The sequence below is a fragment of the Treponema sp. OMZ 788 genome (genome assembly GCF_024181245.1).
Taxonomy (GTDB): Bacteria; Spirochaetota; Spirochaetia; order Treponematales; family Treponemataceae; genus Treponema_B.
In genome coordinates this window covers 2,537,542-2,595,212 of sequence record NZ_CP051199.1, presented here as the reverse complement: position 1 = coordinate 2,595,212, position 57,671 = coordinate 2,537,542, and the positions used below count along the sequence as shown (strand labels likewise).

The following is a 57,671-nucleotide window of genomic DNA, read 5'->3' as shown; positions in this document are numbered from 1 at the left end:
TAAAAATGATAGCAGGCCTTATCGAGCAAACGGAAGGAACTATTTGCTTTGATGATAAAGATATCGGTAAAATTCCCGTTGATAAGCGCAATATCGGCATGGTCTTTCAAAACTATGCACTTTATCCTCACATGACAGCCTTTGACAATATAGCCTTTCCTTTAAAGATAAAAAAAAGACCGAAGGCTGAAATTAAGGAAAGGGTAAACAAGATTGCAAATTTTTTGGAGGTTCAAAATTTATTGACAAAAAAACCGGGAGCCCTTTCAGGCGGGGAGCAGCAGAGGGTTGCAATAGGCCGGGCCTTGATAAAAAATCCTGATGTGCTTTTGATGGATGAACCCTTATCAAATCTCGATAAAAAATTAAGAGTTCAGACCAGAGAAGAAATTAAGCGAATTCAAAAAGAGCTCGGAATAACTACAATCTTTGTCACTCATGACCAAGAAGAAGCTTCCGCTATTTCGGATAAAATTCTTTTGCTAAAAAAAAGGAGAGGTTCAGCAATTCGGAAGCCCTAACGAGATATACAGAGAGCCCGTTAATTTATTTGCAGCTAAATTTATCGGAATGATAGAGATAAATATTTTTGAAGCCTGCATAGAAAATAAAATTTTAAAAATAAAAGATCTTGATTGTAATATTCCTATAGGCAGTGAAGTTGAGGATCTAAAGAATATTTTTATTGCAATAAGACCGGAAGATATCCGAATAAATAATGAAAAGCCCGATTTTTATGCCTCCATATCTTTAAAGGAAAATATGGGAAAGGACGAGATTCTAACTTGTTTATGCACCGACAAAGAATTTAAGTTATATGTTTCACCTGAATTAAATTTACATACAGGAAACAAAATCGGTTTGGAATTTTTAAAAAACAAAATTCTTATCTTTAATGAAAACGGGAATAGAATGGCATTGAACTATAGGACTGAATCATGAAAAAAGCTAACTCCGTTTCGACTTATTTGTATTTGCTTCCGGCCTTACTCATTCTTTCAACCTTCAGCCTATATCCTGCCGTAAAAGTTTTTTTAATGAGCTTTTATACCCGCTATAATTATTTTAAACACATAGCCTATGAATACGGATTTGAAAATTACGCCTCTCTTTTTAATGACCCGCAGTTTATCCTTGCAAGTTTAAATACTTTAAAATTTGTTTCTATTATAGTTCCGTTTTCTTTGGGGCTTTCTATTTTAGTTTCGGTGTTTTTGGTTAAAAATACAAAAATAAATTCCCTGATCCGCAATATTTATTTTCTGCCCTTTATTACAAGTACGGTTGCGGTGGCTGTTGTCTTTAGATGGATCTTTCATTCGCGCTTCGGGCTTTTAAACTATCTTTTAAGTTTGATACGTATTGATGCAGTAAGTTGGCTGACCGATCCCGATTATTCTATGACGGCTCTTATAATTTTATGTATTTGGAAAACCTTAGGATACAATATTTTAATTATTTTAACGGGCTTGCGTAATATCCCTGAAGAGTATTATGCAGCCGCAAAATTGGATGGAGCTTCAAGTATAAAAATATTTTTTACAATTACCCTTCCTCTGCTTTTTCCGATGATATTCTTTGTTTTTATTACTTCTTTAATAGGTTCCTTTAAAACTTTTTCTGAAGTTTATGCCTTGTTTCATCGCTCTGCAGGCCCTGTCGATTCGTGTTTGACCATTGTATATTATATTTACGATAAACTTGTAAATCAATTTTCTTACGGAGTATCCGCTGCGGCTTCTTTTATTTTATTTCTTTTAATTTTAAGTTTAACGGTTTTAGGTTTTTTTGTAAGCAGGCTTATTAACAAGCGTCTCGGATTGGGAGGAAGCAGGGCATGAAAAAAATTTTATATGCTGCAGCCTTTTCAATTATCATCTTAGGAGCTCTTCTTTCATTAATTCCGTTTATTTGGATGCTTGTTACCTCCTTAAATGATTCCGCTGCCATTTATAAATTGCCTCCTCAATTTATTTTGTCAAAATATCATTGGGAAAATTATAAATTCGTTTTTGAAAAGGTTCCGTTCAGGGCTTATTTTTTTAACAGCCTCTTTGTTTCTTTTATGGTAACTGCGGGAACCTTGATTACCACAATCTTAGCCGCCTTTGCTTTTACCCACGTTAAATTTAAGGGCCGTGACATTCTGTTTGTTCTTATAGTATCTACTATGATGATTCCAAGCGAGGTTTTATTAACATCCAATTTTGTTACTCTTACAAAATTAAAATTGATAAATACCCTTCATGCCTTATATGTCCCTTGGATTGCATCGGCTTTTTCTATTTTTATGCTTAGGCAATATTTTTTAGATATACCTAAAGAGCTTTACTATTCTGCAAAGATAGACGGGTGCAGCGATTTTAAATATTTATGGAAGATTGCCGTGCCTTATTCTAAGCCGGCCCTAATCAGCATAGCTCTTTTAAGAATAATACACAGCTGGAACGAATTTTTGTGGCCGCTTCTAATGATAAATCAGCCGGAAAAAAGAACTCTTCCGGTAGGCCTTACTACATTTATGACAGAAGCAGGGCCTAATTATAATTATTTGATGGCATATTCATCGATGGTGATTGTGCCTGTTATTATTGTATACTTGGTTTTGCAAAAACACTTGATAGAGAGTTTTAGCAAAAATGGTATAAAAGGATAAGGAGATACAGATGAAAAGGTATTTTAATTTTATGGCTGCCGGCTTATTGATTTTATCGATAATGTCTTCAGTGCTTTCTTGTTCAGGCAATGACTCAAAAGCCGAAAGCAAATCGGAATCTATTTCTGCAAGTGCTAATGTCCATGTTCCAAAAGAAAAGCAAACTCTTGAATTTTGGCATGCAATGAACGGTGCAAACGGTGAGATTCTTGAAGCTTTGGTAAAAAAGTTCAATGAAACTCATCAAAACATTGAAGTCAAGCCCGTATTCCAAGGCCACTACAGAGAGCTTTTTGAAAAATTAAACGGAGCGGCTCAGGCCAATTCTCTTCCGGCTCTTTCGATGATCTATTGTAACAGGCTTACCGCCTATGTTCTAAACGATCTTGTCGAAAATTTAAATCCGAGGATTGATGATCCGAAATACGGATTTGACAAAAAAATCTGGAACGATATTCCCGAAGGTTTAAGGGATAACGGAATCTGGAACGGCATACACCACTCTCTTCCCTTTAACAAGGGAGCATACTTAATGTATTACAACGAAGATGTTCTAAAAGAAAAGGGAATAGCAGTTCCTAAAACTTGGGACGAGCTAAAAACTGCCGCAAAAAAATTGACCGGAGACGGAAAGGTCGGGCTTGTGTTCAATAAGAGTGTCGGTATCGATTTTAGCTTTTGGGTAGAGCAGGCCGGAGGTCATATTTATGATGAAGAAAAGGATGCCGTTTTAATTGACACGCCGGAAGTAAAAGAAGCTTACGAATTTATCCTTTCGATGATAAACGATAAAACCGCTAAGATCGAATTTGAAGAAGGCTATATCACAGGCCCGATGTCGAGGGGGGAGGCCTTTATCGGTTTTGCCTCGTCTTCCAATCTTCCTAAAATGAAAGAAGCTTGCGCTGCTACCGGAGTAAAATGGAAGGTTGCCGAACTTCCGAAAGGAAAGAAAGCTGCCGCCCTCTACTCAGGAACAGACATAACAATGTTTAATACGGTTTCTGAAGAAACAAAACGAGCAGCCTTTGAGTTTATGAAATTTTGGTTTGAAACTGATACTCAGGTTGCATGGGGAAAGAAGAGCGGTTATCTTCCATTAACAAATGCAGCGTTGAATTCAAAAGAATTCCAAGCCTTTTTAGACAATGAAGATCCCAGCAAGAGAATTGCATCAAATATGTTCCCCTATGCTTATCAGGATCCCAAGGGCTTAAACGGCTATGCAATTCATGCAAATATGCAAAAAGCCCTGGAAGAAGTTGTTGCAGGTAAAAAGACTCTTGATCAAGCCTTAAAGGATGCTCAAGAAAATGCAACAAGGGAAAGAGAAGAAGCAAAAAAGAATTTCCAAAAGAAGTAAAAACATGAAAAATATAATATTATTGAGCCATTGCCTTTTAAATCCTTACAGTCAGGTCCGTGCAGAAAAAGAAAGAGAAAGTATGGAGCCCTTATTAACTTGGCTTACAAAGAATAAGATAGGTATAATTCAAATGGCCTGTCCAGAAACCGAAGTATGTGGGTTAAGACGATGGGGTCACGTGCGTGAACAGTTCGATAATATTAATTACAGAAAAGCATGCCGCTCCATGGTCAGCCAAAAAGCAGATGAGGTAAGCGAGTACATCAATAACGGCTGCAGACTTTTGGCTGTAGTCGGTATTGATGGAAGCCCCAGCTGCGGCATTAACTTTTCATGCAGCTCGGAAGATTGGGGCGGAGAGATATCATTAATAAAAGATTTTACAAAAATTAAAAATATAAATTACCTCCGGATTCCCGGCATTTATATGGAAGAACTAAAAAAAATCTTTTTTGAAAATTCCATAACAACAAACTTTATTGCCTACAGCAGCAGGGATACCGTAGATGCTCTTATAAAAAATTTAGAGAGCATTTTGGAGAAAGAATAAGTATCTATTAGGTATGGGAGAAGAGTATGCACTACATAGGTATAGATATCGGCTCGACGGCAACCAAGACCGTTATAATGGATGAAGATAAAAAAAACATTCTTTACAAAAACCGTATACCTAGCGGATGGAACAGCAAAGAAACGGGAGAGGCTGTCTTAGATTGGGTTAAGGAAACTCTACAAAATGAGGACTTTAAAATAACCGCTACAGGTTACGGAAGGGTAAGCGTTCCCTTTGCAGATAAAACCCTAACCGAAATTTCCTGCCACGGAAAGGGAGCCCACTTTTTGGCAAAAAAGGATGTAACCGTAATCGACATCGGCGGGCAGGATACAAAGGTCATCGTTGTAAAAGACGGCCTTGTAATTGACTTTATTATGAACGATAAGTGTTCGGCCGGTACCGGCAAATTTTTGGAACTCATGGCAAACAGGCTTGGCTTAAGTTTACAGGAAATAAGCGAGTACGCAGCACAGGGAAACGACTTAGCCCTTTCTTCCGTATGTACCGTCTTTGCCGAGTCCGAAGTAACATCCCTCATGGGAAAGGGAAGCCCCCGCGAAGATATTGCAAGGGGCGTTATAAATCAAATAGTTTCAAAGGTCGTTTCGCTTGCAAACAGAAAACCCCGCTCCGATCTATATTTTTTAACAGGCGGCTTTAGTTCAAACGATTACATAATAGAAGAAATCTCAAAAAAACTTGAAGCCCCCGTTTTATCCGATGATTTGGGGGCCTTTGCCGGAGCAATAGGAGCCTGTATATTATCATAGTTAGGCCGGTACTATATTTTTACCTTCGTACCGAACCTCAAGAAGATCCTCATAGCTTATACCATTTTTACTTATCCAGTTTTCGACCTCGCTTTTTTTTAAGTTTTGAAAGAAACATGCAAAACCGCAGCCGGCTTTTAAAAATCCCGGGATAGGAATAAGCTTTGCATTTATAGGATCGGCTTTTATCATGGAGTCGCATTGAATTGCGGCCGTTGTCGTTCCAAAGGTAATTATATAATTCATTTTAATTTTTTCCTTTCTGAGACAACTTCCAAAAAGGCCTCAAGCCTTGTTGCAAATTGCCCTGCATCTTCTTGAGAATAATCGGACTCTACATGAATATAGGGAAGGCCTTTTTGCATAACGTGTTTTCCGACTGTATGCGCTTCAAGGTTGAAAGTGTGGCAGGCAACCAAGGTACATTCGATTACTGCATCGGCCTTATAGTGGTCTATAAGATAATCCAAGTCCTTTAGCCTTCCGGGGTTGGGACTCATAACCGAGCAGTTTGTTTTAAGGTACTTTTCGGCAATAGCTTCGATAGGATCTCTTAATGGGTCTTCATCCACAAATTCCATGTGAGTGCGTAGGCCCGAACAGCTGTCATAACCGACTATTACGGCACCTAGTTTTTCAATCTGTGCCAGTATTTTTTCTTTTACGCCTCCCAAGGGACAACCTGTAACCAAAACTCTCGGACGCTCATCCTTTGTGCCTTTTAAATTCTTTTCCCAATAGTCTTTTAATTCCTCTGTCCGCTTAACTATCTCTTCATTCTTTTTCTGTATGTCGTATTGAAAACCGAAGGCTTCTTTTACATTAAACTGTTCCAAGCCTGAAACAGGAGAAGGGTCTAGTGCCGAAAGCTCAAAGAAATTTACAAGGTTTCTCCGCTCCTGATTGCAGTCCTTGATAGCCTTCCTTAAATCATCCTCGGTTATAGTTATGTTATAAAATTCTTCGATTCTTTCTTTTAGCTTTTTTACCTCGTCTGCCCAAAATGGGTAGGCCTTGGGATCGAGGTTATTTTGAGGAAGGTGCATTACATGGGTGGGCTTTATATCGTTTAAAAGTTCAAACATCTTTTTTTTGCCGTCGCAGGTGGTTTCCCCAACAATAAAATCAGAAAAATAGAAGAAGGGGCAGGTGTCGGTGATGGCGTGTCCGTAAGAAGCTTTTATAAGCGGGCAGAGGTTTTTAGGCAAATCTCTCTCGGCCGCACTTATCGGTTTTTCGCTTGTTGCACATAAGGAAACCGGAACGGCTCCCGCTGCATACACAAGTTCGGTAGGAACATAGGAGCAATAAAGTCCTATAATCTTGCCTCCGGCATCTTTTAAATTTTTTAAAGCTATAAATTTTTTTTGTTGGGCTTCAGCCAAGCTGTCAAAACCCTTAGGCAAATCGTTCATAATTATACTCCAAAAATATTTTAAGTGTAAAAGTTATATTTATTATAATATAGTAATATTTATTAAAAAAAATTACAAGTAGATTAATATAAAAATGTCAACGGAAAATACAGAAAGAAATGAAAAGTAACGAATTAAAGAAACAAATATACCTTAAAATAAAAAACAGATTACCGAGTATTCCCGATAATCTGTTTTTTAAAATGCTTATGTCAAATCTATTCGAGTAACCTAGCCTCGATTATCTGGCTGAATTCGAAGTTTTCGATTTGTAGATAATAAGAAGCAACATCCATTAAGGCTGCCATCGGGGTAAGGCCGACAATTTCGGTACCGACAATGTTTACGCCGTAGCGTTTTGCTTCCATTTTTACCATTTCATAGGACTGATAAAGAGAGGTCTTTGTATAATCCGTCATGTTCATTGAAACCTGAACGATTCCGCGTTCTGTAAGATCTACGCCCATTGCTTTAACGAAGCGCAAGCCTCCTCCCAAGAAGCGTACTTTTTTTGCAATCTTATCTGCAATTGAAAGATCGTTTGTAGCCAAGTTTACGTTAAAGGCAACAAGGGGCATTCGGCAGCCGACAGCCGTAACGCCTGCTGAAGGGTGAATTTCGGTTCCGCCGAAGTCGGGCTTCCATTCGGGCTGCTTTACCTTTTCGGCCATACCTTCAAACTGCCCCTTTCGGATATTTGAAAGGTTTTCTCTTGAAGGAGCCGATGCCGATTTTTCGTATAAGAAAACAGGAATCTTGTGCTGTTCCCAAATGAGTTTTCCTACCTCTTTGGATAATTCGATACATTCTTCCATTGTGGAATTTTTAATCGGAATAAAGGGGACAACATCGGTAGCACCCATTCTGGGGTGAGCTCCCTCATGCTTGCGTAAGTCAATTAGATTGGCTGCTATACCAATGGCTTCAACAACGGCTTTTTTAAGCTCTTCGGGCTCGCCGATTACGGTTACAACAGAGCGGTTATGATCCTTGTCGGATTCGTAATCAAGTAATTTTACCTTTTCTTTTCCGCGGAAGGGTGCAATAATCTTTTCCAAAACTTCAGGATCGCGGCCGTTACTAAAGTTAGGAACACATTCAATTATTTTGTTCATCATAAAAAACTCCTAAGACCTTCAACGTCTTCTGCAAGTGTAGCACAAAAAAGGGTCTTAGACAAGATAAGTAATAATATTTTATAATAAATATCATAATTTAGGCAAAAATCGGAAAAACACTCTAAAATTTTGAAGAAATGATGTATTTTGGGTATAATAATATTGAAGAAATGACTATTTTTAGGTATAATAATATTGAAGAAATGACGTTTTTATGTATAAATAATTTTGAAGAAACAACGATATTCGGCTTTTAAAACTTTGAAGAAAGTGAGGTAATTCATGTTTTTTAAAAGAAAGACTTATGATAAATTACTAAGGTGGAAAAAGGAGTATTCAAGCTCTTATAGTATCCTTTTAGAGGGAGCAAGACGAGTCGGAAAGTCAACCATAGCAGAAGAATTCGCCAAAAATGAGTATGCATCCTATATTTTAATCGATTTTGCAAATATATCCGAAGCCGTAAAATCTTGCTTTGATGATATTCACAATTTGGATATGTTCTTTTTAAGATTGCAGGCGGCAACAGGAAAAAACTTGATAGAAAACAAAAGTGTAATTATCTTTGACGAAATTCAGCTTTTTCCCAAAGTCAGACAGGCAATAAAATACTTGGTCAAGGACGGCAGATACCATTACATCGAAACCGGCTCCTTAATTTCAATAAAGAAAAATGTAAAAGATATTTTAATTCCTTCGGAAGAAATGAAAATTCCCGTTTATCCTATGGATTTTGAAGAATTCCAATGGGCAGCTCAGGGAAACACTTATCACCTAAGTAAGGAGGTATATGAGAACGGTAAGAAAGCCGGAGAGCAAATACATCGAAAATGGATGAGGGATTTTAGGCTTTACATGGCTGTCGGAGGAATGCCTCAGGCGGTTGAAGCATATTTAGATGGGAAAAATTTTACCGAAATCGACAAAATAAAAAGAGGCATTATAAGTCTTTATGAAGACGACTTTAAAAAAATAGATCCTTCAGGCCGGATTTCAGCTCTCTATCATTCAATACCGGCACAGCTTTCAAAAAACGGAAAAAGATATATCCCGTCGCAAGCCACCGGCAAGCGAAAGAGCGTAAAGGATGAGGAAATGCTCTATGATTTGATAGATTCAAAAACCGTTCTTATTTCTTATAATACGACAGATCCTAGAATCAGTCTTTCTTTGACTAAATCGCCTGAAAGTTATAAACTCTATTTAGCGGATACAGGCCTTTTTATAACTCTTATGTTTATGGATAGGCCGGAGGCTATTAATGACATTTACACAAAACTATTATCCGATAAATTACCGGCTAATCTTGGTTATCTATATGAAAATGCGGCAGCTCAAATGATAGCCTCCGCAGGGCATGAGCTTTATTATCATACATGGGAGAAAGAAAAAAGTACCCACTATTATGAAATCGATTTTTTAATTTCTCAAGGAGCAAAAGTAAAGGCTATCGAGGTAAAATCTTCGGGTATGGGCCGGCATGAATCTTTAAAGATATTCGGTAAAAAATATTCCAAGATCTTAGCCTCCTCAATCTTAGTTTCTTCTAAGGATAGAAAAACAGAGGACGGCATAGAGTTTTTGCCGGTATATATGCTTAACTTTGCAGTTAGACAGGAGGTTTAAAATGAAGCTGCCTTTGGGGGTAACACAAGATACATTAAATATATGTAAGGATATTGTTTCAAAATATACGGAACAACAAGATATTGACGAATAATGTGTAAAATATGTATACTCTAATTGTAAAGTACAAATAACTTTAATGAAATTTCGGAGGAATTATGAAATTTAATATTGCAAAGCAAGGTGGTGTAGTTGCCCAATTAGTTTATGAAGACAAAATTGAGGGCGGCTATCTTAACCATTTAAAAGAAAAGGAATTATTTTCCGGAAAGGCGGAAGAGGTTTATTACAGCCTTGACCCTAATCTTAATGCTCATCTTTTTATCGGTCTAGGTAAGGAAGAAAAGATTGACTTGGAAGTTTTAAGAAAAACTTTTTTTAAGGCAGCAAGCGAACTTTTAAAGAACAAGGTAGAAGAAGTCGAGCTTCACATCCCTAAACTTAATAATTTATGCAATTATAAGATGGCCGAAGCTATCGCAGAGGGCATGCTTCATGCCACCTATCAATACGATAAGTTTAAAAGCGACCGTAAAGAACAAACCGAAATTACGGTCAATTATAATCCTGAAAAAGGCAAAGAAGAAAGAGCCGAAAAAGGTATCAACGAAGCCGTCAAGCTCATGGAGGCGGTTTTCTTAACCCGCGACTTGGTAAACCAGCCGCCGAATGTAATATATCCTGAAACATTGGCTAAGATTGCCAAAGAAAAGCTTGAAGCAAAGGGCGTAAAAGTTACAGTTCACGGCAAAAAAGAAATTGAAGACCTTAAAATGGAAGCCTTCCTCAGTGTTGCAAGAGCAAGTGCCAAAGAGCCTAAACTCATTGTCATGGAATACTACAATAATCCCGATTCAAAAGAAAAAATTGCTCTTGTCGGTAAGGGCTTAACCTATGACAGCGGCGGATATGCAATTAAACCTGCAACAAGCATGGTTACCATGTTTACCGATATGGGCGGCTCAGGTACCGTTATCGGGGCAATGCATGCATTGGCAGATTTAAAGGCAAAGGTAAACGTTGTTGCTGTTGTTGCTTCTTGCGAAAACATGATTTCCGGAGACGGTTACCGAAACGGAGACATCATCGGCTCAATGAGCGGTAAGACTATCGAAATTATTAACACCGATGCAGAAGGCAGATTAACCCTGGCCGATGCCGTTTATTATGCCACCAATAATTTGGGAGCAACTAAGCTTATTGACCTTGCTACCTTGACAGGTGCTTGCGTAGCAGCATTCGGCGAGCAGGTAAGCGGAGCCGTTACAAACAATGATGAGTTCTTTGAAGAACTTGTCAAGGCAAATGAAAGAGCCGGTGAAATTGTTTGGAAAATGCCGACTATAGATTACTACAAAAAAATGAACGAGTCAAAAGTCGCCGATCTAAAAAATTCAGGCGGAAAATTAGGCGGAATGATGACGGCCGGACTCTTTGTAGGTTCATTCCTTGCAAAAGAAGATATTCCGTGGATTCACATTGATATTGCCGGAACAGCTTATATTACCGAAAAAATTCGGCTACTTAAAAGAATACGCTACAGGCACCCTCGTCAAGAGTCTTTATTATATGCTAAGCAAAGAAGCCTAATAAGCTTTTAATCATGCCGCAAAGAGGTTTATTTTTTGCGGCTTTTTTATTATCTTGAAAATATTAATATAATTGTGATATAATCATCCCTTCACGGAAACATTACTTTCCGGCGAGGCAACAATATGAAAAAGTATAATTATGAAATCACAGAAAATACGGCTAAAAACCGCTTATATGGAATTTTTAATGACAATGAAACCATTGCACGAGATGAAATAAATTCTTTACAAACATACTTTAGAAGTATCCACATCCAAACTCAGTTTGTAATTATTATTATAGCATTTTGTTTTGAGTTTTTTTACTATTTTATTTTTCAAAATCAAATGGCTCTGCCTTTTAGTGAATATTCTTTAAAATATATCATACTGCCATTTGCCATTAATTTTCCATTATATATTATAACAAAAATACTTAATCAAAAATTTTATGATTCAAACAAGAAAAATTATATTGTAATGTTAAGCTCACTATTACAATCTTTCCTATATGTTATAATCCATCAAATTTTTGTTACGATTTATGCCGGATTATTGGTAATGATTTTTTTGTCGGCTATTTATCACGATAAAAAATTAACAAGAATTACATCTTTCATAGCTGTTATAGAAACTATATTGGCTGCCTTTGTTATAAAATATGACGGATATCATATTATAACAATCAAATATCTTGCAAATTTTATAGTTCTGCTTTTCATTTTGATAATAGCCCATGTTACTGCAGAATTCATTATTAACAGCAACAAGTCAGAGCAATCTAAAATTTTATATGCAATAGAAGAAAAAGAAAAATATTGGTACGGAATGATGATAGATGATCTTTCAGGTTTATATTCACGGGCTGCATTACGGACTTATATTAATAAATTGCAAAATTATCAGGGTGAACTATTGATCGTAATGATAGACCTAGATAACTTCAAAACAATCAATGATACTTATGGCCATCAATATGGAGATGAGGTAATCAGAATTTTAGGACAAACTTTTAATCCTTACTTAGGCGATTCATTTTCTGCATTCCGCTACGGCGGCGACGAATTTTTAGCAATAATAAAATCGGATAAAGCTTATGCCGAAAAATTGATGACAGAAACTAAAGAAGCTTTTAGGAAATCCTGTTTAACTAAATTTAAAAATTTCGAGCCAAGTTTTAGTGCAGGTATAAGCCGATTCTCAAGCAATATGCCTATAACCGATACTATCGAAAAAGCCGACTCGGCACTATACAAAGCAAAAAAAGCCGGAAAGAATACATACATTTTCTATGAGGAGTGAGGTAAATGTCTGATTACTCAAAAGCAGATAATGGAATGACGCAAAGAGCGGAACTCCATAGAAAAATTTGGTCTATTGCAGATAATGTAAGAGGTGCAGTAGACGGTTGGGATTTTAAACAATATATATTGGGTATTCTTTTTTACCGGTTCATATCGGAAAACATGACCGAATTTTTTAATTCCGCAGAACATGAAGCCGGCGACCCGGACTTTGACTACGCAAAGATTTCCGATAAAGAAGCTGAAGCAGATTTTAGGCCAAATACCGTAGAGGACAAGGGCTTTTTCATTCTACCGAGTCAGCTATTTAAAAATGTTGCAGAAAAAGCGAAAGATAACGAAAATTTAAATACCGATTTAGCTAATATCTTTAAAGCGATTGAAGGAAGTGCAGTCGGCTTTGCCTCAGAAGATGATATTAAAGGCCTATTTGAAGATGTGGACACTACAAGCAACCGTTTAGGCGGAACAGTGCCTGAGAAGAATAAGCGGTTAACAGACATATTAACAGGAATTGCAGAAATAAATTTTGGGGATTTTAAAAAGAACGATATTGATGCGTTCGGCGATGCTTATGAATATTTGATTTCCAATTATGCAAGCAACGCAGGAGAATCCGGAGGTGCGATTATTTGTGCTCCGGAACTTACATATATAAAAAAAATGGATGAGGTACCGGATAATTTTTCTCAAAAAGATTATTCGGGTTTGAATCTAATAGATTTCTATGTACTGCCTCATTATCTATGTGCTCCTTTTAAAAAATGCTCTCAAGAGATTCTCGCATCAAATCCCGATTTGAATATTTGTGCTATCAATAACTCACAAGCCATACTAATTAACAATGGAGATAAAATAGAGTTAAATGTATAATAGTTTTATACTATCCTCCAATTGCGGAACCTAGATTTTATCAAACAGTTGATTTTTTCTATAAAAGCAATATTTCATGTGTTTTAATGTAATTTTTTATAAATTTATCCTTGATAAATACATGAATATTTGATATAATTTTACTATAAACTATAGGAAAATAGACTATGTACAGAAAAATCAGTAAAGATTTGGAAAAATGGAAGAACGGCAAGTATAGAAAACCTCTAATATTGCAAGGAGCAAGACAGGTAGGCAAAACCTATTCCATCTTAGAATTCGGCAGAGAAAATTATGAAAATGTAGCCTATTTCAATTTTGAGATGAATCCCAAATTAAATGAAACCTTTAAAGAAAATTTAAAACCCGATTACTTACTCCCGATACTTTCTCACATTTCCGGAAAGTCCATTGTAAAAGAAAAAACCTTAATTGTATTTGATGAAATTCAGCTTTGTGAAGAGGCTCTGACAGCATTAAAATACTTTTATGAAGAAGCACCTGAGTATCATATTCTGGTTGCCGGAAGTCTTCTCGGCGTTGCCGTAAGCAGAAAAAAATTTTCTTTTCCGGTTGGAAAGGTTGATATGAAAACACTCCATCCTATGGATATGGAAGAATTCCTACTTGCTATGGGAGAAGAAGTTCTTGTACAAGAAATAAAAAAAAGCTTTGATACAAACACCCCCCTCCCTTCGGCCTTGCACGATAAGGCAATGGAGCTCTATAGAAAATACCTCATTGTGGGAGGAATGCCCGAATGTGTAAAACTCTTTATTGAAACGGAGGATTATATCCTTGTTCGGCATACTCAGGACTCTATACTGGCAAGCTATCTAAATGATATGAGTAAGTATAATAATTTAAACGAAATAAAAAAAACCAGATTAACCTACGACAATATAACCGTTCAATTATCAAAAAAGAATATACGCTTTCAATATAAGATGATAAAAAAAGGCGGGCGGGCGGCCGAATTTGAAAATGCAATCGAATGGCTGTCTCTGTCAGGAATTGTATCCCTTGTTTATAAGGTAAGCCAAATAAAAAAGCCGCTTGAAAACTATCGTGATATAGACTCTTTTAAAGTTTATGTATCCGACTTAGGGCTGCTTTTTGCAAAAAAAGACTTATCGGCAAACGATGTACTTTATATGAACGATGAACTAAATGATTTTAAGGGCGGCATGACGGAAAATTATGTGCAGGTTCAGCTTTCTATAAACGGCCATCGGACTTATTATTGGGAATCCGAAAGAGAAGCGGAAATAGATTTTATAATAAAACGGAAAGATAAGATTATTCCTATCGAGGTAAAATCGGCAGACAATACCAGAGCCAAGAGTCTAAAGGTATATATGGACACATACAACCCCGAATATGCCATAAAACTTTCTTCAAAAAATTTCGGTTTTGAAAATAAAAAAAAGATTGTTCCTCTGTATGCCGCCTTTTGTATTTGATTTTTTCTATAAAAATGATATAATGCGGAAAATGTTTAGCTTAAAAAACTTTACTTTATTTTAAGGAGAAAAATATGTCAAAATTATTTACCGAATACAATATTAAAAATTTAAAACTTAAGAACAGGCTTGTCATGGCACCGATGTGTATGTTCTGTGCCCCGGAAAACGGAATGGTTACCGAATTCCATATTATGCACTATGCAACAAGAGCCTTAGGCGGTATTGGTCTTATAACACTCGAAGCCACAGCAATCAGCCCTGAAGGCAGAATTTCCGCAAACGACCTTGGAATCTGGAGCGATGAGCATATTCCCGGATTAAAGAGAATTGTTGATGCAGTACACGGATACGGAGGTAAAATAGCAATTCAGATCGGTCATGCCGGAAGAAAGAGCAAGGTTCCGGGAGCGGAAATTGAAGCTCCTTCCGCAATAGCCTTTGATGCAGAATCGGCAACTCCCAAAGAGATGACAAAGGAAGATATAAAGGAAACTGTAGAAGAATTTAAACAAGCTGTAATCAGAGCAGATAAGGCCGGCTTCGATATGATTCAGCTCCATGGAGCACACGGATATTTATTAAACGAATTCTTTTCCCCTCTTACAAATAAAAGAACAGATGAATACGGCGGAAGCCATGAAAACAGGGTAAGAATTTTAGGTAAAATTCTTGATGCAATTAAACCTATTTGGAAGGATAAGCCTATTGAGGTGAGAGTAACTGCGGATGACTATGCAGAGGGAGGCAATAAGGCAGAAGACCTTGCCATTATGTTAAACCTTGTAAAGAATAAGGGAATTGATTCGGTAAACGTCAGCACAGGAGGCTTGGTAAATGTTGCCCCCAAGGCCTTTCCCGGCTACCAAATTCCTCATGCAAAAACAATAAAGGAGATGACGGGACTCCCTGTTGCTGCAGGAGGCTTAATAATAACTGCAAAGGATGCAAACGATATAATCGAGAATGAAAACATTGAGCTGGTATATTTAGGCAGAGAACTTTTAAGAAATCCGTATTTTGCCTTAAATGCCGCCAAAGAACTTCAAGCCGAAATTCAAACGCCTAAACAATACATGAGAGCCTATTAATTATCTGGTAAATGCTTTTGAAGTTTAAGCATAATACATATATAATTCTTCCCACCCTATCTCTTTGAAAATTTAACCTAAATAGTATATAATGGAATTATGAATCAGGATAGGGTTAAAGAAATATTGCTTGAGACGGCGGATACCGAGCTTGAGTTTTCTGTTGTTTTTACGGGCAAGAGCAGTAAAAAGGTAAACGGGCTTTATAAGCCGGACACGCACGAAATTATTCTTCACAATAAGAATTTTGCAAACGATAACGAACTTATTTACACGGCCATACATGAATATACTCATCACAAGCAGTGTGAAAAAGACGGAGGCTTCTACACAAAAAGAGTTCACAGCCCTAAGTTTTGGACTCTTTTTCACAACCTTCTTGCAGAGGCCGAAAAAAAAGGGCTTTATAGGATTACCCTTGAAGAATCGCCCGAGCTTTTGGAATTAACCGATGAGATTCGGCAGGTTATAATGGTAGAAGACGGTAAGCTTATGAAAGAGCTCGGCCGCTTACTCGGAAAAGCCCGTCCGCTTTGTAAAAAAAGCGGGGGTAAGATACGAAGACTATGTTGACAGAGTACTCTGTCTTCCGCGGGCATCTGCAACCGCCATCGAAAAAATAAGCGCCTACGATGTAAACCCGTCTATCGGTTATGAAGCAATGAAGCTTGTAGCCAATATAGGAAATACAGAAAAAAGAGCCGAGGCAGAAGAAATGTTTTTAAAGAGAACAAGCCCGGCTGCAGTAAGAGGACAAATTTCTACAAAAAAAGAAGAAGATCCGCGCCGCACCTTAGAAAAAGAAAAACGCCGTTTGGAAAAAACGATTTTAAGTCTTCAAGCAAAACTTGAAACGGTTGAAAGCCGTCTTGCAAATATGCCGATAGCTCCCTTTATAATCGCAGTGATTTTTTCTATATTTACATCACTTCCTATGATTGCACAAAACTCAAATCCGATTCCCATTCCGTCCGTTCCGCCGATTCCGGGAATACCGGCCATCCCTAAGCCGAACACTGTAGGCCCTGCAATTCCCAAAGCTCCGGCAGCTCCTGAATTTTTCAAACTAGATCATCAGCCCAAAAATGAAAAAAACTTGACACGAAAAAGATTAAGTCCTGCCGAAATGATAGAACGGTTAAACTCAAGCCAAGACGGGGCTTTTGCAAAAAGGCTTATGAGCACTTTAATCGAAAGTGAAGATCAGGGCTTTGATGTTCTAAATAAAATTATAGAAGAACTTTCAAAAAATGATGTGCAAAAATTTCAAATGCAAATAAAAGAAAACAAAAAAAATGAGGTAATAAAAAATTTTAATTTTAACGGAAAAAATATGCTGGAAGAATTCGGATCCTTTGCCGCATCCGATATAACGCCTGATAAAAGTTTTTTTCTTGCAGCAGAATCAAAGGCGGCAGCAAAAGGAGAAAAGAACGGAGAGCGGCTGTATATCTTTGCAAAACGAAACATAGCCGGAACATACAAGCTCTTTGTAGAAATAGACCAAGACACAAAAAATCACAATTCCTTATTTTTTAAGCTTTTTAAAAATTCTCCCTTTGAAGCAAAGTTTGACCAAAATATTTTATTCAGTCAAATAAAAAACGATAGAATTGACTTGGATGCTGTTTTTGACTTGAATTCAAATTAAATAAAATTATATAAACTTAAAAACATTAAAGAGATTATAAAATAAATATGGTGAAGCCATAAAAAGGAAGACCCATTCAAAAGGAGGATAATGAATGGGTCTAGTGAAAAACAGTGTGTATCGTTTGTGTGTGGCCTGAGTATACTTAAAATGTATAAAAATGTCAAGCATTTTTGTAAAAATTTATCGTTTTTATAAAAGCTAAATTAAAAATATACAGACCAAAAATCAAACATTAAACATTAAACTTAAAGAACATAACATCGCCGTCATTGACCACATAGGCCTTTCCTTCTTGACGGTAACGCCCTGCTTCTTTTATCTTTTGCTCACTGCCGTATTTTACAAAGTCATCAAAGCTGTATACTTCCGCCTTTATAAAGCCCTTTTCAAAATCGGTATGAATAACTCCGGCAGCCTTTGGAGCCGTATCACCTGCATGAATTGTCCATGCACGGCACTCATCTTCTCCGGCTGTAAAAAAGGTTCTAAGCCCTATCAAGTGATAGGCTGCCCTTGCAAGCTGTGAAAGGCCCGATTCTTCTAAGCCTACTTCTTCTAAAAAGCTTAGCCGCTCTTCTTCACTTTCGAGGTCAGCAAGCTCCGCTTCAAACTTTCCGCAGATAATTACCGTGTCGGCACCCTCGGATTCCGCAATCTTTTTAACCGCGGCCACATAGGGGTTACTATCCTGTGCCCCTGTTTCATCCACATTGCAAACATACATTTGAGGCTTCATCGTAATCAAATGAGTATCATAGATTGCATCCCTTTCATCATCTGTTAAATCGGCAAGACGGGCTCCCCTTCCTTCTTGTAAGAGGGGGCGGATTTTTTCGATGGCACGCATTACGACAGCAGCTTCTTTTTGAGCTTCCTTTCCCATACGGCTCGCTTTTTCGGCTCGCTCCGCTCTTTTATCCAAACTTGCAAGATCTGCAAGTGCAAGTTCTATATTTATAGTTTCGATATCCGAAGCCGGATCTATTTTTCCTGCAACATGAACAATATCGTCATTGTCAAAACAGCGCACAACGTGGGCAATAACTCCGACTTCACGAATGTGGGATAAAAACTGATTTCCTAAGCCCTCCCCTTTTGAAGCTCCTTTTACAAGGCCTGCAATATCCACAAATTCTACTGTTGCAGGAATTACCTTTTTAGGGTGAAAATGTTCTGCCAATTTTTTTAAACGGGTATCGGGTAAACTTACAATTCCCACATTGGGATTTATTGTACAAAAGGGATAGTTAGCTGCCTCAGCCGGCGCACTTGTGAGGGCCGAAAATATAGTCGATTTTCCTACATTGGGTAAACCCACAATTCCGCAATTTATAGCCATATAATTCCTCCAAATAAAAAATTCATCATCACAGGCTTAGTTTTCCCAAATAAGGTATTCAGGACTGTAAACATAAATACCTTTTTTTGACTTCAAATTTAAAAAGTCCGTAAAAGCCTTGAGGTCTGCAAAGTTCATCTGCGAAAGAGCCGAAGCATTAAGGTCTTCCAAAATACTTTTTACTAAGGCCTCTGTTAAAGGCATGGGCTTTTTTATTTCCTTTATGGAATATTGCTCCTTTATATTTGCAAGCTCTGCAGCATATTTTGCCGCCTCATCCAAAGAGCCGAGGGCATCGACTAACTTTAAATTTAGTGCCTGCTCACCGGAATAGACTCGGCCGCCTGCCAACTCTGCAACGGTTTTTTCGGGAAGGCTTCTTCCTCTTGCTACGGTTTCGATAAAGGTTTTATATATGTGCATAACTTCGAGCTGCCGCACTTCTTTTTCTTCCTGCGAGGGATCTTCTAAGACGGAATATGAAGGTTTTTGACCGGAGTAAACCAAGTCGCTTGTAATTCCGAGGTGTTTTTTTACTGCTTCCTTAAAAGATGGGGCTGTAGCCAATACACCGATTGATCCCGTAATTGTGTAGGGACTCGCAAAAATATAATCGGCTGAAGAAGAAATCCAATAAGCCCCTGAAGCGGCAACAGAGCCCATCGAAACTACAACCGGTTTTCCTGAGGCCTTAACCCTATCGACCGCACGCCTAATTTCTTCCGAAGCAAAAACCTCTCCTCCGCCTGAATTGACTCGCAAGACAATGGCTTTTACTGTAGGATCTTCTAAGGCCATATCAAAAAGCTCGGCTATCTTATAGCTTACGGCCGACTCATCTATAGGGCCCGTACCAATAGAAGTAATCGCTCCGTTTATGTGAATAATTCCTATCGAATTTTGGGACGGCATTTCTGCAAAATTTGCATTATAAGAAACATAGTCTATTGTATTTACACTGACCGAAAATGTCTTACTGTCGGCAAAACCTATGTTTGCGGCAAATTCATCAACTGAGGCTATGTCCGTAACAAAGCCCTCTTCTAAAGCTGCTTTTGCAGCGTTGCCCGCATATTTTTTTATAAGAGCATTGTTATTTTGTGCGAATGTCCTAATTTTTTCGGGAGATATATTTCGATTAGCGGCGATGTCCGATGTGTATTTTTCCCATAAATTATCGAACATGGCTTTTAAATTGGCTCTTACATTTTCGGAAAGAGTATCTCTGGAATAGGTTTCGGCCATACCCTTGTAGGCTCCGGCCTGTATTACATTCCACTTAATACCGAATTTTTCTTCCAAACCCTTAAAGAAAACCGGACGGGAAGCAAAACCTGCAAAGGAAATTTCTCCTAAAGGATCAATTCCGATGCGGTCTGCATAGGAGGCTAAAAAGTAAGACGGAATTGAATAGCCCACAGAATAGGCATATATCTTTTTACCGGAATTTTTAAATGTGCTTAAAGCTTTTCCCAACTCGCTTAAATGTCCCGATGAAAGGCCTGACAATTCCGAAAAATCCAAATAAAGACCGGTTATCCGTCTATCGAAGGCCGCATTTTTTATCGCCTTTACAAGATCAGAAACAAGAACAGCAGATTTTTTTCCAATCCCGGGAATACCGGCCGCAAAAATATCGGCTTCCTTTTCAGTAATAAAACCTGAAGGATTTATCTTTAGCACCCCTTCATTAGGCACACGCATTAAAACGGTTGTATTCGAGGGAATAGTTCCCAAAACCCCTAAAAATGTAAAAAAGAAAAAGAAGAAAACTATGTTTATTATTATCAAACGTAAAGTATTTATTCCTCTGAAAAGAGTCCTAAAAAAGCCCGGACGCTTTCTTTGTTCTTGATTTTCCTGCATATTTTGCTCCTAGAATAAAATTCGAAACGCTATGATAGCAAAAAAACGCTTTTTTTTCAACTAAGAGCAATTTAGCTGAAAACGAAACAACTTATTGACACTTAAACAAATTTTAGGTATAGTGTATTTATCATATCTGCTAAAGGAGGTTGTTTATGAAAAGCTATCCATTTCATTTCTCTACATGACCTCAAACTGATTTTACGGCAAGTGTTGCCTAAAGTTAGTAGTCTAATTTAAAACACTTAAAAATTTATATCAAAAGATTCTCCTGTTTATAACTATGATAGTTGAGTCTTAGGAATTTTTGTATAGGAGTTATTTTATGTATACAGAATTTAAAGATGAAATGACACCAAAAGAAAGGATGGCAGCTTTTGCTTCCAATAAACCGATTGACAGGCTGCCGATTGTTCCGGATATGGGTGTTACCATGGCAGGCTTTACCGGCCATACAACGAATGATTATTATACCAGCTCCGATGTAATGGCAGAAACGGAAATAGCTTTGTTTAACCGATTCAGACACGAAGCAGTCGGTATTTCAACAACGCTTCGCGGAATGGCGGAAGCTATGGGTTCAGAATTAAATTATCCTTATGATAATATAACCAATTTAAAGAACCCGATAGTCAAAACCGAAGAAGATATAGACAAGCTGAAACCTGTTAATCCGCATAAAGACGGAAAACTTCCTATTCTTTTGGAGGCACTCTGTAAAATACGGGATAAGATAGGAGACGTTGCCGACATAGGAGCATCGATGACTGCGCCTTTTACTGTTGCGGCTTCAGTTCTTGGCACCGAAGTCCTCTTACGATGGATAATCAAAAAACCTGAAGCTCTGCACCGCCTTATGAAAATTATTACGGCCAATAACCGTGAGTATATAAAGGCCTTAGGTAAATTGGGATTCGGCACGGGTTTTTGCGATCCGGTTTCTTCTTCCAGTATTTTAAAATTAGAACAGTACAGAGAATTTTCCCTGCCGTATTTTAAAGAAAATGTTCAGGACGTAATAAAATATTGCGGCTCCCATCCCACCGTTCATATTTGCGGTAAATCCCGCGAATTGTGGGAAGACGTAATGGAAACAGGTATCGGAAATTTTTCGATTGATAATTGTGAAGACCTTGAAGAAGCAAAAGCCGTTATGGGACACAAAGTCATGATTACCGGAAACGTTCCGCCTGTTGATGTTATATATCTGGGGAACGAAGAAGACATACGCCAATCGGTTAGAGATTGCGTAAAAAAAGGATGGGACAATAAATGCGGATATATTCTTTCAACCGGCTGCCAAATTCCGAAAGGAACCAAAATTGAAAATATAGATGCCTTTATGAAATGGGGACGGTATTACGCTCATATGCCGATAGACAAAAAGAGATTTGATGAAGATTAGAAATTATATTTGCAATTATAAGGATGAAAAAACAAACGGTACTCTTCAAGATGTAATGGATGCGAAGAAAATTTTTTTGGATGTAGATTCTTATAAAAATGCAGCCGAATATTTATCAAAAAATAGTCCGTTTGTTTTTTTTCCGGTTACAAATACACTCGAAGCTGAGCTGCAGGGAGCTTTGATAAATGAAAACAGCCTTATACGGGTAAAAAATCCTATCATAACAGATGTAGAAGAATTATTTTCTTTAAAAGCATTTGATTATACCGTGACTCATTATAAAATAATGAGCGAGTGTCTTAATTATAAATACGATAAACCTCTTGCCTATGAGATGACGGGATTTTACACTTTCTTATCGTTTATCATTCCAGCCGAAAAAATATTTCGAGCCTTTAGAAAAAATCCGGAAACGGAAAAAAGCCTTGCAGACATTTTCTTAAAAAATTATTTTTCTTTTATAAATACATTAAATTCTTTTAATATAAAACTTATTTCTCTTGCAGATCCGGCTGCCTCCGTTGATATTATAGGTCCGGCTGCTTTGGAGAACACTATCAATAGTTTTTATGTACCCTTACTTGATTATATTTTGAACAACACAGATTTTTCAATTTACCTGTGCCCGAAACTAAGTTTGGCAATGGAAGATTTAGGTCTTTTAAAGAATGAAACAATAGAGACCGGCAAAGCAAGTATTCAAAATATAATTAAAGATTTAATGACTGAAAAAAGAATATTTGGAAATATATGTATCAATGTAAAAACCGACATAAACAGAATAAAGGTTTTTGAATTTACAAAGGGAGGAGAAGATGAATAAAAAAGAGCGTCTTCTTGCTATTTTAAAAGGAAACAAACCGGACCGGCCGCCTGTAATTTGCCCGGGCGGTATGATGAATCCTTGCGTTACGGAGTTAATTAAAAAATATAATATCGATTTTACGACAGCTAACTCTGATGGAAAAGCCATGGCAGCTCTTTCAAAACTGGTTGTCGAAGAAAATCTTTTTGAGAATTATGCAGTTCCATTTTGTATGAGCATAGAGGCAGAAGCAATGGGAGCTAAATGCGACATCGGTTCGGATACTTGCGAGCCTCATATAAAGGAATATGCGGCAGACACTATGGACTTAAAAAATTTCCATAAGATAGATTTTACTAAAGGAAGACCTAAAGCTGTCTTGGAAGCTATTTCTATTTTAAAAAATGACGATATTCCCGTCATAGGAAATGTTCCCGGCCCATTTTCAGGCGGAACAAGCATTGTAGATCCTTTAAAAGTGTACCCTGCATTAAAAAAAAGATAAAGAAACAGCACATTCTTTTTTTGATTTTATAAGCAATGAAGTAGGTCTTTTTGCACTTGAGCAGACAAGAAAAGGAGCTGATTTAATTACTATTTCGGATCCGAGCGGCACGGGAGAAATATTGGGGCCTAAATATTTTGAAGAGTATATGGTAACCTATATGAATAAAATGATTTCGATTATAAGAACCGATAAAAATGTTCCGATTATTGTGCACATATGCGGTCAAATGAAAAAAGTATTCAGCCTTTTGACTAAAATAAATGCAGATGCGTTTTCCTTTGATGCAATCGTTTCGTTAAAAGAAGCAAAAGAAAAAATACAAAAATCGGTAATGGGGAATATAAGTACATATGCACTTGAACATTCCCGTCCCGAAGTTATAAAACAGATGGCTGTAAACAGGGTAAAGAAAAACATAGATATAATCGCTCCAGCTTGCGGGCTAGGCATGAATTCAAAACTTGAAAACATAAAAAATATTTTAATAGGTGTGGAAAATGCCGAAAGCAGTGATTCAAATAAATGATTTAAAAAAAGAAACCGATTATACTTTTGGTGAAACTCTTTTAGAAATAATAAAGCACGAAAATATTTTTATCGATGCTCCTTGCGGAGGTAAGGGTAAGTGCGGTAAGTGCAAAGTAAAATTTACCGGTGAAGACATTCCTCTGTCTCCGGAAGAAAAAGAATTAAATTTATATCCGTACCGGCTTGCCTGTATCATAAAACCCTCAAAAGACATTGTAATTGAAGTTCCACAAGAAGAGAAAGCAGAAGGCTTTTTAATAAGCGAAACACAGTTCGATAAAAAAACGGAAGCAGCAATAAAAACTGTAATAAAAACAATAAACGCACCTGAAACACATGAAAATAAAAGCTGGCTTCATAAATACGAAGAAGCTTTCGGTGAAATTGATTTTGAGATTTTAAAATCATTAAAGCCGGTAAGCGGAAATTATACTGGTGTATATTTGAATAAAAAATTAATTGCGGTATTGGATGGCGAGAAAAATAAAAAATATGCGATTGCAGTCGATATAGGAACGACAACAGTTGCAGCGGTTTTAATCGATGTGGAAAATATGATAGTGTCTGCAAAACGCTCCTTTATAAATCCGCAAATAGAATTCGGCTCCGATGTTTTAACCCGGATAAGTGCAGTACTTGAATCTAAAGATAATCTTTTTAAAATGCAAGACCTAATTACAAAAACAGTAAAAAAAGCGGCCTTTGAAATGATTGACGAATTGCAGATAAATCCCGATTTCGTTTATGAAATAGTTTTTTCGGCAAATTCGGTTATGAATCATATTCTTTTAGGAATAAACCCTGGTGTTTTGGGAAATGCACCTTATAAAAATGTTTTTGATAAAGTACTGCATTTTAAATCTTCCGAAATAGGATTACATATAGGGGCTTATACTCATGCCCTTATTTTACCTTCAGTCTCTTCATATATCGGAGCAGATATTATTTCGGGAATAAATTTTATCGATATAGAAAAACTTAAAACAAATACGCTTTTTATAGACATTGGGACAAATACCGAACTTGTATTAAAACACGGTTCTGCTTTTTTTGCAACGTCCTGTGCGGCAGGCCCAGCCCTTGAAGGAATGAATATTACCTTCGGCTCCCGTGCTCAAAACGGAGCAATCGAAGATGTTCACTTTGATTTAATGTCGGGTAAAATAAATTTAAAAGTAATAGGAAATGTAGAACCTAAAAGTATTTGCGGATCAGGTATCCTCGCTTTAATACGGGAAAGTTTAAAGGCAAAACTTATAGATAAAAGAGGAAGACTGATTTCGTTTTCTTCTCTTGAACCTTCAGATGTACGGAAAAATTTTTTATCGGATATAAATGGAGAAACTGTTATAAAACTTTTTGATAAACTGTATGTTTCAAAAAAAGATATACGTAACATTCAGCTTTCCAAAACAGCAATTCTTTCAGGCATCAATGTTTTACTGGATAAATTTAATTTAACAGCTTCTCAACTTGATGAAATAATTATTGCAGGCCAATTCGGCAATCATCTTACTGAAGATATGCTGATAAACACAGGCTTTCTTCCATCCGTAGAAAAAGAAAAATTTTCATATATGAAAAACACATCTCTCGACGGAGCAATAAGCACGGTTTTAAATATAAACAAAAGAAATAACCTAATGAAGCTAAAAAATAAAATAGGTTTTAGTGATTTAAGTTTGGATTCTAAGTATCAAAAATTTTTTATGGAAAGTTCTAACTTTCCTGATTTATAAGGAGGCTATATGAAAAAAATCGAGTATTTACAAAAACTTTCGGATTATGTATTCGAATATGAAGATGAAAAAATTGCACAAGTTGCAAAGGATTATCTTAACGAAGGGTATCCCGCTCTGGATGCAATTATGGACGGACTTGTAGACGGAATGAAACGTGCAGGTGATATGTTTCAAAAAGACGAATATTTTGTTACAGATATTCTGCTTTGTTCCGATGCAATGGAAAATGCACTTGAAGTTCTGCGTCCCTGCTTGGAAAAGAAGGATGTTCATTCCGGTTATAAAATCATTATAGGTGTAATTGAAGGAGACACTCATGATATCGGAAAAAACCTTGTAAAAACAATGCTGCAAACCGAAGGCTTTGAGGTTATCGATTTAGGCAGAGACGTTCCTGTTAATGATTTTGTAAACACGGCTATCAAAGAAAATGCCGAGATAATTGCGATGTCTACTTTAATGACAACTACAATGCCCAATATGCGCCGGGTAATCGAAAAGTTGGAAAACGATAATATACGCAGCAAGTTTAAAATAATGATAGGCGGAGGACCGATTTCTCAAAACTTTGCAGATAAAATAAAAGCTGACGGGTATTCAAAGGATGCTGTCGAAGCCGTAAAACTGGCAAAACGCTTGGTCAATATGTAAAAAGCATATATACCACAGCTCCTGCAAAAAAGTTTTATACAGTGTAATAATGCGTCACATATTATATGTTTTAATAAAATCAACGGTTTATTTATGACAAATGTCATAAAAAAGTGATTATCTGCACTTCACTTTTTGTTAAAAAAAATATAATCTATAAAAAATTGGAGGTTTATATGAGAAAAAGACTCTTAGTTATTTTGCTTGTTATTTTAAGTTTTAGCTTACATTCTCAAGAAATTTACGATAATTTTTATAAATTTAAGGCTGAATTATACAATACGGCTTTAGAAAAAATGGAGGCTTCTATCGCTGAATATCGCGAAAAGACCCAAAAAATGCAAATTTCTGAAGAAGAAAAACTGACACTTCAAAATTTTTTGATTTTGGAAGAAGTGAACCTCTTAAATAAGGATAACAGTAATAAGAAAAAAATATTTTCAAAGTTAAAAACTCAAAATGATAAGAGTGCTGTTTTTATGCAGGGAAAAAAAGAATTCGCAAGCCGACAAATGGTTTTTACTCAGCTGGGGCGATATTAAATCTCAGTACATAAGCTTTTTAGCCGGACAGGATATGTATAAAGAAGCCTATGACACAAAATTGCTTTATCTTGATGCTCTAAAGCAAGATAAAAAATTTGCTCCGGCAAGTATATCGTATGGTCTGTGGATGTTCTTTGCTCCTCCAATAGCAGGCGGCGGATATGAAAATTCTTTAAAGGAATTTTCAAGAGCCGTATCAAATTCAAAAAACAATTATGAAAAATACTTGGCCCTTATTTTCAGATCGCAGGTTTATTTTGCACTTGAAAATATGGATTTGTCCAAAAAAGATTTAAAGGCCGCAGCCGGATTGATAGCCGATGAGAATTTCAGCCTAGTAATTGAGGAGTTAAATAAGAATGATCAAATATTCTTTTCAAAATAGAACCTATAAATTGATAGCGTTTTTTTTCCTCTTTACTTGTTTTTCTTTTTTTTGTTTTGCACAAGAAAATTCTGTACAATCCTTAGATTTGGGTAAAGCAAAAATCTTTAATCTGGATGAATGCGGTTCTCTTTTTGCCGAATATTATAGAAGCAATACTATCAGCGATGAAGATTTGAAAACCTTAATAGACGGAATAAATCACCTTACAGGTTCTTTGGATAAGATTCTTGTAGAGGATAAAAAGATGAGAGATATAAAAAAACAAAATGAACTTTTAATCTTATATCTTGAATATGCTGAAATTCTTTCGACGATTTATAATTACGGCGGAATGAATCATCAAGGTAAGGTAATAAAAAAAATAGATAAAAATTTAAAAAGATTTTTAAAATTATCTAATTTGGAAGGTGAGGTATATTTAAAATATGCAGATTATCTTTATACAAAACTTCCGCTTCCCGAAACAAAACGTTTTAACACAATCTTAACACTTCCGGTTTTATACAGAAGGGCTCTTTTAAAAGATAAAAACAATAAGACAGCTTTTGTAAAATTATCTTGCTGGCAAATTGCCGCTGCCGATGAAACCACTTCAAATTTTAATTCACAAATTAAATCAACAGAAGAATACATTGAAGAATTAAATGATGTTGATAAATTTAACGCTTATATATGGTATTCTATATTTTATATGAAAATATATGATACAAAAAAAGGCTGGGAGCATTTTTATAAGGCAAAAAATATTTTTCCCAATCATCCTATCGTTTCATTACTTCATGAAAATTATAAAAAAGGAATTTTAGGCGGCTTATGATAAACGCAGAGCTTAAAGTTAAAAACTTATATAAAACTTACAGTATTGACACAAAAAAAATTGAAGTTACAAAAAATATTTCGTTTACTGCCGAGCGGGGAAGTATGATTTGGATTTACGGTAATTCTGGGGCAGGAAAATCCACGTTTTTAAATCTAATTACAGGAATAGATTATCCCGATTCGGGAGAAATCGAATGGGGCGATAAAAATATAAATAAAATGAATAACGGCGAAAGAGCTAAATTCAGGCTTGAAAATTGCGGTCTTATTTTTCAATTTTTTGAATTGATAAAATCTCAAACTGTTTTTGATAATGCTTCCATACCTTTAAAAATTCAAAAAAACTCTAAAAAAGAAATAAAAGAAAAACTCATGCCTTTATTTGAATATTTTGATTTAAAAGATTTGATTTATAAAAAGCCTAATGAACTTTCAGGCGGAGAAAAACAAAGGGTTTCGATAGTAAGAGCTCTTTCCTGCAATCCAAAATACATTCTTGCTGATGAAATAACTTCTTCACTTGATTCGGATCGGTCAAATCAAGTTTATGAATATTTGCGTAAATACTTAAAAGAAAAAAACGGAGTGGGAATTTTTGTTTCGCATGATCCTATTATAAAAAATTATGCGGATAAGATTTATAGAATGGTCAGCGGTTCATTGAATGAAACCGCAGGAGAATAAAAACTTTTGGAGAAAAAATGTTTTTAATAAAAAGTGCTTGGGATAATATTAAGTTTCACAAAAAGAGAAGCATTCTTTCCATATTATTAATTGCAATTGCCTCTGCTGCAATCTTATTATACAGAGGATTCGTAGAATATTCAGAACAAGGAATGGCAATAGGCTTTATACAAGAATCGGGGCATATTCAGGCTGCGGTTAAAGATTTTTGGGATAAAAAAAATACGGCAGATTTAATACTTACATCTAACGATTTGAATAAACTTAAAAATGTTTTTGAAAAAATACCCGAAATAGAAAATTTCGATTCGGTTCTAAATTTTCAAGGAATAATAGGCACGGAAAATTCTTCTTCAATATTTTGGGGCTCAGGATATGATGAACCTCACTCTTTAGGAGCAGCTGAAGGAGTCCCTGTTTTTGAAGGAGACAACACCCTTGTTCTCGGAAAAGGTTTATTTAAATCTCTCGGTTTGAATTTGGAAAATGATAATTATGTAAATATAATGTCGTCGATGGGAGAAGAAGGAATTGCAGCAGGTTCTTTCGAAGTTTCGGGAAATATAGATACAGGAGTTCCTCAAAACGATGCAGGCTTTTTAATTGCTTCCCGAAAAGATATTCTCGAATTTTTTCGGTATGCCCGATACGGCTTCATATATAAGATTGTACTTAAAAAATGATAAGGATGTTGAAAAAGTTGAAAGCAAATTAAATTCTATTTTTAAAGAAAATAATTTAAACTTTGAAGTTAGAAACTGGAAAACGCTTAATCCTTCATGGCAGCAAATAAGCAATTTATTTAATGTCCAGTTTACCGTAATAAGCGGAATCTTATGTGTGTTAATTTTTGTGGCTCTGACACAAAGTCTTTCGGCAAGTTTTATGGAAAGGATAGGCGAATTCGGCACAATGGAAGCCATCGGCTTAAAAAAATCCTTGCTTATTTTGGTTTTAATTCTAGAAGTATGTATTTTATCTCTTGCAGGGATTATTGGAGGCATTTTATTATCGCAAGCAGGAAACATTATTACTCAAACATTTGATATAAAAATGAATCCTCCGGGCTCAACTTCTTATTACTTATTAAATTTTTTTATTACAGCTAAGGCGGTAATCAAAACTCAAATCTTTATATTTTTTACGGCTCTAATTTCGGTTATATATCCGATTTATACTATTAAAAAACATAGCAGTATAAAACTTATAAATTATAATATAAGTTAATCAAGGAGTTATGATATGAATACAAAGAAATGCTTTTTACGATTATTTTTTTTAATTTTTTCATTAATTTTATATTCAGAAGAAAAATTTGATGATGAAGATTATCAATATTTTTTAAAAATCAATGCTGGATATATTGAAGCATCCGAAACTTTTTTAACCGAGCAAGCAATAATAAAATATAATAAGGATTTAAAAGAAGAAAGCAGGCTGTCCTCTTATTGTCTTTTTAATAAGAGCGGACAGTTTGTAAGAATAAAATCAAAAAATAAAATACAATATTTTTTCAGCTCCAACGAAGGGTACTGGCTTTACAACAAAAATTTAAAAACACCATTAAAAATATCCGGTGCATATAAAATAGAAGAATTTGAAGTGCAAGATATTTTAAAAACGGATTTTAAGAATGATTATAAAATTCTTGAATACAAGAATAATGATTTTATTCTCGAAAAACAAAATTCAAAAGCTTCATACAAATATATTATATTTACAAAAAAAGCTAAAAATATTTTTGAACTCAAATTTACCGATGCAAAACAAACTCCGATAAAAAAATTAGTTTATCATATAGAAAATATAGACGGTTATCCTTGTTTTGCTAAAATAGATGTGTACGATATGCTATTTGAAAAAAATACTTACAGCTCATGGGTAACTATGAGTATTAAAAAGGCCGATATACCCGCATCGCTTTTTTCATACTCTCAATTAAAGCATTTGACTCAAAAGATGGAGAATTTGATAAAAAAATAGGGAGAACTATGAAGAAATTTATTTTTTCTATATTTTGTTTTAGTTTTATAAATCTCCATGCAATCAGTCCCGGTTTTGAATTAAATAACTTAAATGTTTTCTTTAATACCGATGTAAATACTTATGCACCTCAAATTATTTCTAACTTAGATACTTCAGCTTTTTTAAATTTTAATTTTGAATTTAAAAATCAGAATTTATTTTTACAGCCGGGTGTTTTTTTTAAAAATGAATTTTCGAAAGATAAATTAGAAAATAAAAAAATTATAAGACCTTTTTTTAGGAGATTGAATTATTCCGCTTTTACCGATTATTTTTCGTTTCAAGCCGGAAAAGATTTAATTTATTTTGGGGAAGGTATTATTAAAAATTATTTTTATTTAAATATTCCTGAGATGATAAAATCGGATACAGCTTTGTGGCATTTAAAATTCGATATACCTATAAAAAATTTTATAATAGACTTAGGTTCTGCATTCGACACCCGTTCTATAGACATTTTTAAAAAGCCTGCCTGGTATTCCGTTTGGACAAAATTTGCATATTCATCATCTTCTTTTTTTATCGGATTGGAATCGGATATGCTCTTTGAATCGGCTAAAAATAATAAGAAAGAATATACACTAAAAACAGCCTTAGAAGTTTTATTTAATCTGCCTTTAGATTTTAAAATTTATTCCAATGCAGGGCTTCCAATAAAATTTATAAATAAAAAAATTTATGATTGGGGCGTGCTTGCCGGGATTTCTAAAACATTCCTTGTAAAAGATAATGATTATACTTTTACTTTAATAGCCGAAGGTGCTTATAATTCTAATGGTATGAATTACGGATTTTTTTATAGCACAGGCTTAAAAGATTATGCTCAAATTACTGCCGGTTTACAAGGCTTGCAGGATAAAGAGCTTATGGGAATTATTCAGACCGAGTTATTTATTTCGGATTTTAAATTTAAAATAGTATATCTTTCAAAAAATCTTTTAGATAAAAAAGATATATTGAACGGAATATTAAGTTTATCGGTTGTTTTAAACGATTGATATTTTATGCAAAAAGTTTTTATAGGAGAAAAGATGAAAAAGATTTTATGTTTAGTTTTTTGTTTTATGATGATGGCGGGATTTTCTCAAGATAAAGAGGAAGTCAAAAAAAACAATGCAGATGATTTTATAAAAATTTCTAAATTCAATATTCTTCCGAATTATTTCGGTTTTCCTCTTTCGGTAAAATTCGGATGGCTTTACAGGAAGGATAATTTTAGTATTTTTCCAAATACCGGAATCTTTTTTTCGGCAGATAACGGTCCGGCAATCAGTTCTTCTGCCGGATTTTTTATTCAAAAGGATTTTTTTAAATGGGATATAAATGCTTTTTATGATTATATTCCTTTTACGATGAATAAAAAAACTGAGGATCAAATTTTTTATGCAAAAAATAATTTTATATTTGTTATAAATAAGCTAAAAATTTCTTTCCCAGCCCGTATAGGAAGAAGAAGAGTTAACGAAATAAAATCGGCCGGAACACAAAATGAATTAAAACCTAAAACCGTTACCGAATTATCGCAGGGAATTAGATTTGATCTTTTTATTAACGATTTAGGCTATTTGAAAACCACCGCAAATTTTTCTTTTTTTACCGACTGGATTCCCGAAAGCCGTTTTGTTAATTACAGACTTAAATTCGAGCTGCCGGTAACTTTTAAACTGTACTATGTTGATGTAGGATTCGTCTACAGTTTTTATAATACAGATAGAATAAACTCAAAACATATGAGTTCTACTGCTGATTATGAAATAGAAAAATCTCAAGAAGGCATGACGAGACGCTTTTCATTTAAAGATGTTAAAAAATATACTTCGATGCATATTTGGGGAACTGAACTTAGATGGTATGCCGCCCGAACAGGAGTTAACTCTAACGGATTTTTCATTTCAGCCTTCGCTGATGCAGGCTTCGGCTCTAATAAAGAAAAAAAATTAAATCTTATCGCGGAATTCGGCTTAGGAGCAGGTTACACATTATTCGATAATGTTCCTTTTACTTTCCAAGCCGGAGTTAATCAAGACTTTAAGCCGATCTTTTTCTTAGGCGTAGTCTCCAGAATTATTCAGGGCGTGTGATTATATAATTTATTTAACATATAGAAAATTATTATGATTTATGCTATCATTTTGGTATGGCACATTGTATAGCTCCGGAAGCGGAAAAAATTTTGGATAAAGAGTTTAAGGTTCTCGATAAAGGTTTTATCAGATTGGTAGATTATATGGGTACTGATGCCCGTATAGTGCAGGCAGCCCGTGTTTCTTATGGAGAAGGCACTAAAACCGTACGGGAAGATGCCGCTTTAATAGACTATCTTTTGAGGAATAAGCATACCTCGCCCTTTGAACAGGTGGTTTTTACCTTTCATATAAAGCTGCCCATTTTTGTAGCCCGCCAGTGGATTAGGCACAGAACAGCCCGTCTGAACGAAATTTCTGGACGGTATTCCATCTTAAAAGCAGAGTTTTATGTACCCGACGGAAAGGATATCTCCTTGCAAAGCAGCGACAATAAACAAGGCCGAATGAGTGAGGCCGTTTCTCAAGACCTTCAAAATGAAGTTATAAGCTCTTTGCAAAAACAACAAGAAGAAGTTTATGACGGCTACTGTAAATTACTCGATAAAAATATAGCAAGGGAACTTGCCAGAATCAATCTCCCTCTTTCTACTTATACCGAATGGTATTGGCAAATAGACCTGCACAATCTTTTCCATTTTTTGCGGCTGCGCATGGATGCTCATGCACAAAAAGAAATCAGAGACTATGCCGAAGTTATGTTTGAAATTTGTAAAACCGTAGCCCCTCTTGCCTGCGCTTCTTTTGAACGCCATGAAAAAAACGGAGTAAATTTTTCTGCAGAAGAACTTGAAGCTATACATAATTTGATAGCCGGAAAAGAAAGCGGGTTAAAAGGTAAAGAGCTTGAGCGTTTTAACGAAAAACTTAAGAGCGGAAGACAAGTATAAAACAAAAGGAACAGACAAATGAGGAAGCGGGATTACTTTGTCGTTGCGGCTTTCGCTTTAAGCCTTGTTCTTTTATTTTTACAGCAATTTTATTCAAAAACTACTTCTGAAATTATTCTCCACATAATAGACATTATTATCCTTATCTCTGTACTTGCCGAAACCTTTTTTGCGATCAGACAAGAAAAGTATATACGCAAATATTTTCAAAATAATCTTGTAGACTTTTTAGCAATATTAATATTCACTACCGTATTTATTGTTTTTAAGATACAAATAAGTCTTAACAATAATGCAGAAGAATTAAATATTGTTTTTGATATTTTTAAAAACATATTTTTATTCGGAAAAATAATTAGATTAATAAGCAAGAGAGCCGACTTAACTGCAAAAATTATTTCAAATCCTGCACAAACTTTGATTATTTCTTTTTTTATGGTTATAATCATCGGCAGTTTTTTACTTATGCTTCCTGCTGCTTCTGCAAACGGTAAACCTTTAAACTTTTTAACAACACTTTTTACCTCCGCATCTGCCGTATGCGTTACAGGCCTAAGCGTAATAGATGTTTCTTCCGAACTTACCATAGTAGGAAAATTTATTTTGATTGTTTTAATTCAGGTCGGCGGTTTAGGAATAATGGTTTTTTCATTTTTCGGAATGCTTGCCTTCCGGAAAAAAATGACTGTCAGTGAAAAACTTACAATCTCTTACATGGTGAGCGAAGATGACATGTCTAACCTTTTTAAAACATTACGGGTAATTGTTTTTTCTACTTTTTTTATAGAAGCATTAAGTGCAGCATTTTTATTTATAGGATTTTCCCGTATTTTAGGATTCAATCTTAAAGCCTTAGGCTTTGCATTTTTTCATGCAATATCCGCATTTTGTAATGCGGGGTTTGCTCTTTTTTCAAACAACTTGGAATCTTTTACCTCCGATATTATTATAAACCTCACAATAGGTTTTACAATAATTTTAGGCGGAATAAGTTTTGCCGTTATTTATGATGTTTTGGCTAAGGTTAAAACAAATATAACAAATAAGTTTTTGAAGAAAAAAAAGAGCGATTATTTAATGTCGGTAAATACAAAAATGATTTTAAGCCTTACAGTTTTTATTCTTTTTATTTCTTTTGCTCTTTTTTATTTACTTGAGCACCGCAATACTATGAAAGAATTATCAGTGGGAAGTCAATACCTTGCAAGTTTTTTTCAAGCTATAACATTGCGAACTGCAGGCTTTTCTACGGTTTCATTTATGAATTTAACAAATGCAACCTTACTTTTTATGATATTTATAATGTTCATGGGAGGAGCTGCAGGAAGTACAGCCGGAGGAATTAAGCTTAACACTATTGCGGTGGTGTTTGCTTTTTTTAGATCATTTTTAAAAAATCAAAAAACAGTTGTAATCAAAAATATTTCGGTACCTGAGGATCAGGTAAAAAAAGCTTTTTTAATTTTCGGCTTCGGACTCGCAGCAATTTCAGTTGGAATTTTTTTATTGACAATTACTGAAAGTCTTCCTTTTTTAGCATTATTGTTTGAAACCGTATCAGCCTTTGCAACAGTAGGTCTTTCTACGGGAGTAACCGCCGCTCTTTCACCAGCCGGAAAAATCGTAATAATAATTTTAATGTTCATCGGAAGGGTCGGTCCTTTAACTTTTTTTAACTGCGGCCGGCACAAAACAAAAGAATGACGATATAGAATATCCTTATGGAAATATAGCTATAGGATAAGGGAGGAAAATATTATGGAAACAAATAAAAACTTTGCTGTCATAGGTTTGGGAGAATTCGGATCAAGGATTTGTGAAGTTCTTGTAGACGGAGGAGCTTCAGTAGTGGCCTTTGATCATGATATTCAAGCAGTGGAAAGAATAAAAAAAATTGTTCCGGCAGCAATGCTTGTAGAAACTACAAATGAAGAAGCTCTTTTAAAAGCTCCTTTAGATGATGTAGAAGTTGCAATCGTCGCTATCGGCAATAATATAGAAGCAAGCGTTTTAACTACTACTCTTTTAAAACAAAGAGATATTCCCTATGTTTTAGCCCGTGCTGTTTCACCTCTCCATGCAACAGTTTTAAGAAGAGTAGGTGCAAACGAAGTTTTAAATATTGAAATATCGGCTGCGACAAGAATTGCAAGGCGTCTTATTTCCCCTGATGTAATGGATTCAATTGCAGTCACAAAGGATTTTTCAATAAGGGAAATTATTGTTCCGAAATTTTTTATCGGAAAAACCGTTGGTGCTCTTGCTCTAAAAGAAAAAATTTAACATTAACCTTATTGCCCTTGTAAGAATGGATTTGGATATAGATTCTGTCGGTAACCCTGTCAAACAGGAAGCTATGCATTATCCTGAAGATGATTTTGAGTTGAGAGAAGGTGATAAACTTTTTTTGATAGGCTCAAATATAAAACTTGAAGAATTTAGAAATATGTAAGGGTGCAAATATGATTTTTATTGGAAAAAAATTATTATTTATAAGTTTTGCGGTCTCATTTATTTTTATACTTGCAACTGCCTTTTGGGCATTCTTTGTCGGTATGAGAGTTCCGCTTAAAGGAGACTCCGAACTTGTTTTGTTTTTAGGATTTATACTTTCGCTCTTGCAATTAATTATAATTATAAACATTATTATAGGCGCGGTAAAAAAGAAAAAAGATTTTTTAAGCCTAATGGAAACTATAAAAACCGGAGGAATTTTATCTGAAAAGAAAGTTGCAAAACTGGGTTCTGCAGGATTTTTTTTACAAGAAGCTCTTAGCGTGTCCAATACAATTACTTCGCAAAAAAGTGTAAAAATTGCAGGGCTTAACGGATTGATGAGAAGTTTGATTAGTATGATAGATATACCTCTTGTTGTAATCAACCTTAACGGAGAAATTATAGATGCATCTCAAAAAATAAAAGCCGAAAAAAATTATAATAAGGATTTAAATATTTCGGATCTTATACCTCAAGTAAATATCAGGCAAGCCTTTAAAGAAGCATCAGTCAGTCATCTTCCTGTAGAACAAGGAGACAATATTTTAGTACCTGTTTTTTCAACACTGGGAGATATAACATATTTTTTAGTTGACACATCTAAGAGCGGAGCTTTAAGTAAATTTATCAATACCTTTATACCTCCAAAAAAAGAAGAATCTGCCAAACAAACAAAAAAAGGATTTTTTAAAATTTTAAATAGTAAAAAATAAACACCTATTTGCAAGCCCGATTTTCAACCTCTTGCACAATTTTAATATAAGGCGTAAAATAATACTATGATTGATACAAGCTATAAAACGATAATAGAAAATTTTAAAGCAAAGATGGCTCAGCGCATTGTGGGTCAGCAAGAACTAATCGAAGGAATTTTAACTGCATATATTGCAGGCGGTCATGTGCTCCTTGAAGGCGTACCCGGTCTTGCAAAAACTCTCATAGTGAAAACCTTTGCAGAGCTGTCCAATGTAAGTTTTAAGCGTATTCAATTCACTCCGGACCTTCTTCCTGCCGATTTGATAGGAACTCTGATTTATCAGCAAAGCATCGGGAAGTTTTCCGTAAGGCGGGGACCGGTTTTTGCAAATATTATTTTGGCTGATGAAATAAATAGGGCTCCTGCAAAGGTACAGTCCGCCCTTTTGGAAGCTATGGCCGAAGGACAGGTTACAATCGGAGAAAATTCCTATTCCCTGCCTTCTCCTTTTTTTGTACTTGCTACACAAAACCCAATCGAACAGGAGGGAACCTATCCTCTTCCCGAAGCAGAGCTTGACCGCTTTTTATTAAAATTATTTGTTCCCTATCCTTCTATTCAAGAAGAAATAGATATAGTAAATAAATTTTCAAGTCTAAAGCCGAATCAAAACATTGGACAAGGCTTGGGCCTAAGCTCAAGTGCCGGCCCGGCCGAAGCAATCCTCACACAGGAAAACTTAGAAACTCTCAGGAATGCCGTAGAGCAGGTAAAGTGTTCTCCCGAAATTACAAGCTATATAGTTTCAATCATTGCCGCAACAAGGCCTGTAAAAAATGTAAAGCAGGATGATTATATTCACGGGAATTACCTAAGCTATATTCTTTACGGAGCATCCCCGCGTGCAGGAATAGCTATTCAAAAATGTGCAAAAGTAAAAGCCCTATTCAGCGGAAGAGACTATGTAATACCGGAGGATGTAAAGGCTGTCGCCTACGCAGCTTTGAGGCATAGACTTAAACTTTCTTATGAGGCCGCCGCCGATAACTTGACAGCTGACGATATTATTGAAAAGCTTTTGGGAATTGTGCCCCAGCCGTAATCTTAGATACATCAGCAATAAGAGAAATAATTTTACTTGTTTCAACCTTTTCTATCTTGAAGTCTACTTCTCCTACGCTAATAAGCTCACCTTCTTTAGGAAGATATTCTGCCGTTTCAAGTACAAGGCCGCCTATCGTATCGTTATAATCGGAATGAAAATCTGTATTTAAAATTTTATTTAACTGAATAATAGGAGCCGATCCCGGGATCATAATATGAGTACCGTCAACAATCTTCATTCCGCTTAAGGGATTTGTTTTTGTTTTAGCATATTCATCTTGAATTGAACCGAAAATCGCCGTGCTTATATCGTCAATTGTGATAAGCCCCGCAGTCGAACCGTATTCATCTATTACAAAGGCCATATTTCTCTTATTTTTACTCATTGTTTTTATTGCAGAAAAAATATTTGCAGTTTTCGGAATAAACAAAGCCGGCCTTATAATTTTATTTATATCCATTTCAGCCTTATGACTTTTATAAAACAATAGATCCTTATAATGGACGCTTCCTATTATGTTATCCTTTTCCGTCTTGTAAACAGGCAGGCGGGAAAACATTGTTTTACGGAAAATACTTATCATCTTTTCGGGAGCCGAATTAATATCGAAGCCGACAAAGTCTTCTTTTTTTGTCATTATACTTTGCAGTTTTAACTCATGCAGTCTTACAGCTCTTTTAATTAACTCATGCTCTCCCGTTTGAAAAGTACCGTCAGCTAAACTTATGTTTATAAGCGTTTCCAAATAATCTTCTGATAAGTCTGAGATTTGATTTTCCCTTCGCTTTGAAACGGATTTAATAATAAAATTGGACATGAGCGAAAAAATAAAAACAATCGGTTTTAAAAATAATCTTACAATCGATAGAGGAATCAAAAATGTTTTTGTTATCTCTACGGCATTATAAGCCGCTATAGCTTTTGGTAAAATTTCTGCAAAGATAATTATAAGAACCGTTGTAACAGCAGTAGCTGCCGGAATATGCTGCTGCCCGTACATATCAATTACAAAGGCAGTTATCAATGCGGAAGAAAGAGTGTTTACAAAATTGGTACCTATCAGGGTTGCACTTACAATCTCATCTTTTTTTTCAATAAGAAAAGCAAGAGTCTTACTTTTTTTTGTCCGGCTTTTTTTTATTGCCTTATACTCAGTCCTCGTTATTGCAGTAATTGCCGTTTCGGATGCAGAAAAGAAAAATGCACAAAGGAGAAGAGCTATAAATTCGACTATCATTAAAGCTAATTCAAATTTCATTCTTCATCTCCTGCAATATTTACTTCCAGTTCGCTTATTCTGTTTCCTTCAGTTTTGATAACCGTAAAATTATAGTTTTCTATTTTTATTGTAGAACCGATTTGCGGAACTTCTCCGCATTTTTCCATAATCAAGCCGCCTATTGTGTCATAATATTCGGAAGAAAACGAAGTGCTTAGATCCTCATTTAAATCGCTAAGTCTCATGCTGCCCAAAATAGTCTGACTAAGATTTTGAGTCGACTCATCATTTATATTATCAAGATTGGGTTCTTCTGCAGCCGCATCATCCGTATCATACTCATCGGCAATGTTCCCGAATATCTCTTCATTTAAGTCTTCAAGAGTTGCAATACCCAAGGTACCGCCGTACTCATCAATGACGACAACCATGTTCTGTTTTTCTTTTCTAAATATTTCCTGCAATTTTGAAAGCTCGGTATTTTCAAAAACAAGAACAGGCTTACGCAGATATTTTTTTATATCGAATTTTTCTTTTGATTCCTGCAAGAAATCTTTTGCTGCAGCTTCCGAAAACAAAAAATCTTTAATATAAAAAATGCCGATAATTTCATCTATGTCTTCTTCATAAACCGGAAATCTTGAAAATCTTGAAGAATGAGAAAGCTCTATAATTTCCTTAGGGTTTACATCAGCTGTAAGCCCGATTATATTGGGCCTCGGAGTCATAATATTTTTTACGGTTATGTCTCCGTAGCTTAATATTTTTTCGAGAACAGCCTTTTCTTCCGAGCGTAAATCTCCATGCTCCTGCCTTACATCAAAGAAATCTTTTAAGTCTGCATCGGTTAAGGCCTCATTTGATTGCAGATTTTTTACACCTAAAAATTTTAAAAATAATTTTGTAAAGCCCGAAAAGAGCCATTCAAGAGGAGCTAGAATTTTAATTAAAAATAAAATAAAGCCTGAGAATTTTAAGGCTATCGGTTCGGAAAAGACCAAGGCAACGGACTTAGGCAGTATTTCACCAAAGATTAAAATTGCAATAGTTGCAGCCGTTACTGCAATGCTTAATCCCTTTGCTCCGGCTAATTCTACCATTAGGGCGGTTAAAATAACGGAGATTAAAATATTTACCAAGCTGTTTCCTATCAAAGAAGTTGTTAAAAATTTTTGTTTATCTTTTAAAATCTTTTCAACTCTTGCAGCCTTTTTATTTTTCTTTTCGCGTAAATATTTTATCTTCAATTTATTTACGGATAAAAAGGCTGTTTCTCCCGACGAAAACATCATCGATAAAAAAAGCAGAATAATTAAGAGTATAATATAAAGCCATTGCGGCGGAGGCTCGTTCATCCTGTAAACCTATTTTATACCGTAAGCCTTACTTATAGGAATAACAAAAAGAATTCCATGGCCGTCTTTTTCCACATCGGAATTTTTTCTGATTGCTTCAACTACATTATCAAGCTGCTCATCATCAACAATGGTTAAAACAATTTCTTTTTCGGGTTCAATTTCCATGTCAAAGATAAGCTTTGTTTGATTAAGCCCGGAGCCTCTTGCATGAATTATTGTTCCGCCGCGTGCTCCGGCTTCTAAAGAAGCATCGACAACTTCATTTGCTTTTCCTCTATTAACAACAGTAAATATTGCAGACTTCATAGTTTTTACCTCCTCCCGCTTAAATACGGGCTTTTCATCATCAAGAGTGTTTTCAATATTAATAAAACTTAAAGGCATACGGAATGCTATACCGAAATTTTTCCTCGTAAGATTGAACTTTTTATTCAACTCATCCATAAGACCGTCTAAAAATTCTCCATTTCCGGCCGTCAAAATCAATTCTTTTCGTGTTTCTTGAATCCCTAAAAAATCAAGCAGTTTACTTTTTACAGTACCGAAGGCAATCATTATTGTTGCTCCGGTAAGTCCCTTCTCCTTAGCGTACCTTACTATTTTAGTTGCACGCCCGAAAGGAACTAAAATTATTAAAAGGGAAAAATCGTTCATTTTTGTTCTCCTGCACTTTTAATCTTAAATATCAATCCTAAAATTTGCAGCGAAATAATAGGAGCCAAAGCTACGGCTGCGATTATTCCAAAACCGTCTATCAATACATTTGCTGTCGGAGTGGAATTAGCAAGGCCTTGAGCAAGTGATAAAACAAAGGTCGCAGTCATGGGGCCTGAAGCAACACCTCCGGCATCAAAGGCTATACTTACAAATAAATCCGGAACAACAATGGACAATAAAAGTGAAATTATATATCCGGGTAAAAGCATATGCCATAACTGAAAAGACGGTTCTATAATTCTAAGTAACGAAAGCATTACCGCAAAACTGACACCGATACATAAAAAGATTAAAACTATCTTACGTGGAATATGACCGCTCGTTACGTTTTCTATTTGTACCGTCAAAACATAAACGGCAGGCTCAGCTAGAATAGAAACAATACCTATCAAGGCTCCGATAAAAAGAATTAAGGGCCTAGTTCCTATTTCGCCTAAGCGGCTTCCCATAGCTATTCCTACATCCAAGAAACCCGATTTTGCTCCCCACATAAATAGAAATAAACCTATCAATGTAATTATAAGACCTTTAATAACCGGAATTAAATCTTTAGCCCGCAATTTAATACTGATAAAGTTTGTAATTAAAAATATCACCGTTAAGGGTAAAAGGGATAAAACACATTCATAAAGTATCGGCAAAAAGTGTTCCGCAAAGGGATAAAATATCCGTGTATGAACATCCAAATTGAAAACAAAATCATCGGCAGAAATTTCTTTTGTTTTTCCGAATACGCTCAAAGCCAAAACAGCTACGATTGCTCCTGCAGAGGCCATACCTACAAGCCCGAAAGCATCTCGCTCGGATGCGGCCGAATCTTTTTTCATCTCTGAAACACCGGCAGCCAAGGCCAAAATAAAGGGTACGGTTATAGCTCCCGTAGTTGTTCCCGACGAATCGAAGGCTATCGAAATAAACGCCGAAGTCGAAAAAAGAGAGAGTAAAAATATAACTCCATAAGAAAGAGCAAAAATGATTTTTTGAGAAACATTAAATACGGTCCTCAAAATACCGAAAACCACAAAGGCAGCAACACCGACGGAAACAACTACTATTAGCCTTACTGCGGGAATCCCGTTCTTAGTTACCGTCTTTACCTGACTTGCCAAAATTTGTAAATCGGGCTCTGCAATCGAAATTAAAAAACCGAGGGCGAAACCGCCTAAAATCAAAATCAGAATTTTATTCCGCTTTGTAATTTCTTTTCCCATTTGTAAACCGATTTTTGTAACGCTCATCTCGATTCCAAACAGAAAAAAAGCCAGTCCGAATATTATGCATACACTCCCGATTAAAAATCTAATAAAGACATGATAATCGATATGAATAAATGCAAAATTCAAGATTGTTGTCAAAATGACGATTGGTAAAACCGACATTAAAACTTCTTTAAATTTATCAACTAAGATATTCATATTTTAAAATCCTAATCCAATTTCTTTTTATTGTGAGAGGTAACAAGTTTAACAATTAGTTCCCCGTATTTTTCTTTTTTTGCCTTTCCGATACCGAAAATATTGTCAAGCTCTGCAAGTGAAGAAGGTTTTTTAAGACCTAAATCAAAGATTGTTTTATCCGAAAAAATAATATAAGCGGGAACCCTAGCCTCATCGGCAAGCTCCCTGCGCTTTTGTTTTAAAGCATTAACAATCGCCTTACCGCATGCATCCAAATTATTTTCAGCTACTTGAGGTTTTGATATTTCTTTTACTTCCTTTTTAGCAGAATTATCTTTTTCATAATTAAATGGAAGCATAATAGCAGTTCGGGCTTGAAGTTCTTCTTTTGCTTTTTGAGTTAATGACAACACCGAATAATCTTCGTCCTTTATAAGGTAGTCTTCAGCCAATAATATGCGGACAAGATTAAACCATCCTTCCCTATTGAATTCAGTACCTATACCCCAAACGGAAAGATCATTGTGTTTGTTTTCGAGTATGCGCTTTTGCTTTGAGCCTAAAAGAACATCGATAATGTAGCTCGCACCGAACCTGCATCCTGTTCTGACAACACAGGATAAAAATTTCTGCACAGGAACGGTCAGGTCAGTTTTTTCTATTTTTTCTCTGGAACAAAAATCACAACAAGGTGCATCGCCCTGTACTTCTTTTAATTTTTCTTCGGATATATTTTCTCCAAAATATTTTAAAATCGCACGGCGGCGGCAGCTATTGGCTTGTGCATAATTACTTATGGCGGAAAGCATAGTTTCAGCTTTTCTCACCTCATCGGGAGATTTATCCTGCATCAAAAATTTAAGCTTAAAAATATCGGCAGCCGAAAAAAGCAAAAGAGCATGAGCCGGATTTCCGTCTCGCCCTGCCCTGCCTATTTCCTGATAGTATTGCTCTACACTCTTGGGTAAATCAAAATGAATAACAAACCTAACATTAGGTTTATTTATTCCCATCCCGAAGGCCACGGTTGCTACGATTATTTCGATATCGTCATTGATAAAGTCATTTTGAGTTTTTTGTCTAAGCTCATCTGAAAGTCCTGCATGATAGGGCTTTGCATTGTATCCTAAAACCGACAGTTGAACAGACAATGTATCTGCCTGTTTACGGGAAAAACAGTAAATAATACCGCTTTCGCCCTTATGCTCTTTTAGAAATTCCGAAGCCTGCTCAAAGGGCTTTTGCTTTTCTTTAACTTCCAAAAAGATATTTTTACGGTTAAAACCGGCAATAAATTCCTTTGGTGTCTTGAGTTTCAGCATTTTTTTTATGTCTGACCGAACCTTTTCGGTTGCCGTTGCCGTTATGGCAAGACAGGCAGCATCTGTTAAGAGCTTGCGGATTTCGGCTAACTGCCTATATTCAGGTCTAAAATCATGCCCCCATTCCGAAATGCAGTGAGCCTCATCTATTGTAAGACAATCCACTTTTATTGAAGAAAGAAGCTCCTTACATCGGTCGCTGACCAAGGTTTCGGGAGCAACATAGAGTATTTTTACCTCTCCGTTTTTAATACGGCGGATATTATCGGTATATTTTTCCCAATCCAATGAGCTGTTTAAGGCAACAGCCTCCACCCCTATTGTTTCCAAACCGCAAATTTGGTCATGCATGAGGGAAATTAAGGGGGAAACCACTATGGTTACACCTTCAAAAATGAGAGCCGGAATCTGATAGCATAAAGATTTTCCGCCCCCTGTCGGCATTACAGCAAGGACATCTTTTTTTTGGAGAATGCTATCTATAATTTCTTTTTGAAAGGGTCTGAATTCATCATACCCGAATACATCCTTTAAAATGCCTTCAGGGGAGGATATTGTCTTTTTACTGTCAGAGCCTTTTGATCCGCGCGTCATATATGGATGATATTATACCCTAAAACGCCAAATTAAGCAAGCATCAAGTGAAAAGTTATGGAAAGTAGTCCGTATTCAAACAGTAGCCTCAAATAATTCAATATAAAATGTGGACAGGTATAAAAAAATAAGTTATAATTTTGAGTAATTAATAAAAAAGGCTTAACCATGTTAAGCCTTGATGCTCCACAATGAGCGGTCCCCGAAAGGACGATTTTGATGAATTCTTATTTGAACTCGTTGTGTAATTTAAGATGGATCTTAAATTGTGTAAGTATATTTTAATATTTTTTAAAGGAATGGTCAATAATGAAAAGAGAAATTAAGGATTATTTTCTCGGATTGGATGTAGGAACGGGCTCTGTCGGCTGGGCAGTTACTGATACTGACTATAAGCTTTTAAAGGCTAATCGTAAAGACCTTTGGGGTATGAGGCTTTTCGATACGGCAGAAACGGCAGAAGCCAGAAGGCTTCACAGAGGGGCTCGGCGCCGTATTGAGAGAAGAAATAAAAGAATAAAATTGCTTCAAGAGCTGTTTGCCGAAGAAATTGCAAAAAAAGATGAGGTATTTTTCCAAAGAATGAAAGAAAGCCCTCTTTATTCAGAAGATAAGACCATATTACAGGAAAATAGTCTTTTTTAATGATAAAGATTTTAACGATAAGACCTATCATAAAGCTTATCCTACTATAAACCACCTGATAAAGGCTTGGATTGAAAACAAGGTAAACCCTGATCCAAGGCTTTTATACCTAGCCTGCCATAATATTATCAAAAAAAGAGGCCATTTTTTATTTGAAGGTGATTTCGATTCGGAAAATCAGTTTGATACTTCTATAAAAACTCTTTTTGAATATCTGCGTACAGATATGGAACTAGATATTGATGCCGATACTCAAAAAATAAAAGACATTTTAAAGGACAGCTCTTTAAAAAATTCAGAAAAGCAAAGCCTTCTAAATAAGCTTTTAGGACTAAAGCCGTCCGACAAACAAAAAAAAGCTATTACGAATTTAATATCGGGTAACAAGGTAAACTTTGCAGATCTTTATGATAATCCCGACTTAAAGGATGCAGAGAGAAACAGCATATCTTTTTCTAAAGACGATTTTGACGCTTTAAGCGATGAGCTTGCTTCATTTTTAGGAGATTCTTTTGAGCTTTTGTTAAAAGCAAAGGCTATATATAATTGTTCTGTTCTTTCAAAGGTAATAGGTGATGAGCAGTATCTTTCTTTTGCAAAGGTTAAGATATACGAAAAGCATAAGAGCAATTTGTCCAAATTAAAAAATGTTATAAAAAAGCATTTCCCAAAAGATTATAGAAGAGTATTCGGATATAAACTGTCTGAAAACAATATCTGTAATTATTCGAGATATGTAGGGGTATGTAAAACCGGAAGTAAAAAAAAGATTATAAAAGACACTACCGGCCAAGAAGATTTTTATAAATTTTTAAAAAGCATTCTTTCTGCCAAATCGGACATAAAAGAAATAAATGATATATTATCCGAAATTGAAACAGGAACTTTTTTACCTAAGCAGGTGTCTAAAAGCAATGCAGAAATTCCTTATCAATTGCGCAGGACGGAATTGGAAAAGATATTAGCCAATGCAGAAAAACATTTTTCTTTTTTAAAAGAAAAGGGTGAAAATGGTTTATCTATCAGCGAAAAAATCATAATGCTCTTAACATTTAAGATTCCTTATTATATTGGGCCTATAAACGATAAACATAAAAAATATTTTCCCGATAGATGCTGGGCCGTAAAAAAAGAAAAAGCCCCTTCCGGTAAAACCGCCCCATGGAACTTTTTTGACCGTATAGATAAGGACAAAACAGCTGAAGCCTTTATTACAAGCAGAACTAATTTTTGTACGTACCTAACAGGAGAAGAAGTTTTACCCAAAAACTCTCTTTTATATTCCGAGTTTACTGTTTTAAATGAAATCAATAATTTACAGATTGTCATTGACGGAAAAAATATATGCGATATTAAACTAAAGCAAATGATATATGAAGAGTTATTTAAAAAATATAAAAAAATTACGCAAAAACAGATTTCAACTTTTATAAAAAATGAAGGTGTTTGCAATAAAACGGATGAGGTAATTATTTTAGGTATTGATAAAGAATGTACATCTTCATTAAAATCTTATATCGAGCTTAAAAACATATTCGGAAAGCAAGTAGATGAAGTATCTACAAAAAAGATGCTTGAGGATATTATAAGATGGGCGACTATCTATCATGAAGGAGAAGGTAAGAGCATTCTTAAAACTAAAATAAAAAATGAGTATGGTAATGCTTGTTCCGATGAACAGATTAAAGCTGTTCTAAATCTTAAATTTTTAGGTTGGGGAAGATTATCCCGTAAATTCCTTGAAAGTGTCACATCAGAAATTCCAGGGTTCAGTGAACCCATAAATATAATAACGGCAATGCGTGAAACTCAAAATAATTTAATGGAGCTTCTCAGCAGTGAATTTAAATTTAATGAAAATATTAAAAAGATAAATTCGGCGTTTGAAGATACCGAAAAACGATTTTCATATAACGGCTTGGTCAAACCCTTATTTTTATCGCCGTCGGTAAAAAAAATGCTGTGGCAAACTCTTAAACTTGTAAAAGAAATATCTCATATCACTCAAGCCCCTCCTAAAAAAATATTTATCGAAATGGCTCGCAGTGCAGAACTTGAACCTGCAAGGACTAAGACAAGATTGAAAATTTTACAGGACTTATACAATAATTGTAAAAATGATGTAGATGCTTTTAGCTCCGAGATAAAAGATCTTTCAGGTAAAATAGAAAATGAAGATAATTTAAGGCTTCGCAGCGACAAACTTTATCTTTATTACACACAGCTTGGAAAGTGTATGTATTGCGGTAAACCAATTGAAATAGGACATGTATTTGATACAAGCAAGTATGATATCGACCATATTTACCCTCAATCAAAAATTAAAGATGACAGTATAAGTAACCGGGTTTTAGTATGCAGCAGCTGCAATCAGAACAAGGAAGATGAATATCCCTTGGCGTCTGAGATTCAATCAAAGCAAAGAGGCTTTTGGAATTTTTTACAAAAAAATAACTTTATAAGCCTTGAAAAACTAAACAGATTAACAAGGACAACACCAATAACTGATGACGAAACGGCAAAATTCATAGCCCGCCAGCTTGTAGAAACAAGACAGGCTACCAAGGTTGCAGCAAAGGTATTGGAGCAAATTTTCCCCGAAACTAAGATTATTTACTCTAAGGCTGAAACAGTATCAATGTTTAGAAACAAATTTGATATTGTAAAATGCAGAGAAATAAACGACTTTCATCATGCCCATGATGCATATTTAAATATTGTTGTCGGAAATGTATATAATACAAAATTTACAAATAATCCTTGGAATTTTATAAAAGAGAAAAGGGATAATCCTAAGATTGCCGATACTTACAACTATTATAAGGTTTTTGACTATGATGTAAAAAGAAATAATATTACAGCATGGGAAAAAGAAAAAACAATTATCACTGTAAAGGATATGCTTAAAAAGAACACCCCTATTTATACACGCCAAGCTTCCTGCAAAAAAGGGAGCTCTTTAACCAAACCATTATGAAAAAAGGTTTTGGTCAACATCCTTTAAAACAAAAAGGCCCTCTTTCTAGTATTTCAAAATATGGAGGCTATAATAAGGTTTCTGCCGCATATTATACTCTTGTAGAATACGAAGAAAAAGGAAAAAAAATACGCAGCTTAGAAACCATTCCTCTATATTTGGTAAAGGATATTAAAAAAAATCAAGATGGATTAAAAAGCTATTTAAAAAAACAGACAGGGAAAAACGAATTTAAGATTTTGGTTCCCAAAATAAAAATCAACTCCCTCTTAAAAATTAACGGATTTCCTTGCCACATTACCGGAAAAACCGGAGATTCCTTTGTGCTAAGACCTGCTGTTCAATTTTGCTGTTCAAATGACGATGTCCTTTATTTTAAAAAAAATCATAAGATTCAATGAAATAAGAAGTCAACGAGAGAATATGGGAAAAACAATTCATCCTTATGAGGATTTATCTTTTAGATCCTATGTAAAAGAAGAACTATCAAAAAAGAAAAAAACAGATGAAATAGGAGAAGATGAGTTTTATGAAGTTCTTCAAAAGAAGAATCTGGAAATCTATGATATGCTTTTAGCAAAGCACAGGGATAGTATTTATAGTAAAAGGCCGAATTCTACAACCTTAGATATGCTAATCAAAGGAAGAGATGCATTTATAAATTTAAAGACTGAAGATCAAATTAAAATTACATTAGAAATTCTAAAACTATTTTGTACTACCAGAGAGGCGATTGATTTAGGCTTAATCAAAGGAAAATCTACAGCCGGGGTTACAACATTAGGAAAAAAAATATCAAACCTTGATAACTGCATTTTAATTTATCAATCGATAACAGGGGTTTTTGAAAAAAGGATTAATTTGCTAAAGATATGAGTTGGAGAACCGTTGTTATTTCAAATAGGGCAAAACTGGATTTAAAGTTAAATCACCTCGTAGTTCGAGGAGAAAAAACTCAAAAAGTTTTTATAGAAGAAATTTCGGTTTTAATCATTGAAACGACAGCGGTCTCTATAACTGCAGCCTTATTAAATGAACTTATAAAACAAAAAGTTAAGATAATTTTTTGTGATAAATTTTTAATTAAATCCGGTTTTATTATGCAGCAAAAGTCTGTTTACTCAAAATTAGTTTTAAATCTTACAAGCCGAGATTCTGTAGTAAAGAATATAGAAAAGAACAAACCGCCTGAAGGCTTGGTTGAAGTATTAACAGTTACCGAAAAACAATATGCAAGAATGGAAATTATTATTGGAGAATCAAAAACAGAATATTTACATACTGATGAAAGGCTTGTTGTTCTATGAAACTAGTGCATCCTGATCTCGAAAATCAAATAGTCTTTTCAGAAAATAAAGTTAATGTTTTAACCATAGAGAATAAAGCCTTTTTTACCAAATTTATATCTGAGCTTTTTAATCAATATTCAGGTAGTGAAGGGAAATTCATACTATCAGAAGATAATAAAGAACTTTCTATCCAAAAAACATGTGAACTTATACTTAATCCTATAAATATTGATATAAATAATAAACAAAATCTAAATAAAATTTATTCAATTTTAAAACAAAATATTTCCGATGAGTACAGTTACCTAAAAACATGCAGCATAAAAAGCGAAATATTAAAGTACCTAGACGAGATACTTTTTTCTTTAGATATACCTCTCAAAAGGAATGAAGAATTTAATTTGATCAGCATATTTAAGGCTGTTAATATTTCTTTTGAAACAGAATACAATAATTTACTTGAAAAAATTATAGACTATATAAGTGCTTCTGTGGAGCTAAATCAAATAAGATGCTTTATTTTTATAAACCTAAAACAGTTTTTAAATTTCAAAGATCTATCCGAACTATATAAATTTGCCCGTTACATAAAAACAAATCTTTTTTTAATAGAAGGGACATACACATCTACAAAAGAAGATTGTGAAAAGCCTTATATTATTGATAATGACCTTTGCGAAATATATTGACAATAAATACACCTCATGATAATATTAAGGGTAATCATCTTAGACTACCGCTATCCATAGTGTGATAGGCTCTCACCTACGCCATATCTGAGGTTTGAGAGTTGTGTAATTTAAGATGGATCTCAAACAAAACAATCTTTTTCATTTTCATATCTCCTGTTTGAGAGTTGTGTAATTTAAGATGGATCTCAAACTATTTTCTTTTAACAAATCTTTTATTCTTTGTTTGAGAGTTGTGTAATTTAAGATGGATCTCAAACTGTAGTGTTCTTCCATTCCCTCAAAATACGGTTTGAGAGTTGTGTAATTTAAGATGGATCTCAAACGCTGGGAAAAAACAAAAAATCGAAACTATAGTTTGAGAGTTGTGTAATTTAAGATGGATCTCAAACGTTGCGTTAAAATGTATAACATAGGAAAGGGTTTGAGAGTTGTGTAATTTAATGAAACCTCGAAAAGCAGCAAGCCTATCGGCTTGTTCTGTAAGTAAATTATTCATCATATTCACTAAAGCAAATTGCGAAATAGTTTTTAGAGGTTTTCCTTAGATTTAATTTGAGGTATTTTTAATAAGTCATTATTACATAAAAACTTATTAAAAACTCGTCGGACATATCTATTCCGAAAGATGCGAAATAAATCCAACAAGGTTTTTAGGGAAGACCTTAAGATGGATATCAAACGAATATTACAAAATCATTTCTTTAGAGCTTTTTTGAGAGTTGTGTAATTTAAAAAGGAGACAAAACAAGAATTGAAAAGTTAAAAAAATTGCGGGTTATATGAAATAGGAAAATAAGAGGTTTTCAGACCGAGCCTTGCGTACAAGCTTTATTCGGGTAAAAACCTCTCGTTAGTTGCGTGGTACCCAGTTACACTCGGCAACGCCTCACGCCCCGCTTATTTTCATTATATCGCAGTATGAAAATTTTTCAAGCCACTAAAAAAAGGGGCGTTGCCCGCCGGCCAGATTTTGCTTAGGTGCAAATTTTTTAGGGTCAGCGGGTCACCCCTCTTATAAACGGTGCAAAACTGCCGTTATTTTTCTTACATAAGAGTCCCGCCCATCTTCACTATAAGCTACTTGGACGCAACTCTTTTATAAAACAGCATAGCAATCTGCCGTTGTTTCTATTATATCACACTACACTACATTGTCAAGACTTTAAACAAAAAAATCTTAGAAGGTTTCTTGCAAGCACAGGGCTGGTCGCCCCTCATGTAAGGAGGGACGACACCCTGTTAAAGCGGTATAGCAATCTACCGTATTTTTTATAAGTATACAATATTGTGGGTAAAAGTCAAGTATAAATTCTTAATATTGTGTCAACAAACCAGAGAAGGGACTCCCTAGCCGAAGCATAAAAGCATTTTACTTTTCACCCTTTCTTTTTTTTGCTTTTTCCTTATAATATAGATATGGCAAAATTCACGAGAAAAACAAGGGAAGAGCGCTCTCTTGAGATAATAGAAGCAGCAAAGACTGTATTTTTAAAAAAAGGGTTCCGTCATACAACTATGGAGGACATAGTTGCAGCCACAACTCTTTCAAAGGGCGGTGTTTATCAATATTTTAAAAGTACAAAGGCCATAATGTTTGCCATAATGGAAGCCGGAAATTATTTTAGATACAAACGGAATGAAGAAATTTTTAATGCCGTAAAAGATATTGATGATATTTACGAAATTGTAACTCAGGCCCTAATGAGAAAACTCTTTGACGAGGTGCCGGAAAAACGGCTCTACCTTATGTTCCTTGCCGAAATTATATATGATAAAGAGTATGAAGAGCTTTTTTTACAACTTGAAGATCAGGCTCATAAGTTTATAAGCGAGAATCTTGAACATTTGTTTGTGAGAAAAAACTTAGCCGGAAAAAAAATAAAGTATAAGACAAATAAGGCAGGGAAACTCTACTCCCGCTTCTTTAACGGAATTCTTATAATGTATGAACTTTTTGAAGATAAAACTATTTTTGATAAAAAAGAAATCCATGACCTCATCTACTCTTTTGTAAAAAAAAGCTTTGTTGTCAGCTGAATTACTAAAAATTAGTTAGCTTATCTTGACTTTCTTCTCTCTTTTTATATAATATAACTGACGCAATCGTCAGTTATGGAGGTTCTTATGACAGATAAGAGAGAGTATTTAATATCCGGTAATATGTTTAAGTTGATGATGGAGTTAAGCATTCCGGGCATTATAGGAATGTTTGTAATCAGTTTATACAGCTTTGTAGATGCAATTTTTGTAGGGAGATATGTAGGAAGCACAGCCTTAGGAGCTATCAGCCTGGCCTATACCTTTACATTGATAAACAACGGCATTGCAGTTTTAATAGGAATAGGTTCTGCTTCAGTTTTGTCTAGGGCAGTGGGAAGAAACGATCAAGAAACCGTTGATTCGATTATGGGAAACATACTTTTACTAACCCTTCTTTTTTCATTTGGAACTATGACTGTAGGATTAATTTTTGCACCGCAGCTTTTACACCTCATAGGAGCTGAGGGAGAAATGCTTCGCCTTGGTATAAGCTATTTAAGAATTGTATACCTCGGATCAATCTTTGTAAATTTTGGTCAGGCGGCTAATATGGTTATGCGGGGCGAAGGAAGAATGGGACTGGCCATGCTTTTGATGGGTATAAGTGCCGTCTTAAACATTATCTTAGATGCCGTCTTTGTAATTGTATTAAAGAAAGGGCTTGAAGGGGCAGCCATTGCAACAGTTATATCTCAAGTTGTACTTGCAATATGCAACTTTTGTTACTTTGCATTTTTCAGTAAAAATATTAAATTTAAGCATTTTAAAATTCAAAAAGGCATAGTAAAAGAAACCCTTTCAATCGGCTTTTCGGCAATGCTCATGCAGGTCTTTGCTCTTTTACAACAGGCAGTTATGTATTCTACATTAAAAAAATACGGCGGAGAAGATCAAGTAATTTTAATGGGAGCTTTTTTTAGATATCTAATGCTCTCCTTTATTCCGCTTTGGGGAATCAGTCAAGGTTATCAGCCCTTTGCCGGAACAAACTTCGGAGCTAAACAATTTGACAGGGTGAAAAAAGGAACGCTTTTATTTTACGGCTTCAGTTTATGCTTAGCCCTAATATTTTGGCTTGTCTTTTTAATTATACCTGAAAGAGTCTTAGGGCTCTTTTTGGAAAACGCGGAACTAATATCCTTAGGAAGAACAAATACAATGCTCGCAATGTCCTTATTCCCCTTGTCGGCAATTATGATTATAAATCTAACCCTCTTCCAAGCCTTGGGTAAGGCAAAGTATGCAGGCATCTTGGTAATTGCCAGACAGTTTTTACTTTATATTCCGGCCGTATTAATTCTGCCTATATTTTTTGGAACTCGTGGAGTTTGGATTTCAAGCCCGATAATAGACACCTTGGTTATGATTTTATCCACATCTATAGTGATTAAACTTTTTAAAAAAGATCTAAGTGCCAAAGATAAGGCATTGAGTGCATAGGTTCTTATTTAAACTTTACCCTTTTGCAAGCGGGAGAATCTTTTACCGTTATCAAATATTGATATAGATCGGTTATAAGAGTTTCTCCCGGCATTGCTTTTTTTCCGTTGGTATTCATTTTGTTAAAGAGCGAATTTTTATAATTTAACCTGTATATGTATAAATCTCCTTTACCTTTTTCCAGTATATCTTGATAGTAAGCTTGAAGATAAAACATTTTGTTTTCAAGTTTTTCCGATTTATAATCATTATGAGGATTAGAATACATACAATTTATATATTGAATCATAACAGATAATATTTTATCGCTGTAAGATTTATTCGCTTTTATATATGAAGCAAATGGCAAAAGACCGTTTACCGGAGCTTGCCAAACATGAAAATTCCCCCATACTCCAAAATATTTATTTTTGTCGGTATCCAATATGCGGAAATTATCATACATCATCTTATCTCTTTTTTTATTGAATTCATTTTGAGGGGCTGCATAAAGGGTCTTACAGTTTAAAATATTATCATTGATTAATTTTAATAGTTGAAAATCTTTTTCACTTAAAACTTTTTCCCCCATTTCTTCATCAATGAGTAACTTATTACATTTTTGAGCAATGGAATAAATATCTTTATCTGCTTCTCCCTTCATTACAAGTTTTTCCAATAAAGTTTTTATATCCGAAAGATGTTTTAAATTTTCCTTTTCTTTAATTAATAAATACATGGCTGCATAAGCAAGGATCGGCTGATGTTCTACATCTGCACCTATTATTTTTATGCGGTTTTCTTTTTGTTGAATTTGATTATATTTATATAATTTTCTATAAAAATCAAAATGATCTTGAGTACAAAAATAAGTTTTATATGTATGCTTTTTTATTTGCTCTAAGATTTTTTCATTTCCCGAATCCAAATATAGATTGATTAAAAAGGCTTGGCTTATTGGAATTTCTTCAAGCAGATGATTAAAATTATAATTTTCATGTAAATATTTTAAAAACTCAAATTTTAAAATATAGTTGGCCGAAACGGCATGATTTTCTCCTATCAGGATAATATCATAATTAGTTAAATCTTCTTCTTCAAAAATTTTATCGAGATATTTTTTATCTTCAAAATTTATAGAAAATGTATTATCCTTTAGGGCTTCATAATAATCTTTTTCCGCATACTCATTTTGTTCTTGTGCGCCTAGAGCAAAACTTAAAAAAAAGAATAAAGCAAAAACAACTGTCAAAATATTTTTTTTCATTTTATACCTCTCATAAAAGTTTTAATTTTAAATCAATTTAGCGAGCATTAAATTCAAAAGAACCCGATGCTTTACTGCATTTGATTTTAAGTTTAATTTTTTTGCCGACATAATCCGACATATCGATTTCGGTGTTTAATATATTTCCGTCTTTATTATTATCAAAAGATTTAATTATCTTTTCACCAAAACTTATTTCTACCGAAATATTACCTGAATCTATATTCCATGAACATCTTAAGTTTTTACCTTCTTTTATTGTAAAGGTGCTGAATTTTTCGGAAGTTTTATATTTAAATGATGCCTTATATAAGTTATTAAAATTAGTTTGACTTTGCATAAGAGCTATGTCTGAATTCGGAAAAAAATTTTCTATTTCTCCGTTGAAAGCCGATTTAAAGATATAAATCGATAATATAATCGAAAAAATTAAACTCAAAAGGGTTAAAATACCTGCGGTAATCAAAGGCCAAAGATTTGCCTTACTTCTTTTATTTACGGCTTCCGAAACAGAGGGCATCTGTTTACCGCAACTTCCGCAATAAGGAATTCCGGCAGCCTGAGTAAATCCGCATGAAGAACATTTTATTCTCCTGCTTTTTCGGGCTGCTACAAGATAAAGAATTAGTCCGAGCACTGCCGATAAAAAAAACACAATCAAAACCCAAACCAAGGCTTCGTCGTTTCTTTCCTGAGCATCCTTGTAAACCCAATATGCAATAAGAATGCGGGCAGCAAGTGCAAAAATAGATGCTGTGATGATAACAGCAATAAGTGAAACAAAAAACATTTTTTCCTCCATAAAAACTTTTTGTTAAGGATTATAAAATCCTGAAAAAAGTTTTTTTCAGGTGTGTGCTGTTAAAGCACACACATACCATAAGAACTTTCTATAAGGATTCTAAAATCCATATTGAACCGCGTTTGTACTATATTTTAATTTTAAAAGAATACTTAAAAAAATAGTGATGTTTATAATTCCTATCCCTAAAAATATAAAAAAAGGGAAAATCAAACCTATGTTTATAAAAATAATACCCGAAAAAATTGCGGTAATTATATTTATCAAAATAATAAATACAGGAACATCCAAAAGATTATTGTTTTGCATATTTATCTGTGCATAAATTTTTTTATTTATATGCAAAGGAGTTTTTTCACCTGTGTTTAAAATTTCACTTATCACAATATCGGTTTTATCATTTGATTCCATATCCGCTCTCCTCTATTATATTTTTTAAAATACTACGGCCCTTATTAAGCCTGCTCTTTACCGTTCCCTCAGGTATATCTAAGTTCTTTGAAATATCAGCAATGCTCATATCCGCCGAATAGAACATTAAAACGCTTATCTTAATTTTTTCGGGCAAAGAAGAAACAGCCTTTTCGATTTCTTCTTTCAATTCTTTTTTTTCGAATTCGATTTCGGGTAAAACTTCATAAGGAGAAGAAAGAGATTCAAGTGCCGTGCTCGAAGGAGGTGCAAGTTTAACTCTTATAAAAAACTTACGAAATTTATTTTTATGTATTCCGGCAGCAATCGAAAATAAAAAAGCCTTAGGATTTTTATCAAATGCTATTTTGTCTTGCAGCTTAATTGCTTTTAACATTGTTTCTTGATATAGGTCTTCAGCATCAAGTCTTGTTTTTTCAAGCCTTAAACAAAAGCACCAAAGAGAATCTCACGCTTGATCAATCAAAAGGTTTAAATCGATTTTATTTTCCATTTTCAAATTCTTGACCAAAGGCCTCATACTAATATCGTCGCAAAAAAGAAAAAGGTTCAAATTTATTTTAATTTATACTTTTCAATACGCTGGACTTTTTTCTCGCTTAACATATAGATATAATAATACTTAACAAGTTTCAGAGTGGTGATGGAGCTAATGGTCCTTTTAGTTTTGAATATAATAAGGGTATCTTTGGCGAAAAACTTATATTACACTAAAGCTGAAGAATGCCCCGGCCGCTTACACAATAAGTAACAGGACCGAATTTATAAATCATCCACCATTGCTGAGGACTTTGCGTAGGCTGTAGACTTGGCTTCGAAAAAGTCCGTCTTAATCAGGTTTGCATTGCTGTACTGGCTGACCCAGCTCATGGATTGTGGTTCTTCCCTGTGGCCGTCATAAATCGGAGCAAAGCCGAGATTTTCACATCTGAGGTTTCCCAAATATTGAATATAGTCGGTTACCATCTGACTGTTAAGCCCCGGAATATCGTTTCCTATAACATAATTTCCCCAAGCTATTTCCTGCTCGCAGCCTTCCTTTATCATGGCTCTAAAAAGCTCAATATTTTCAGGAGTAAACAGCTGAGGTTCTTCCTTTTGCAATTCTTGAATCATCGAACGGAAAAGCCAAAGGTGCGTATTTTCATCGCGGTTGATATAACGGATTTCTTGTACCGAGCCTGGCATCTTATTGTTTCTTCCCAAATTATAAAAAAACATAAAGCCTGAATAAAAATAAATACCTTCCAAGATGTAGTTTGCAACGCAGACCTTTAAAAAAGCACGAGCACTCTTGTCCGTTTGAAATTCGTTGTATAAATCGCCGATAAATTTATTTCGGCGTAAAAGATGTTCATCATCCTTCCATTGATATAGAATTTCTGTCCTCTCTTCGGGAGAACAAATTGTATCGAGCATATAGCTGTAGCTTTGCGAATGAACGGCTTCTTGAAAGGC

General features: G+C 34.9%; 52 protein-coding genes, 5 pseudogenes and 1 CRISPR repeat array (2 of these 58 only partly in view). Of the genes and pseudogenes, 42 read left to right on the top strand and 15 right to left on the bottom strand.

All coding sequences use genetic code 11. The features are described from left to right. The 7 genes in view from E4O00_RS12940 to E4O00_RS12910 are tightly spaced (at most 49 nt apart) and all read left to right on the top strand, a layout consistent with a single transcriptional unit that may run on beyond the window. Positions 1 to 521 carry the 3' portion of an ABC transporter ATP-binding protein gene (locus tag E4O00_RS12940; RefSeq protein ID WP_253677762.1) on the top strand. 139 nt of this gene lie to the left of the window's left edge, so only the last 521 of its 660 coding nucleotides appear in the window; its start codon lies beyond the left edge, outside the window; its stop codon occupies positions 519 to 521. A gap of 49 nt (positions 522 to 570) precedes the next feature. Next, positions 571 to 942, top strand: coding sequence for a hypothetical protein (locus E4O00_RS12935; protein ID WP_253677761.1), 372 nt, complete (start codon positions 571 to 573; stop codon positions 940 to 942). Beyond that, on the top strand, positions 939 to 1,841 hold the full coding sequence (locus E4O00_RS12930) for a carbohydrate ABC transporter permease (protein WP_253677760.1): 903 nt from the start codon (positions 939 to 941) through the stop codon (positions 1,839 to 1,841). The genes E4O00_RS12935 and E4O00_RS12930 overlap by 4 nt, the downstream gene beginning before the upstream one ends. Beyond that, positions 1,838 to 2,656 carry a carbohydrate ABC transporter permease gene (locus E4O00_RS12925; protein ID WP_253677759.1) on the top strand — a complete coding sequence of 273 codons (819 nt, stop codon included), beginning with the start codon at positions 1,838 to 1,840 and terminating at the stop codon, positions 2,654 to 2,656. The genes E4O00_RS12930 and E4O00_RS12925 overlap by 4 nt, the downstream gene beginning before the upstream one ends. Positions 2,657 to 2,666: 10 nt before the next feature. Next, positions 2,667 to 4,019: an ABC transporter substrate-binding protein gene (locus E4O00_RS12920; RefSeq protein ID WP_253677758.1), complete on the top strand. Its 1,353-nt coding sequence runs from the start codon at positions 2,667 to 2,669 to the stop codon at positions 4,017 to 4,019. Between the two features lie 4 nt (positions 4,020 to 4,023). Next, positions 4,024 to 4,572, top strand: coding sequence for a CD3072 family TudS-related putative desulfidase (locus E4O00_RS12915; protein ID WP_253677757.1), 549 nt, complete (start codon positions 4,024 to 4,026; stop codon positions 4,570 to 4,572). 26 nt (positions 4,573 to 4,598) lie between these two features. Continuing rightward, a complete protein-coding gene (locus tag E4O00_RS12910; protein ID WP_253677756.1) occupies positions 4,599 to 5,348 on the top strand; it encodes an acyl-CoA dehydratase activase in 750 nt (249 codons plus the stop codon). Here E4O00_RS12910 and E4O00_RS12905 read toward each other — a convergent pair whose 3' ends face one another. From E4O00_RS12905 to ftcD, 3 genes are all read right to left on the bottom strand, one after another. Continuing rightward, on the bottom strand, positions 5,349 to 5,594 hold the full coding sequence (locus E4O00_RS12905) for a putative Se/S carrier protein (protein ID WP_253677755.1): 246 nt from the start codon (positions 5,592 to 5,594) through the stop codon (positions 5,349 to 5,351). After that, positions 5,591 to 6,763, bottom strand: coding sequence for a double-cubane-cluster-containing anaerobic reductase (locus E4O00_RS12900; protein ID WP_253677754.1), 1,173 nt, complete (start codon positions 6,761 to 6,763; stop codon positions 5,591 to 5,593). The genes E4O00_RS12905 and E4O00_RS12900 overlap by 4 nt, the downstream gene beginning before the upstream one ends. A 218-nt stretch (positions 6,764 to 6,981) precedes the next feature. Further along, on the bottom strand, positions 6,982 to 7,881 hold the full coding sequence (gene ftcD, locus E4O00_RS12895) for a glutamate formimidoyltransferase (RefSeq protein WP_253677753.1): 900 nt from the start codon (positions 7,879 to 7,881) through the stop codon (positions 6,982 to 6,984). A 282-nt stretch (positions 7,882 to 8,163) separates the two neighbouring features. Here ftcD and E4O00_RS12890 point away from each other — a divergent pair, with 282 nt between their 5' ends. The 7 genes and pseudogenes from E4O00_RS12890 (at position 8,164) to E4O00_RS14370 (ending at position 17,460) form a co-directional block, all read left to right on the top strand. After that, a complete protein-coding gene (locus tag E4O00_RS12890) occupies positions 8,164 to 9,507 on the top strand; it encodes an ATP-binding protein (protein ID WP_253677752.1) in 1,344 nt (447 codons plus the stop codon). A 158-nt stretch (positions 9,508 to 9,665) separates the two neighbouring features. Continuing rightward, positions 9,666 to 11,097: pseudogene (locus E4O00_RS12885) on the top strand (leucyl aminopeptidase). Positions 11,098 to 11,222: 125 nt separating this feature from the next. Continuing rightward, positions 11,223 to 12,380, top strand: a complete 1,158-nt coding sequence (locus E4O00_RS12880) for a GGDEF domain-containing protein (protein WP_253677750.1) — start codon at positions 11,223 to 11,225, stop codon at positions 12,378 to 12,380. A 5-nt stretch (positions 12,381 to 12,385) separates the two neighbouring features. Next, positions 12,386 to 13,255, top strand: a complete 870-nt coding sequence (locus E4O00_RS12875; protein WP_253677749.1) for a type I restriction-modification system subunit M — start codon at positions 12,386 to 12,388, stop codon at positions 13,253 to 13,255. A 167-nt stretch (positions 13,256 to 13,422) separates the two neighbouring features. Beyond that, complete coding sequence (locus E4O00_RS12870; protein ID WP_253677748.1) at positions 13,423 to 14,718, top strand: ATP-binding protein; 1,296 nt, start codon at positions 13,423 to 13,425, stop codon at positions 14,716 to 14,718. Between the two features lie 74 nt (positions 14,719 to 14,792). Next, positions 14,793 to 15,809: an NADPH dehydrogenase NamA gene (gene namA, locus E4O00_RS12865; protein WP_253677747.1), complete on the top strand. Its 1,017-nt coding sequence runs from the start codon at positions 14,793 to 14,795 to the stop codon at positions 15,807 to 15,809. A gap of 99 nt (positions 15,810 to 15,908) precedes the next feature. Next, positions 15,909 to 17,460: pseudogene (locus tag E4O00_RS14370) on the top strand (hypothetical protein). A gap of 235 nt (positions 17,461 to 17,695) precedes the next feature. On the opposite strand, the gene ychF reads toward E4O00_RS14370, so the two are convergent. Together ychF and sppA are read right to left on the bottom strand one after the other, a co-directional pair. After that, on the bottom strand, positions 17,696 to 18,802 hold the full coding sequence (ychF, locus tag E4O00_RS12850) for a redox-regulated ATPase YchF (protein WP_253677744.1): 1,107 nt from the start codon (positions 18,800 to 18,802) through the stop codon (positions 17,696 to 17,698). 36 nt (positions 18,803 to 18,838) lie between these two features. Continuing rightward, positions 18,839 to 20,668: a signal peptide peptidase SppA gene (gene sppA / locus E4O00_RS12845; RefSeq protein WP_253677743.1), complete on the bottom strand. Its 1,830-nt coding sequence runs from the start codon at positions 20,666 to 20,668 to the stop codon at positions 18,839 to 18,841. A 325-nt stretch (positions 20,669 to 20,993) separates the two neighbouring features. Between sppA and E4O00_RS12840 the strand changes: the two genes are divergently transcribed. The 20 genes and pseudogenes from E4O00_RS12840 (at position 20,994) to E4O00_RS12740 (ending at position 38,040) form a co-directional block, all read left to right on the top strand. Further along, positions 20,994 to 22,073 (top strand): uroporphyrinogen decarboxylase family protein, encoded by a 1,080-nt coding sequence (locus tag E4O00_RS12840; protein ID WP_253677739.1) that lies wholly within the window; start codon positions 20,994 to 20,996, stop codon positions 22,071 to 22,073. Next, positions 22,063 to 22,899 (top strand): uroporphyrinogen decarboxylase/cobalamine-independent methonine synthase family protein, encoded by an 837-nt coding sequence (locus E4O00_RS12835; RefSeq protein WP_253677738.1) that lies wholly within the window; start codon positions 22,063 to 22,065, stop codon positions 22,897 to 22,899. Before E4O00_RS12840 ends, E4O00_RS12835 begins: the two co-directional genes overlap by 11 nt. After that, positions 22,892 to 23,386, top strand: a complete 495-nt coding sequence (locus E4O00_RS12830; protein WP_253677736.1) for a uroporphyrinogen decarboxylase family protein — start codon at positions 22,892 to 22,894, stop codon at positions 23,384 to 23,386. The genes E4O00_RS12835 and E4O00_RS12830 overlap by 8 nt, the downstream gene beginning before the upstream one ends. Before the next feature lie 28 nt (positions 23,387 to 23,414). Beyond that, complete coding sequence (locus tag E4O00_RS12825; protein ID WP_253679737.1) at positions 23,415 to 23,915, top strand: uroporphyrinogen decarboxylase family protein; 501 nt, start codon at positions 23,415 to 23,417, stop codon at positions 23,913 to 23,915. Next, entirely contained in the window at positions 23,887 to 25,656 is a 1,770-nt protein-coding gene (locus E4O00_RS12820) for an ASKHA domain-containing protein (protein WP_253677735.1), read from the top strand. The genes E4O00_RS12825 and E4O00_RS12820 overlap by 29 nt, the downstream gene beginning before the upstream one ends. A 9-nt stretch (positions 25,657 to 25,665) precedes the next feature. Next, entirely contained in the window at positions 25,666 to 26,310 is a 645-nt protein-coding gene (locus tag E4O00_RS12815; protein ID WP_253677734.1) for a corrinoid protein, read from the top strand. Between the two features lie 176 nt (positions 26,311 to 26,486). Then, a complete protein-coding gene (locus E4O00_RS12810; protein WP_253677733.1) occupies positions 26,487 to 26,852 on the top strand; it encodes a hypothetical protein in 366 nt (121 codons plus the stop codon). Between the two features lie 34 nt (positions 26,853 to 26,886). Beyond that, entirely contained in the window at positions 26,887 to 27,240 is a 354-nt protein-coding gene (locus E4O00_RS12805; protein ID WP_253677732.1) for a hypothetical protein, read from the top strand. After that, entirely contained in the window at positions 27,215 to 28,060 is an 846-nt protein-coding gene (locus E4O00_RS12800; protein WP_253677731.1) for a hypothetical protein, read from the top strand. The genes E4O00_RS12805 and E4O00_RS12800 overlap by 26 nt, the downstream gene beginning before the upstream one ends. After that, on the top strand, positions 28,057 to 28,746 hold the full coding sequence (locus tag E4O00_RS12795; protein WP_253677730.1) for an ABC transporter ATP-binding protein: 690 nt from the start codon (positions 28,057 to 28,059) through the stop codon (positions 28,744 to 28,746). Before E4O00_RS12800 ends, E4O00_RS12795 begins: the two co-directional genes overlap by 4 nt. Positions 28,747 to 28,763: 17 nt before the next feature. Further along, positions 28,764 to 29,429, top strand: coding sequence for a hypothetical protein (locus tag E4O00_RS12790; protein WP_253677728.1), 666 nt, complete (start codon positions 28,764 to 28,766; stop codon positions 29,427 to 29,429). Further along, a complete protein-coding gene (locus E4O00_RS12785) occupies positions 29,386 to 29,973 on the top strand; it encodes an ABC transporter permease (protein ID WP_253677726.1) in 588 nt (195 codons plus the stop codon). The genes E4O00_RS12790 and E4O00_RS12785 overlap by 44 nt, the downstream gene beginning before the upstream one ends. A 15-nt stretch (positions 29,974 to 29,988) precedes the next feature. Then, the gene (locus E4O00_RS12780; protein ID WP_253677725.1) at positions 29,989 to 30,729 is read left to right on the top strand and encodes a LolA-like protein; all 741 of its coding nucleotides are present in this window, start codon (positions 29,989 to 29,991) and stop codon (positions 30,727 to 30,729) included. An 8-nt stretch (positions 30,730 to 30,737) separates the two neighbouring features. Continuing rightward, on the top strand, positions 30,738 to 31,769 hold the full coding sequence (locus E4O00_RS12775) for a hypothetical protein (RefSeq protein ID WP_253677724.1): 1,032 nt from the start codon (positions 30,738 to 30,740) through the stop codon (positions 31,767 to 31,769). Positions 31,770 to 31,802: 33 nt separating this feature from the next. After that, on the top strand, positions 31,803 to 32,852 hold the full coding sequence (locus E4O00_RS12770; RefSeq protein ID WP_253677723.1) for a hypothetical protein: 1,050 nt from the start codon (positions 31,803 to 31,805) through the stop codon (positions 32,850 to 32,852). Positions 32,853 to 32,908: 56 nt separating this feature from the next. After that, the gene (gene thyX, locus E4O00_RS12765; protein WP_253677722.1) at positions 32,909 to 33,745 is read left to right on the top strand and encodes an FAD-dependent thymidylate synthase; all 837 of its coding nucleotides are present in this window, start codon (positions 32,909 to 32,911) and stop codon (positions 33,743 to 33,745) included. 18 nt (positions 33,746 to 33,763) lie between these two features. After that, positions 33,764 to 35,489, top strand: a pseudogene (locus tag E4O00_RS12760) (TrkH family potassium uptake protein). Positions 35,490 to 35,503: 14 nt separating this feature from the next. After that, a pseudogene (locus E4O00_RS12755) lies at positions 35,504 to 36,197 on the top strand (TrkA family potassium uptake protein). 10 nt (positions 36,198 to 36,207) lie between these two features. Continuing rightward, positions 36,208 to 36,954 (top strand): hypothetical protein, encoded by a 747-nt coding sequence (locus tag E4O00_RS12745; protein ID WP_253677718.1) that lies wholly within the window; start codon positions 36,208 to 36,210, stop codon positions 36,952 to 36,954. Positions 36,955 to 37,020: 66 nt separating this feature from the next. Then, on the top strand, positions 37,021 to 38,040 hold the full coding sequence (locus tag E4O00_RS12740) for an AAA family ATPase (protein ID WP_253677717.1): 1,020 nt from the start codon (positions 37,021 to 37,023) through the stop codon (positions 38,038 to 38,040). On the opposite strand, the gene E4O00_RS12735 is transcribed toward E4O00_RS12740, so the two are convergent. From E4O00_RS12735 to recQ, 5 genes are read right to left on the bottom strand one after another with little or no spacing between them, the layout of a single operon-like run. Then, positions 38,003 to 39,301 carry a hemolysin family protein gene (locus tag E4O00_RS12735; RefSeq protein ID WP_253677716.1) on the bottom strand — a complete coding sequence of 433 codons (1,299 nt, stop codon included), beginning with the start codon at positions 39,299 to 39,301 and terminating at the stop codon, positions 38,003 to 38,005. The two genes, E4O00_RS12740 and E4O00_RS12735, sit on opposite strands and share 38 nt — an antisense overlap. Further along, positions 39,298 to 40,617, bottom strand: coding sequence for a hemolysin family protein (locus E4O00_RS12730; protein ID WP_253677715.1), 1,320 nt, complete (start codon positions 40,615 to 40,617; stop codon positions 39,298 to 39,300). The genes E4O00_RS12735 and E4O00_RS12730 overlap by 4 nt, the downstream gene beginning before the upstream one ends. A 9-nt stretch (positions 40,618 to 40,626) precedes the next feature. Then, complete coding sequence (locus E4O00_RS12725) at positions 40,627 to 41,274, bottom strand: P-II family nitrogen regulator (protein WP_253677714.1); 648 nt, start codon at positions 41,272 to 41,274, stop codon at positions 40,627 to 40,629. Continuing rightward, positions 41,271 to 42,752 (bottom strand): DUF1538 domain-containing protein, encoded by a 1,482-nt coding sequence (locus E4O00_RS12720; RefSeq protein ID WP_253677713.1) that lies wholly within the window; start codon positions 42,750 to 42,752, stop codon positions 41,271 to 41,273. Before E4O00_RS12720 ends, E4O00_RS12725 begins: the two co-directional genes overlap by 4 nt. Before the next feature lie 11 nt (positions 42,753 to 42,763). Then, the gene (gene recQ, locus E4O00_RS12715; RefSeq protein ID WP_253677712.1) at positions 42,764 to 44,650 is read right to left on the bottom strand and encodes a DNA helicase RecQ; all 1,887 of its coding nucleotides are present in this window, start codon (positions 44,648 to 44,650) and stop codon (positions 42,764 to 42,766) included. Positions 44,651 to 44,959: 309 nt separating this feature from the next. On the opposite strand from recQ, the gene cas9 (E4O00_RS12710) reads away from it, so the two are divergent. The 8 genes from cas9 (E4O00_RS12710) (at position 44,960) to E4O00_RS12675 (ending at position 53,733) form a co-directional block, all read left to right on the top strand. Next, positions 44,960 to 45,295: a type II CRISPR RNA-guided endonuclease Cas9 gene (cas9, locus tag E4O00_RS12710; protein ID WP_253677711.1), complete on the top strand. Its 336-nt coding sequence runs from the start codon at positions 44,960 to 44,962 to the stop codon at positions 45,293 to 45,295. Beyond that, complete coding sequence (cas9, locus tag E4O00_RS12705) at positions 45,252 to 48,272, top strand: type II CRISPR RNA-guided endonuclease Cas9 (RefSeq protein ID WP_371922735.1); 3,021 nt, start codon at positions 45,252 to 45,254, stop codon at positions 48,270 to 48,272. The genes cas9 (E4O00_RS12710) and cas9 (E4O00_RS12705) overlap by 44 nt, the downstream gene beginning before the upstream one ends. Beyond that, positions 48,269 to 48,673: a Cas9 endonuclease PAM-interacting domain-containing protein gene (locus tag E4O00_RS12700; RefSeq protein WP_253677710.1), complete on the top strand. Its 405-nt coding sequence runs from the start codon at positions 48,269 to 48,271 to the stop codon at positions 48,671 to 48,673. Before cas9 (E4O00_RS12705) ends, E4O00_RS12700 begins: the two co-directional genes overlap by 4 nt. Positions 48,674 to 48,695: 22 nt before the next feature. Next, positions 48,696 to 49,148, top strand: coding sequence for a Cas9 endonuclease PAM-interacting domain-containing protein (locus E4O00_RS12695; RefSeq protein ID WP_253677709.1), 453 nt, complete (start codon positions 48,696 to 48,698; stop codon positions 49,146 to 49,148). After that, the gene (gene cas2, locus E4O00_RS12690; RefSeq protein WP_253677708.1) at positions 49,145 to 49,579 is read left to right on the top strand and encodes a CRISPR-associated endonuclease Cas2; all 435 of its coding nucleotides are present in this window, start codon (positions 49,145 to 49,147) and stop codon (positions 49,577 to 49,579) included. The genes E4O00_RS12695 and cas2 overlap by 4 nt, the downstream gene beginning before the upstream one ends. Continuing rightward, positions 49,576 to 50,250: a type II-A CRISPR-associated protein Csn2 gene (gene csn2, locus E4O00_RS12685; protein WP_253677707.1), complete on the top strand. Its 675-nt coding sequence runs from the start codon at positions 49,576 to 49,578 to the stop codon at positions 50,248 to 50,250. Before cas2 ends, csn2 begins: the two co-directional genes overlap by 4 nt. Positions 50,251 to 50,342: 92 nt before the next feature. Beyond that, positions 50,343 to 50,708: direct repeats of the CRISPR family, unit length 36 nt; unit sequence GTTTGAGAGTTGTGTAATTTAAGATGGATCTCAAAC. Between the two features lie 937 nt (positions 50,709 to 51,645). After that, a complete protein-coding gene (locus E4O00_RS12680; protein ID WP_253677706.1) occupies positions 51,646 to 52,290 on the top strand; it encodes a TetR/AcrR family transcriptional regulator in 645 nt (214 codons plus the stop codon). 87 nt (positions 52,291 to 52,377) lie between these two features. Next, a complete protein-coding gene (locus E4O00_RS12675) occupies positions 52,378 to 53,733 on the top strand; it encodes an MATE family efflux transporter (RefSeq protein WP_253677705.1) in 1,356 nt (451 codons plus the stop codon). Positions 53,734 to 53,737: 4 nt separating this feature from the next. Here E4O00_RS12675 and E4O00_RS12670 read toward each other — a convergent pair whose 3' ends face one another. The 5 genes and pseudogenes from E4O00_RS12670 to E4O00_RS12650 form a co-directional block, all read right to left on the bottom strand. Continuing rightward, positions 53,738 to 54,979, bottom strand: a complete 1,242-nt coding sequence (locus tag E4O00_RS12670; protein ID WP_253677704.1) for a TraB/GumN family protein — start codon at positions 54,977 to 54,979, stop codon at positions 53,738 to 53,740. A gap of 37 nt (positions 54,980 to 55,016) precedes the next feature. Further along, positions 55,017 to 55,769 carry a PLDc N-terminal domain-containing protein gene (locus E4O00_RS12665; protein ID WP_253677703.1) on the bottom strand — a complete coding sequence of 251 codons (753 nt, stop codon included), beginning with the start codon at positions 55,767 to 55,769 and terminating at the stop codon, positions 55,017 to 55,019. Positions 55,770 to 55,880: 111 nt separating this feature from the next. Continuing rightward, positions 55,881 to 56,192: a hypothetical protein gene (locus tag E4O00_RS12660; RefSeq protein ID WP_253677702.1), complete on the bottom strand. Its 312-nt coding sequence runs from the start codon at positions 56,190 to 56,192 to the stop codon at positions 55,881 to 55,883. Further along, positions 56,179 to 56,595, bottom strand: a pseudogene (locus E4O00_RS12655) (RNA polymerase sigma factor); the annotation flags it as partial. The gene E4O00_RS12660 and the pseudogene E4O00_RS12655, both read right to left, overlap by 14 nt. A gap of 380 nt (positions 56,596 to 56,975) precedes the next feature. Further along, positions 56,976 to 57,671 carry the 3' portion of a ribonucleotide-diphosphate reductase subunit beta gene (locus E4O00_RS12650; protein WP_253677701.1) on the bottom strand. The gene runs 360 nt beyond the window's last position, so the window shows 696 of its 1,056 coding nt (coding positions 361-1,056); the start codon falls outside the window, past its right edge; it ends in the stop codon at positions 56,976 to 56,978.

Bases quoted from the DNA above. Each gene is read 5' to 3' on its own strand.
- E4O00_RS12935 (WP_253677761.1), top strand. From the start codon at position 571: ATGATAGAGATAAATATTTTTGAAGCCTGCATAGAAAATAAAATTTTA.
- E4O00_RS12930 (WP_253677760.1), top strand. From the start codon at position 939: ATGAAAAAAGCTAACTCCGTTTCGACTTATTTGTATTTGCTTCCGGCC.
- E4O00_RS12925 (WP_253677759.1), top strand. From the start codon at position 1,838: ATGAAAAAAATTTTATATGCTGCAGCCTTTTCAATTATCATCTTAGGA.
- E4O00_RS12920 (WP_253677758.1), top strand. From the start codon at position 2,667: ATGAAAAGGTATTTTAATTTTATGGCTGCCGGCTTATTGATTTTATCG.
- E4O00_RS12915 (WP_253677757.1), top strand. From the start codon at position 4,024: ATGAAAAATATAATATTATTGAGCCATTGCCTTTTAAATCCTTACAGT.
- E4O00_RS12910 (WP_253677756.1), top strand. From the start codon at position 4,599: ATGCACTACATAGGTATAGATATCGGCTCGACGGCAACCAAGACCGTT.
- E4O00_RS12905 (WP_253677755.1), bottom strand. From the start codon at position 5,594: ATGAATTATATAATTACCTTTGGAACGACAACGGCCGCAATTCAATGC.
- E4O00_RS12900 (WP_253677754.1), bottom strand. From the start codon at position 6,763: ATGAACGATTTGCCTAAGGGTTTTGACAGCTTGGCTGAAGCCCAACAA.
- ftcD (WP_253677753.1), bottom strand. From the start codon at position 7,881: ATGATGAACAAAATAATTGAATGTGTTCCTAACTTTAGTAACGGCCGC.
- E4O00_RS12890 (WP_253677752.1), top strand. From the start codon at position 8,164: ATGTTTTTTAAAAGAAAGACTTATGATAAATTACTAAGGTGGAAAAAG.
- E4O00_RS12880 (WP_253677750.1), top strand. From the start codon at position 11,223: ATGAAAAAGTATAATTATGAAATCACAGAAAATACGGCTAAAAACCGC.
- E4O00_RS12875 (WP_253677749.1), top strand. From the start codon at position 12,386: ATGTCTGATTACTCAAAAGCAGATAATGGAATGACGCAAAGAGCGGAA.
- E4O00_RS12870 (WP_253677748.1), top strand. From the start codon at position 13,423: ATGTACAGAAAAATCAGTAAAGATTTGGAAAAATGGAAGAACGGCAAG.
- namA (WP_253677747.1), top strand. From the start codon at position 14,793: ATGTCAAAATTATTTACCGAATACAATATTAAAAATTTAAAACTTAAG.
- ychF (WP_253677744.1), bottom strand. From the start codon at position 18,802: ATGGCTATAAATTGCGGAATTGTGGGTTTACCCAATGTAGGAAAATCG.
- sppA (WP_253677743.1), bottom strand. From the start codon at position 20,668: ATGCAGGAAAATCAAGAACAAAGAAAGCGTCCGGGCTTTTTTAGGACT.
- E4O00_RS12840 (WP_253677739.1), top strand. From the start codon at position 20,994: ATGTATACAGAATTTAAAGATGAAATGACACCAAAAGAAAGGATGGCA.
- E4O00_RS12835 (WP_253677738.1), top strand. From the start codon at position 22,063: ATGAAGATTAGAAATTATATTTGCAATTATAAGGATGAAAAAACAAAC.
- E4O00_RS12830 (WP_253677736.1), top strand. From the start codon at position 22,892: ATGAATAAAAAAGAGCGTCTTCTTGCTATTTTAAAAGGAAACAAACCG.
- E4O00_RS12820 (WP_253677735.1), top strand. From the start codon at position 23,887: ATGCCGAAAGCAGTGATTCAAATAAATGATTTAAAAAAAGAAACCGAT.
- E4O00_RS12815 (WP_253677734.1), top strand. From the start codon at position 25,666: ATGAAAAAAATCGAGTATTTACAAAAACTTTCGGATTATGTATTCGAA.
- E4O00_RS12810 (WP_253677733.1), top strand. From the start codon at position 26,487: ATGAGAAAAAGACTCTTAGTTATTTTGCTTGTTATTTTAAGTTTTAGC.
- E4O00_RS12805 (WP_253677732.1), top strand. From the start codon at position 26,887: ATGTATAAAGAAGCCTATGACACAAAATTGCTTTATCTTGATGCTCTA.
- E4O00_RS12800 (WP_253677731.1), top strand. From the start codon at position 27,215: ATGATCAAATATTCTTTTCAAAATAGAACCTATAAATTGATAGCGTTT.
- E4O00_RS12795 (WP_253677730.1), top strand. From the start codon at position 28,057: ATGATAAACGCAGAGCTTAAAGTTAAAAACTTATATAAAACTTACAGT.
- E4O00_RS12790 (WP_253677728.1), top strand. From the start codon at position 28,764: ATGTTTTTAATAAAAAGTGCTTGGGATAATATTAAGTTTCACAAAAAG.
- E4O00_RS12785 (WP_253677726.1), top strand. From the start codon at position 29,386: ATGCCCGATACGGCTTCATATATAAGATTGTACTTAAAAAATGATAAG.
- E4O00_RS12780 (WP_253677725.1), top strand. From the start codon at position 29,989: ATGAATACAAAGAAATGCTTTTTACGATTATTTTTTTTAATTTTTTCA.
- E4O00_RS12775 (WP_253677724.1), top strand. From the start codon at position 30,738: ATGAAGAAATTTATTTTTTCTATATTTTGTTTTAGTTTTATAAATCTC.
- E4O00_RS12770 (WP_253677723.1), top strand. From the start codon at position 31,803: ATGAAAAAGATTTTATGTTTAGTTTTTTGTTTTATGATGATGGCGGGA.
- thyX (WP_253677722.1), top strand. From the start codon at position 32,909: ATGGCACATTGTATAGCTCCGGAAGCGGAAAAAATTTTGGATAAAGAG.
- E4O00_RS12745 (WP_253677718.1), top strand. From the start codon at position 36,208: ATGATTTTTATTGGAAAAAAATTATTATTTATAAGTTTTGCGGTCTCA.
- E4O00_RS12740 (WP_253677717.1), top strand. From the start codon at position 37,021: ATGATTGATACAAGCTATAAAACGATAATAGAAAATTTTAAAGCAAAG.
- E4O00_RS12735 (WP_253677716.1), bottom strand. From the start codon at position 39,301: ATGAAATTTGAATTAGCTTTAATGATAGTCGAATTTATAGCTCTTCTC.
- E4O00_RS12730 (WP_253677715.1), bottom strand. From the start codon at position 40,617: ATGAACGAGCCTCCGCCGCAATGGCTTTATATTATACTCTTAATTATT.
- E4O00_RS12725 (WP_253677714.1), bottom strand. From the start codon at position 41,274: ATGAACGATTTTTCCCTTTTAATAATTTTAGTTCCTTTCGGGCGTGCA.
- E4O00_RS12720 (WP_253677713.1), bottom strand. From the start codon at position 42,752: ATGAATATCTTAGTTGATAAATTTAAAGAAGTTTTAATGTCGGTTTTA.
- recQ (WP_253677712.1), bottom strand. From the start codon at position 44,650: ATGACGCGCGGATCAAAAGGCTCTGACAGTAAAAAGACAATATCCTCC.
- cas9 (WP_253677711.1), top strand. From the start codon at position 44,960: ATGAAAAGAGAAATTAAGGATTATTTTCTCGGATTGGATGTAGGAACG.
- E4O00_RS12700 (WP_253677710.1), top strand. From the start codon at position 48,269: ATGAAAAAAGGTTTTGGTCAACATCCTTTAAAACAAAAAGGCCCTCTT.
- E4O00_RS12695 (WP_253677709.1), top strand. From the start codon at position 48,696: ATGGGAAAAACAATTCATCCTTATGAGGATTTATCTTTTAGATCCTAT.
- cas2 (WP_253677708.1), top strand. From the start codon at position 49,145: ATGAGTTGGAGAACCGTTGTTATTTCAAATAGGGCAAAACTGGATTTA.
- csn2 (WP_253677707.1), top strand. From the start codon at position 49,576: ATGAAACTAGTGCATCCTGATCTCGAAAATCAAATAGTCTTTTCAGAA.
- E4O00_RS12675 (WP_253677705.1), top strand. From the start codon at position 52,378: ATGACAGATAAGAGAGAGTATTTAATATCCGGTAATATGTTTAAGTTG.
- E4O00_RS12670 (WP_253677704.1), bottom strand. From the start codon at position 54,979: ATGAAAAAAAATATTTTGACAGTTGTTTTTGCTTTATTCTTTTTTTTA.
- E4O00_RS12665 (WP_253677703.1), bottom strand. From the start codon at position 55,769: ATGTTTTTTGTTTCACTTATTGCTGTTATCATCACAGCATCTATTTTT.
- E4O00_RS12660 (WP_253677702.1), bottom strand. From the start codon at position 56,192: ATGGAATCAAATGATAAAACCGATATTGTGATAAGTGAAATTTTAAAC.